This is a genomic window from Enterobacter sp. 237C8 (assembly GCF_034106865.1).
GTDB classification, from domain to species: Bacteria; Pseudomonadota; Gammaproteobacteria; order Enterobacterales; family Enterobacteriaceae; genus Enterobacter; species Enterobacter asburiae_B.
The window spans coordinates 631,241-688,911 of record NZ_JAWNDF010000001.1 but is presented as its reverse complement, the minus strand read 5'-3'; the positions used below and the strand labels follow the sequence as shown (position 1 = coordinate 688,911).

The following is a 57,671-nucleotide window of genomic DNA, read 5'->3' as shown; positions in this document are numbered from 1 at the left end:
TCAAGCGCGGCCTCCAGCTCTTCAAGACGCTGCGGTAGCCCCTCCAGTTCGCGCTGCAGGTTATAGCTTAGTTTAGCCGAGGTTTTCTTGACAGTTTCTGCTTTTGTTACAGCAGGTTCTGAACTTATTTTGGACTTTGACTGTTTCTGCGCCAGAGACTGCGATTGCTGCCCTTTTGCATCGTGATAACCGCCTACGTATTGTCCAATTCGCCCCTCACCTTCGAAGATCCAGCACTCGGTTACGGTGTTATCCACAAACTGACGATCGTGGCTAACCAGCATCACGGTCCCCTGATAACCGTCAATCAGTTCTTCGAGCAATTCCAGCGTTTCGACATCCAGGTCGTTCGTTGGTTCATCGAGAATCAACAGGTTACTTGGTTTCAGGAACAGACGCGCCAGCAGCAGACGATTACGCTCTCCGCCAGATAACGCACGGACTGGGGTCATCGCACGTTTCGGATGGAACAGGAAGTCCTGCAGATAGCCCAGCACGTGGCGCGGTTTGCCGTTTACCATTACCTCTTGCTTGCCTTCGGCGAGGTTATCCATCACCGTGCGGTCCGGATCCAGCTCCGCGCGGTGCTGGTCGAAGTAGGCCACTTCCAGCTTAGTCCCACAGTGAATGCGGCCGCTGTCGGCCTGCAGCTGGCCCAGCATCAGCTTCAGCAGCGTGGTTTTACCGCAGCCGTTCGGGCCGATAAGCGCAATTTTGTCGCCGCGCTGCACCTGGGCGGAGAAATCTTTCACCAGCACTTTGCCATCAACCTGATAGTTGACGTTTTCCATTTCGAAGACAATCTTGCCGGAACGGGACGCTTCTTCCACCTGCATTTTGGCGCTACCCATCACTTCACGGCGTTCGCTGCGCTCACGGCGCATTGCCTTCAGAGCGCGCACGCGGCCTTCGTTACGGGTACGGCGGGCCTTGATGCCCTGGCGGATCCACACCTCTTCCTGCGCCAGCTTGCGGTCGAACTCCGCATTCTGCAGCTCTTCCACGCGCAGGTTTTCTTCTTTCTCCAGCAGATAGGTGTCGTAATCGCCAGGATAGGTGACCAGCTTGCCGCGGTCGAGATCGACAATACGCGTCGCCATGTTGCGAATAAACGAACGGTCGTGCGAGATAAAGATGATGGTGCCGCTGAAGGTTTTCAGGAAGCCTTCCAGCCAGTCAATCGCTTCGATATCCAGGTGGTTCGTCGGTTCGTCCAGCAGCAGCACCTTCGGCCCGCTGACCAGCGCGCGGCCCAGGGCCGCTTTACGCAGCCAGCCGCCGGAGAGCGCCGACAGCTCCATGTCCGCTTCCAGACCAAGCTGGGCCAGAACCTCGTTAATGCGGTTTTCAAGCTGCCACAGACCGTGGTGATCGAGCATCTCCTGCACTTTCGCCAGTTCGTTGAGGTTCTTGTCGCTCGGGTCGGTCATCACCAGATGCGAAATCTCGTGATAGCGCTTCAGGTATTCGGCCTGCTCAGAAATGCCTTCCGCCACGAAATCGTAAACGCTGCCTGTCACGTGACGAGGCGGGTCCTGCTGGAGGCGGGAGACGATCAGATCCTGCTCGTAAACGATGCGGCCGTCATCCAGCCCCTGTTCACGGTTGAGGATTTTCATCAGCGTGGATTTACCCGCGCCGTTACGGCCCACCAGACAGACGCGCTCGTTATCTTCGATATGCAGCTCTGCATTATCGAGAAGCGGCGAGTCGCTGAAAGAGAGCCACGCGCCGTGCATACTAATTAAAGACATTTATTTTTCCTTTCAGGCCGCGGTAATCAACCAGCAGTTATGAATTTGACGGTTACGGGCAAAGTCCTGAGACAGCGTTTTTTGGCTGATTTCTTGTGCTTTCAGTCCCAGGGCTGCTAAGCCGTCATGATCCATACGGAAGCCGCGTTTGTTGTTCGAGAACATAATGGTACCGCCCTTACGCAGCAGGCGCTTCAGGTCGGTCATCAGGCGCAGGTGATCGCGTTGAACGTCAAAGCTATCCTCCATGCGCTTGGAGTTGGAGAAGGTCGGCGGATCGATAAAGATCAGGTCGAACTGCTCGTCAGTATCACGCAGCCAGCCCAGCACGTCGGCCTGCATCAGACGATGCTGACGTCCGGTCAGCCCGTTAAGACGCAGGTTGCGCTCCGCCCACTCCAGATAGGTGCGGGACATATCCACCGTGGTGGTGCTTCGCGCGCCGCCCAGACCCGCATGCACGCTCGCGCTGCCGGTATAGGAGAACAGGTTGAGGAAATCTTTGCCCTTGCTCATCTGGCCCAGCATGCGACGGGCGATACGGTGGTCGAGGAACAGGCCGGTATCCAGATAGTCTGTCAGGTTCACCCACAGGCGAGCGTTGTATTCGCCCACTTCGATGAAGTCGCCCTTCTCGCCCATCTTCTGGTACTGATTTTTCCCTTTCTGACGCTCGCGCGTTTTCAGCACCAGCTTGTTCGGCGCAATGCCGAGCACGGCGATGGTGGCCGCGATAACGTCCAGCATGCGCTGACGCGCTTTTTGCGCATCAATGGTTTTCGGTGGCGCATATTCTTGGATCACCACCCAGTCCGCGTAGCGGTCAACCGCCACGTTGTACTCCGGCAGGTCGGCGTCGTACAGGCGGTAGCATTCAATCCCTTCCTGCTTCGCCCACTTTTCATATTTTTTCAGGTTCTTGCGCAGGCGGTTGGCGTAATCTTCCGCCACGCTGGATGGCTTGCTGTCCGCCGCTTTCTCCGCCAGATGGTAGTTTTTCTGCACGCAGTCCAGCGGGCCGTTTTTCGCTTTAAACTGGCGATCGGCACGCAGCTGCAGACAGCTCAGCAGCTCCGGCGAGGCGCTAAACAGCGACAGGTTCCAGCCGCCGAAGTAGTCCTTCATATTGCGGCCCAGCAGGCTGTGCAGGGCAATCAGCGCCGGCTCGCTGTCCAGACGCTCGCCGTATGGCGGGTTGCTGATCACGGTACCGTACGGACCTTTTGGCAGCGGGTTGGTCAGATTCGCCACGTCTTTCACCTCGAAGGTGACCAGCTCGCCGATACCGGCGCGACGGGCGTTGCTGCGCGCGCGTTCGATTACGCGCGGGTCGCTGTCCGAACCGTAGAAGTGGGAGGTGTACTCCGCCAGACCTTTACGCGCGCGGGTTTGCGCGTCATCTTTGACCTCTTTCCAGAGCGCTTCGTCGTGCTGGGCCCAGCCTTTAAAGCCCCAGTGACCGCGATGCAGGCCCGGCGCGCGGTCGGTTGCCAGCATGGCCGCTTCAATCAGCAACGTACCGGAACCACACATCGGATCGAGCAGCGGCGTGCCCGGCTGCCAGCCGGAGCGCATCACAATAGCGGCAGCCAGGGTTTCTTTAATTGGCGCCATACCGGTACGATCGCGGTAGCCGCGCAGGTGCAGGCCCGCGCCGCTCAGATCGAGAGAAATACTCGCCGTGTCGCCGTTGAGCCAGACGTTAATACGCAGATCCGGATTTTCGCGATCGACGTTCGGACGTTCCTTATTTTTACGCGTAAAGCAGTCCACAATGGCGTCTTTTACGCGCAGGGCACCGTACTGGCTGTTGCGGATCTCGTCGTTCACGCCGTTGAAATGCACCGCAAAGGTGGCATTGGGCGTGAAGATCTCTGTCCAGTCGATCATCTGTACGCCGGTATAGAGGTCCAGGTCGCTATAGACCTTGCACTCCTTCATCGGCAGCATGATGCGCGACGCCAGACGGCTCCACATCAGGCTCTGGTAAATAAGCCGCGTGTCGCCCTCAAAATGGACACCACCCTGAACCACCTGACACTCTTGCGCGCCCAGGCTTTCCAGTTCAGTTTTTAACAGCTCTTCCAGCCCACGGGCCGTACTGGCAAACAGAGAATTCATATCGTCACTTTTACTCTTAGAAAATTGTCGCGCATTATAGCTAATATGGCGTGTATGTCATAAAGTTGAAGGCTTATTTTCATTTGTGGGAGTGTGCAGTGGCGACGTTATCCAGGCTTTTTATTCATCCGGTGAAATCCATGCGCGGCATCGGCGTCTCTCACGCGCTGGCCGACATGAGCGGATTCGCCTTCGATCGTATTTTTATGGTCACCGAGCCTGACGGCACGTTCATTACCGCACGCCAGTTCCCGCAGATGGTTCGCTTTACCCCTTCCCCGCTTCATGACGGTTTGCACCTTACCGCGCCGGACGGTTCCAGCGCAGTCATTCGCTTTGCTGATTTTGCGCCTGTCGATGCGCCAACGGAAGTGTGGGGCAATCATTTTACCGCGCGAATCGCCCCGGATGAGATTAACCGCTGGCTGAGCGGTTTCTTCTCCCGCGACGTGCAGCTGCGCTGGGTAGGTCCTGAACCGACGCGTCGCGTGAAGCGCCACGACGCCGTTCCCCTCTCCTTCGCCGATGGTTTCCCGTTCCTGCTGACTAACGAAGCCTCGCTGCGTGATTTACAAGGCCGCTGCAAGGCCAGCGTTCAGATGGAACAGTTCCGTCCGAACCTGGTGGTTACGGGTGCCGACGCCTGGGAAGAAGACACCTGGAAAGTGATCCGCATCGGCAGCGTCATCTTTGATGTCGTAAAACCCTGCAGCCGCTGCATTTTCACCACGGTGAGCCCTGAGAAAGGCCAGAAGCACCCTTCCGGCGAACCGCTGAAGACGCTGCAGTCGTTCCGCACCGCACAGGATAACGGCGATGTGGATTTCGGCCAGAACCTGATCCCGCGCTCCAGCGGCGCAATCCGCGTCGGTGATGAGGTAGAAATTCTTGCCCGAGGGCCTGCAAAAGCGTACGGCTCAGGTCAGGAAGAAGAAATGCTCGACGTTGTGACGAATGCCGCCTCTGCGGTAGATATTCACTGGCAGGGCAACGTCATCCGTGGCAACAACCAGCAGGTATTACTTGAGCAACTGGAGCAGGCAGGTATTCGCGTACCCTATTCCTGTCGCGCAGGCATTTGCGGATGCTGCCGCATCAGGCTGGTGGATGGAGAGGTCAGTGCGCTGAAAAAATCGGCAATTGGAAATGACGGCACAATTCTGTGCTGTAGCTGCATACCGAAAACGTCCGTACAGCTGGAAGCTTAAACCGCCTGTTCAAGGCTGAAGGAATCTACGCGCAGCTGCGGCTTCAGCCTGTCGTTCATCACTTTAATGGCATCGCCAAGCTGCATCGTCCGCCCGGCAATGGTTACGCCGGGCTGCGCCAGCAGGCAGAGCGCAGCATTTTCGCCTGGCTCAACCACCAGCAGGCTCACCTCTTCTGCGGTATCGCTCAGATTGACGCTGGCCGCGTCACCCGTTGCCGGGGTCCAGCTCATACCATGCGCAAGAAAATGCCAGCTTTTTGGCATTTGCGGTTTCAGGAAGCGGATAGCCACCAGCGCATTTAATACCAGCTCGGCACGCTGCTCTTTAGAGAGCACCAGATCGCGGCATTTTTCTTCAAAGGAGAAATAAAGCGCCGCATCGTCAACGCAAAAGCCCGACGGGGAAAATGCATCCGGGGTTAACATTCGGCGGGCAAAACGAGAACGAAACAACATGCCATTGGCTAAATCGAGCATCATTCGGTCATGCTCGTCGCAAAAATACCAGCGCCAGTTATCGTCAGGTTTAATTCGCATGTGTCTCTCCCGTCCCCAAACGTCCTGTACTAAAAATGTCCTGTTTGCCGCCTCGTTTATAACACCATTAATAAAAGACTATAATGACTAAATAAGCAACAGTGACGGAATATAAAACAACCAGGGCTGGAAATAAAGCCCTGGTTGTCTGATTAAGAGAAAAGATTAGATATGAGTAACGATTTCTTTAATCAGCGGCGGTCCTTTAAAAATAAAGCCGGAATAGATTTGCACCAGTGACGCACCTGCCGCCATCTTCTCGCGCGCAGCAATCACTGAGTCAATGCCGCCGACGCCAATAATCGGCAGACGTCCTTTTAATTCTGCAGACAGGGCGCGAATAATTTCGGTGCTTTTTAATTGCACCGGACGTCCACTTAACCCACCCGCTTCGTCACAGTTTTTCATTCCCTGCACGAGGGAACGATCGAGAGTGGTATTGGTCGCAATAACACCATCAATATTATGGCGAACCAAACTGTCGGCAACCTGGATCAATTCTTCAGGAGAAAGATCCGGGGCGATCTTAACCGCGACCGGAACATATTTATGGTGGATCGTCTGGAGTTCATTTTGTTTATTTTTAATGGCACTCAGAAGATCGTCCAGCGCTTCGCCATATTGTAAAGAACGCAGACCCGGAGTATTGGGTGAAGAAATATTCACCGCAATATAACCGGCATAGGCGTAGACTTTTTCCATACAAATCAGATAGTCATCTTTACCCTGCTCTACCGGCGTGTCTTTATTTTTACCGATATTGATGCCTAATATTCCGTCAAAATGGGCTTTTTTTACGTTCTCAACCAGGTGATCAACACCGAGGTTATTAAAGCCCATGCGGTTGATCAGCCCTTCGGCTTCAACCAGGCGGAACAGGCGCGGCTTGTCATTTCCCGGCTGCGGGCGCGGCGTGACGGTACCGATTTCAATGGAGCCAAAGCCCATCGCGCCCAGGGCATCAATGCACTCGCCATTTTTGTCCAGACCGGCCGCCAGACCCAGCGGATTTTTAAAGGTCAGACCCATGCACTGCACAGGTTTTTCCGGCACATTCTGACGCACCAGAGCGGCCAGCGGCGTTCCGGTAATACGGCGTAATTGCTGGAATGTAAATTCATGAGCGCGCTCAGGGTCGAGCTGGAAAAGGGCTTTACGAACGAAGGGGTAGTACATGAACTCTCCTGGATTCCCGGTGTGCAAACCGGGAGGGGATTATGGGCGATCCACGCGCGAAAGGGAATTGACCTGCGGCAAAAAATCAGCGTAAAACGCAATCGTTTACCTCCCCGTCTATTTCTTATGCACTTTTTCGCATTTTAATTGCAGATAAATCATTTAATGGAATAACCGCGCGGTGTCACACTCCTGAAAATTGTTATGAATGTTAGATAAAAGCAAACAATTGGTTATAAGGAGGAAGTATGCGCGTCATTACCCTGGCCGGAAGTCCACGATTCCCTTCGCGCTCCAGCGCCCTGCTGGAATATGCCCGCGAAAAACTCAATGCCCTGGATGTGGAAGTGTGCCACTGGAACCTGCATAACTTCGAACCTGAAGATCTGCTCTACGCCCGCTTCGACAGCCCAGCGCTAAAAACGCTCATCGAGCAGCTTAACGGCGCTGACGGCTTAATTGTGGCCACGCCTATTTATAAAGCCTCTTTTTCCGGGGCGCTGAAAACCCTGCTCGATCTGCTTCCGGAACGCGCCCTGGACGGCAAAGTCGTGCTGCCGCTGGCAACGGGCGGTACGGTTGCCCATTTACTGGCCGTGGATTATGCCCTGAAGCCGGTGCTGAACGCGCTGAAAGCGCAGGAGATCCTCCACGGCGTTTTCGCAGATGACTCCCAGGTTATCGATTATCAACATAAACCTCATTTTACGCCGAACCTGCAAACCCGCCTCGATACTGCCCTGGAAACCTTCTGGCATGCCCTGCACCGCCGGGATATCCAGGCCCCGGCGTTTGGTCAGCCTCAAGGAGTCGCACATGTTTAAAACGTTAACCCGCATCGGACTGGCAGGTCTGATGGCGCTTAGCTCGCTGGCCCATGCCGCAGAAGCGGCTCCGGAAAGTTTGCGCATTGGCTATCAGAAAGGCAGCGTCAGCATGGTGCTGGCGAAAAGCCACCAGCTGCTGGAAAAACGCTTCCCGGACACCAAATTCTCCTGGGTGGAATTCCCGGCTGGCCCGCAGATGCTGGAGGCCCTGAACGTCGGCAGTATCGATCTCGGCAGCACGGGTGATATTCCGCCGATATTCGCCCAGGCGGCGGGAGCGGACCTCGTCTATGTTGGCGTTGAGCCGCCCAAACCGAAGGCCGAAGTGATCCTGGTGCCTGAAAACAGCGACATTAAAAGCGTCGCGGACCTCAAAGGGCATAAAGTGGCTTTCCAGAAAGGTTCCAGCTCGCACAATCTGCTGCTGCGTGCCCTGCAGGAAGCCGGGCTCAAGTTCACTGACATTCAGCCCGTTTACCTGACGCCTGCCGACGCCCGCGCCGCGTTCCAGCAGAAGAACGTTGATGCCTGGGCCATCTGGGATCCGTACTACTCCGCCGCATTGCTGCAGGGCGGCGTTCGCGTGCTGAAAGACGGTACCACGCTGAAGCAGACCGGCTCGTTCTATCTGGCCGCGCGTCCTTATGCGGAAAAGAACGGCGCATTTATCCAGGGCGTACTGGATACCTTTACCCAGGCCGATGCGCTGACCCAGACCCAGCGTCAGGAGAGCATTGCCCTGCTGGCGAAAACCATGGGCTTACCTGAGCCGGTGATCGCGAGCTATCTCAACCACCGTCCGCCGACCACCATTACGCCCGTGGACGCGCACGTCGCCGCGCTTCAGCAACAAACGGCTGACCTTTTCTATCAAAACCACCTGGTGCCAAAACAGGTCACTATTCGCGAACGCATCTGGCAGCCCGCAGGCAAAGAAGGAGCTAAATCATGAGTCTGAATCTTTTCTGGTTTTTACCCACCCACGGTGATGGACACTATCTTGGTACAGAAGAGGGCTCGCGCCCGGTTGACCACGGCTACCTGCAGCAGATTGCGCAGGCGGCGGACCGAATCGGTTTCACCGGAGTGCTGATCCCGACCGGACGTTCATGTGAAGATGCCTGGCTGGTCGCCGCGTCGATGATCCCGGTCACCCAGCGTCTGAAGTTCCTGGTTGCCTTACGCCCGAGCGTGGTCTCCCCCACCGTGGCGGCGCGTCAGGCGGCAACGCTGGACAGGCTGTCCAACGGCCGCGCCCTGTTTAACCTGGTGACGGGCAGCGATCCGCAGGAGCTGGCGGGCGATGGGGTGTTCCTCGACCATACCGAGCGCTACGAAGCTTCCGCCGAGTTCACCCGCGTCTGGCGACATCTGCTGGAAGGTGAAACCGTCACCTTTGAAGGCAAGCATATTCACGTTCGTGACGCGAAGCTCTACTTCCCGCCGGTGCAGCAGCCGCGACCGCCGCTCTATTTTGGCGGATCGTCGGACGTAGCCCAGGATCTGGCGGCAGAGCAGGTCGATCTCTATCTGACCTGGGGCGAACCGCCTGAGCTGGTGAAAGAAAAAATTGCCCAGGTACGCGCTAAGGCGGCCGCCCATGGTCGCAAGGTGCGCTTCGGCATTCGCCTGCACGTAATTGTGCGGGAAACCAATGAAGAAGCCTGGCAGGCCGCCGACCGCCTGATCTCCCACCTGGACGATGAGACCATCGCCAGGGCGCAGGCCGCGTTTGCGAAAACCGACTCCGTCGGACAGCACCGAATGGCGTCCCTGCACAACGGCAAGCGCGAGAACCTGGAGATCAGCCCGAACCTGTGGGCGGGCGTTGGCCTGGTGCGCGGCGGTGCGGGCACGGCGCTGGTCGGCGACGGACCGACCGTAGCCGCCCGGATTAATGAATACGCAGACCTGGGTATCGACAGCTTTATTCTCTCCGGTTATCCGCATCTGGAAGAGGCGTACAAGGTGGGCGAGCTGTTATTCCCGCATCTGGATGTCGCCATCCCGGAGATTCCGCAGCCGCAGCGGCTTCAGCTTCAGGGCGAAGCCGTGGCGAACGAGTTTATTCCACGCAAAGCCGCACAGAGCTAAGGAGTGACCATGTCTGCCACCTCCCAAAAATGGCTGCTGCGCGCCGCGCCGTGGTTTTTACCCGTCGGCATTGTGGCTCTCTGGCAGCTCGCGTCGTCCACCGGCTGGCTGTCGAGCCGCATTCTGCCCTCTCCGGAGGGCGTCGTAGAAGCTTTCTGGTCGCTGAGCGTCAGCGGTGAGCTGTGGCAGCATCTGGCGATCAGCTCCTGGCGCGCCGTGATTGGGTTTTCCATCGGCGGCAGCATCGGTCTGGTTCTGGGCCTGATCAGCGGCCTTTCCCGCTGGGGCGAGCGGTTGCTGGATACCTCCATTCAGATGCTGCGCAACGTGCCGCATCTGGCGCTGATCCCGCTGGTTATCCTGTGGTTTGGTATTGATGAGAGCGCCAAGATCTTCCTCGTGGCGCTGGGCACATTGTTCCCGATCTACATCAACACCTGGCACGGCATCCGCAATATCGATCGCGGTCTGGTCGAGATGGCGCGCAGCTACGGCTTGTCCGGTTTTTCTCTCTTTATTCACGTGATCCTGCCTGGCGCCCTGCCCTCCATTATGGTCGGGGTACGTTTTGCGCTCGGTCTGATGTGGCTGACGCTGATTGTGGCGGAGACCATCTCGGCCAACTCAGGCATTGGCTACCTGGCGATGAACGCCCGCGAATTCCTGCAAACGGACGTGGTGGTGGTTGCCATCATTCTGTATGCCCTGCTCGGCAAGCTCGCCGACGTCAGCGCTCAGTGGCTGGAGCGCAGCTGGCTGCGCTGGAACCCGGCCTATACCCTTCAGGAGGCGAAAGCATGAATACTGCACGACTGAACCAGGGAACGCCGTTACTGCTGAACGGCGTGACCAAACGCTACGGCGAAAACACCATTCTTAACGGGCTGGATCTGCATATTCCCGCCGGACAATTTGTGGCCGTTGTCGGGCGCAGCGGCGGCGGCAAGAGTACCCTGCTACGACTTCTGGCCGGGCTGGAAGCCCCCAACGGCGGTGACATTCTGGCAGGAACGACGCCGCTTTCGAATATTCAGGACGATACCCGCATGATGTTTCAGGATGCACGCCTGCTGCCGTGGAAAACGGTTATCGACAATGTCGGGCTCGGTCTTAAGGGCAGCTGGCGGGATGAAGCCCGCCAGGCGCTGGCCGCCGTTGGGCTGGAAAATCGTGCGGGTGAATGGCCTGCCGCCCTCTCGGGCGGGCAGAAGCAGCGCGTGGCGCTGGCGCGGGCGTTGATTCACCGTCCGGGCCTGCTGTTGCTTGATGAACCGCTCGGCGCGCTCGACGCCCTGACGCGGATCGAAATGCAGGATTTGATTGGATCCCTTTGGCAGGCGCACGGCTTTACGGTACTGCTGGTGACGCATGACGTGAGCGAGGCCGTCGCGATGGCTGACCGGGTGCTGTTAATAGAGGACGGGAAAATAGGTCTGGATCTGACGGTGGATCTTCCGCGGCCTCGTCGCGTGGGCTCGGCAAGGCTGGCGGAGCTGGAAGCTGAGGTATTGGATCGGGTGATGAAGCGCGGGGGGACGGAGTTACAGCGAGCCAAGGCTAATGCCTGATGCCCTCACCCCGGCCCTCTCCCACGGGGAGAAAACACTAAAAACGGCAACCGAGGTTGCCGTTCTGCTTTTACCTGCCCACAGGGCAATTTTTTATTACGCTAAGGCCTTAGCAATCTTCTCGTACAGATCGCCAGACAGGTTCTCCAGCCCTTTCAGCTGCTCAAGCGCGGCGCGCATCTTCGCCTGACGCTTCGCATCGTAGCGTTTCAGACGGATCAGCGGCTCAATCAGGCGCGACGCCACCTGCGGGTTACGGCTGTTCAGCTCGGTCAGCATTTCCACCATGAACTGATACCCGCTGCCGTCTTCGGCGTGGAACGCGGCCGGGTTGCTGCTGGCAAACGCGCCAATCAGAGAACGCACGCGGTTTGGGTTGCTCAGGGTAAAGGAGCGATGCTTCAGCAGGCTGCGCACGTTGCTGAGCGCATCGGCCGCCGGGCTGGTCGCCTGCAGGATGAACCATTTGTCCATCACCAGGCCATCCTGATGCCACTTGTCATCGTACTCCTGCATTAACGCATCACGGCACGGCAGTTCAGCGGCAACGCTTGCACCCAGCGCGGCCAGGGCGTCGGTCATGTTATCCGCTTCGTGGTACTGCTTGCTCACCAGGGTGTTCGCCAGCTCGGTTTCACCAAACGCCAGATAGCGCAGGCAGGTATTGCGCAGAGAACGTTTGCCAATGTCCGCGTGCTCAACGCGATAAGCATCAAGCTTGTTGGCGTTATATATAGCCAGGAACTCATCGGCCAGCTCAGCAGCCAGCGTACGGGTCAGCGCTTCACGCACCGCCACGATGGCAATCGGGTCGATGATGTCAAACAGCTCGGCGATTTCAGTCGCTGACGGCAGGGTCAGAATTTCAGCGGCCAGGGCCGGGTCAATCTTCTCATCCAGCAGGATCGCGCGGAACGCGTCAGCCACATGGACAGGCAGCGACAGCGGCTGGCCCTGCTGATGACGGTTTACGTTGAGCTTAATGTAGGTCGCCAGCAGGCTTTGCGCCGCGTCCCAGCGGGAGAAGTCGTTACGCGCGTGACGCATCAGGAACGTCAGCTGCTGATCGCTCCACTTGTATTCCAGCTTCACCGGCGCGGAGAATTCACACAGCAGCGCAGGCACCGGCTGGAAGTAGACGTTATCGAAGATAAAGGTCTGCTCGGCCTGAGTCACGTTCAGCACGTGGTGTACCGGGTGGCCGCCCTTCTGGAGCGGGATGACTTTGCCTTCGTTATCGTACAGCTCAATGCTGAACGGAATATGCAGCGGATATTTCTCTTCCTGCTCCGCCGTCGGCGGCGTGCGCTGGCTGATGGTCAGGGTGTACTGCTCGGTTTCCGGATTGTAATCGTCTTTGACGGTGACAACCGGCGTCCCGGCCTGGCTGTACCAGCGGCGGAAGTGAGAGAGATCGACATTAGAGGCATCTTCCATAGCCTGCACAAAATCGTCGCAGGTGGCCGCGCTGCCGTCATGACGCTCGAAGTACAGCTGCATCCCTTTCTGGAAGTTCTCCTCGCCCAGCAGGGTGTGGATCATGCGGATAATTTCAGCGCCCTTCTCGTAAACCGTCAGGGTGTAGAAGTTGTTCATCTCGATGACTTTATCCGGGCGGATCGGGTGCGCCATTGGGCTGGCATCTTCAGCAAACTGCAGGCCACGCATGGTACGCACGTTGTTGATGCGGTTCACCGCGCGTGAACCCAGATCGGAGCTGAACTCCTGATCGCGGAAGACGGTCAGGCCCTCTTTCAGGCTCAGCTGGAACCAGTCGCGGCAGGTGACGCGGTTACCGGTCCAGTTGTGGAAATATTCGTGGCCGATAACGCGTTCGATATCAAGGTAGTCTTTGTCCGTTGCGGTATCGGTACGCGCCAGCACGTATTTGGAGTTAAAGACGTTAAGGCCTTTGTTCTCCATTGCGCCCATGTTGAAGAAATCGACGGCGACGATCATATAGATGTCGAGGTCATATTCGAGGCCGAAGCGCTCTTCGTCCCACTTCATGGAGTTGATGAGGGAGGTCATCGCCCACGGCGCGCGGTCAAGGTTGCCGCAGTCAACAAACAGCTCCAGCGCCACCTCGCGGCCTGAGCGCGTTTTGAAGGTGTCGCGCAGCACGTCGAAGTCCCCCGCCACCAGCGCAAACAGGTAGCACGGTTTCGGGAAGGGATCCTGCCACTGCACCCAGTGACGGCCATTCTCGAGCTCGCCTTCGCCTACGCGGTTACCGTTAGAGAGCAGGAAGGGATACAGGGTTTTATCGGCGATGATTTTGGTGGTGAAGCGCGCCAGGACGTCCGGACGGTCGAGATACCAGGTTATGTGGCGGAACCCTTCCGCTTCACACTGGGTACAAAGCGCCACGCCCGACTGGTAAAGCCCTTCCAGCGCGGTGTTGGCGGCCGGGCTGATTTCATTCACGATGCGCAGCGTAAACTGTTCCGGCAGGTTGTCGATGACCAGCTGGTTGTTTTCTTCTTTATAGTCTGACCAGGCTTCATCATTAATATGCAGGGAGACCAGCGTCAGGTCTTCACCATCCAGACGCAGCGGCACCGCAGTTGCGCTATGGCGCGTCACCTGGCTCACCGCCGTGACAACGGTTTTTGTGGCATCCAGGTCAAAAGTCAGATCGATTTCGCTAATCTGGTAATCCGGCGCACGGTAGTCGTGGCGGTATTTGGCTTGTGGCTGTTGTGTCATAGAAAACCTTATGCATCGTTTGTCGAGTAACGTTTCAATATATTCCTGTTGCGCAAATCGCGCTATGCAGAATGTTCATCTTTTCAGGGTCAAAACCTTTTTTTGCTACATTTGTATAACACGGGGCACAAAATGCCCTCGACCATAAAACGCGCTTATGTTGTGATCGGGGTTCAATAAATCACTAAACAAGGTATACTCCGGAGTTGTTTATTGTACTAAACGCTCCTGTGAGAGGATGCTACTGCGCACCTATGACTCAATTCGCTTCTCCAGTTCTGCATACGTTGCTGGATACCGACGCGTATAAACTGCATATGCAGCAAGCCGTTTTCCACCATTACTATGACGTTCACGTCGCGGCGGAATTCCGCTGTCGTGGCGACGACTTGCTCGGTATCTACGCAGACGCCATTCGTGAACAGGTCGATGCTATGCAGCATCTGACGCTGCAGGACGAGGAATATCAGTGGCTTTCTGGCCTGCCTTTCTTCAAAGCCGACTACCTGAACTGGCTGCGCGATTTCCGCTATAAGCCGGAGCAGGTCAGCGTGGTTAACGATAACGGCAAGCTGGATATTCGCCTTGAAGGTCCGTGGCGGGAAGTGATCATGTGGGAAGTGCCGCTTCTGGCGGTGATCAGTGAACTGGCTCACCGCTACCGTTCGCCGGAAAAAGGCGTCGAGCAGGCGGTCGCCGCGCTGGAAAATAAACTCGCAGCCTTCTCCACGCTGACCGAAGGGCTGGACTTGTCCCGCTTCCGCCTGATGGACTTTGGCACGCGTCGCCGTTTCTCGCGTGACGTTCAGGAGGCCATCGTTAAACGTCTGCAGCAGGAGCCGTGGTTCGTGGGCACCAGCAACTACGATCTGGCACGCCGCCTCAGCCTGACGCCAATGGGCACCCAGGCACACGAGTGGTTCCAGGCGCATCAGCAGATCAGCCCCGATCTGGCTAACAGCCAGCGCGCGGCGCTGGCCGCATGGCTTGAAGAGTACCCGAATCAGCTCGGAATTGCCCTCACCGACTGTATTACGATGGATGCTTTCCTGCGCGACTTTGGTCCCGAGTTCGCTGAACGTTACCAGGGATTACGGCACGACTCCGGGGATCCGGTTGAATGGGGCGAGAAAGCCATTGCCCATTACGAAAAACTCGGCATTGACCCGATGAGCAAAGTGCTGGTCTTCTCGGATAATCTCGACCTGGCGAAAGCGGTCGACCTCTATCGCCATTTCAATACCCGTGTGAACCTGAGCTTCGGAATTGGTACCCGTCTGACCTGCGATATTCCTCAGGTAAAACCTCTGAATATCGTCATCAAACTGGTGGAATGTAACGGTAAGCCGGTGGCAAAACTCTCCGACAGCCCGGGTAAAACCATCTGCCATGACAAAGCGTTTGTCCGCGCGTTGCGCAAAGCGTTCGACCTCCCCTTGATCAAAAAAGCCAGTTAAGCGCTTACGGGAGCCTTTATGGCTCCCTTCTTATTATTTATTTCTCAATTCTTCTCTTTTGACTGCGAAATTTACTTGTCTGATAGCGGATGGCAGGTAACATAGATATCCCCCCATAAGGGTGGACAAGTGTTTATTTTTTCCGACTATTAACAGAGAGAATATTATGAGCGTTGTGCCTGTAGCCGACGTACTCCAGGGCCGTGTCGCCGTTGACCAGGAAGTCACCGTGCGCGGATGGGTGCGTACCCGCCGAGATTCTAAAGCTGGCATCTCCTTCCTCGCCGTCTATGACGGTTCCTGCTTTGATCCTGTACAGGCCGTCATTAATAATTCTCTGCCCAATTACAATGATGACGTTCTGCGACTGACAACGGGTTGCTCCGTCATTGTTACCGGCGTGGTTGTGGCTTCACCGGGTCAGGGCCAGAGCTTCGAAATTCAGGCCACTGCGATTGAAGTCACCGGCTGGGTTGAAGATCCGGATACCTATCCGATGGCGGCAAAACGCCACAGCATCGAATATCTGCGTGAAGTCGCCCACCTGCGTCCGCGTACCAACCTGATTGGTGCGGTGGCGCGCGTGCGTCATACGCTGGCGCAGGCGCTGCATCGTTTCTTCGATGAGCAGGGTTACTTCTGGGTGTCTACCCCGCTGATCACCGCGTCCGATACGGAAGGTGCCGGTGAGATGTTCCGCGTTTCGACGCTGGACATGGAAAACCTGCCGCGCACGCCTGAAGGTAAAGTGGACTATGACAAAGACTTCTTTGGTAAAGAAGCCTTCCTGACGGTATCTGGTCAGCTCAACGGCGAAACGTACGCCTGTGCGCTGTCAAAGATCTACACCTTTGGCCCAACCTTCCGCGCCGAAAACTCCAACACCAGCCGTCACCTGGCGGAATTCTGGATGCTGGAGCCTGAAGTGGCGTTCGCCAACCTCGACGATGTCGCTGGCCTGGCAGAAGCCATGCTGAAGTATGTGTTCAAAGCGGTGCTGGAAGAGCGTCCTGACGACATGAAATTCTTCGCAGAACGCGTAGACAGCGATGCTGTAGCGCGTCTGGAGCGTTTCGTCTCTGCCGACTTTGCGCAGGTGGACTATACGGACGCGGTGGCGATCCTCGAGAAATGCGGTGAGACGTTCGAGAACCCGGTTTACTGGGGCGTTGACCTGGCATCTGAGCACGAACGCTATCTGGCCGAGAAGCATTTCAAAGCGCCGGTTGTCGTTAAAAACTACCCGAAAGACATTAAGGCCTTCTATATGCGCCTTAACGAAGACGGTAAAACCGTGGCAGCGATGGACGTACTGGCGCCTGGCATTGGTGAAATCATCGGTGGCTCTCAGCGTGAAGAACGTCTTGACGTGCTGGACGCGCGTATGGAAGAGATGGGCCTCAACCCCGCTGACTACAGCTGGTACCGCGATCTGCGCCGTTACGGTACCGTACCGCACGCCGGTTTTGGTCTGGGCTTCGAGCGTCTGATTGCCTACGTTACCGGTGTTCAGAACGTACGAGACGTGATCCCATTCCCACGTACTCCACGTAACGCCAGCTTCTAATCGGTAAAAGACTGAAATGGCCAGCAGATGCTGGCCATTATTTTATTCTGTATTGTCAGTTTTCGTCAGCGCAAAGTCAGCGTCTTTAAACCTTCCCCCCGTCACAACCACTACCTGTTACGTTTTGTTTCCGCGAAATATCCAGCCACAAAAAATAAACCCCATTCTTATTGCGATTATTACACCCTCAAGCGATAGCACAAATTTCGACCAATCCTACAGCCATCCGGAAGGCCTTTTGCAGTCATAAGAAAAAACGAGCCGTTTAAGGTCTGTTTATACGAATCGCCTTTATCTCAATTAATCATAAGGAATTCATATATATAGGATAGCCCTTGCTGTTTAATTCGCCAGGGAGTTCTGAAGTTTGAGATGGTTCACAAAGTTCCCAAAAATACATATTTAGTTACACATATTTTCTTTCGGTTACTTAATCTTGAGAATTGTAGCACTTTCAGGCTAGCGAAACGCTTCGCCGAATGGAAAGATGCCTGTCAGATACATAAAGACACCAAACTCTCATCAATAGTTCCGGAAATATTTATTGACAGAATTTATTGACGGCAGTGGCGAGTGTCATAAAAAACCAATGAGGGTAATAAATAATGATGAAGCGCAATATTCTGGCAGTGGTAATCCCTGCCCTGCTGGTAGCCGGTGCAGCTAACGCTGCAGAAATCTATAACAAGAACGGCAACAAACTGGACTTCTACGGTAAAGTTGTGGGCGAACACGGCTTCACCACTTCTGGCGTACACAAAAACGCTGACTCCTCTTACGGCCAGATCGGCTTCAAAGGCGAAACTCAGATCAACGACCAGCTGACCGGTTACGGTCAGTGGGAATACCGTGCACGCGCCGGTGCAGCTGAAGGTGATCAGACTAACGTAACTCGTCTGGCTTTCGCTGGCCTGAAAATCGCTGACGCGGGTTCTCTGGACTACGGTCGTAACTACGGTATCGTGTATGACGTAGAATCCTACACCGATATGGCTCCGTCCTTCTCTGGCGAAACCTGGGGTGGCGGCTATGTTGATAACTACATGACCAGCCGTTCTACTGGCCTGCTGACCTACCGTAACAACAACTTCTTCGGTCTGGTTGATGGTCTGAACTTTGGCGTTCAATACCAGGGTAAAAACGATCGTAAAAACCTGAATGAAGCAAACGGCGACGGTGTTGGCCTGTCCCTGGGTTACGAGTTCGGTGAAGGCTTCGGTCTGATCGGTGCCTACAGCACCGCTAACCGTACGCTTGAGCAGAAAAAAGATGGTAAAGGCGATAAAGCTGAATCCTGGGCTGTTGGCGCGAAATACGACGCGAACAACATCTACCTGGCGACCGTTTATGCAGAGACTCGCAACATGAGCCGCCTGGGTAACAGCGGCGAAAACTATGTTCCGAATGATGATGGTAATGTTTATAACATTGCTAACAAGACCCAGAACTTTGAAGTTATCGCTCAGTACCAGTTCGACTTCGGCCTGCGTCCTTCCGTTTCTTACGTTCAGTCCAAAGGTAAAGACCTGAACGGCATCGGCGACCGTGACCTGGCGAAATACATCACCACTGGTGCGACTTACTACTTCAACAAGAACTTCAACGTGTACGGTGACTACCGCTTCAACCTGCTGGACGACAAAGATGCGTCCACCAGCTGGGTTGGCTCTGACAACCAAGCTACCGTTGGCGTAACCTACCAGTTCTAATCAGTACACCACTTTGTTATATGCTTAATGAACAGGGCTTCGGCCCTGTTTTTTTATGCGTGACAGAAAATAATGGCGACTTTTGAAAAGCCGCACGCTTTTCGTCGCAAACGGTTGGCATTTTGTAAATCTACCGTTAACCTGATAGCGGATTTCACTTCTGTAATCACAATGGAACTTCGTCATGTTTGAGAACATTACCGCCGCTCCTGCCGACCCTATTCTGGGCCTGGCCGATCTGTTTCGTGCCGACGACCGCCCTGGCAAAATCAACCTGGGTATTGGTGTATATAAAGATGAAACCGGCAAAACTCCGGTACTGACCAGCGTTAAGAAAGCTGAGCAGTATCTGCTGGAAAACGAAACCACCAAAAACTACCTCGGTATTGATGGTATCCCTGAGTTTGGTCGCTGCACCCAGGAGCTGCTGTTCGGTAAAGGCAGCGCAATTGTGAGTGACAAACGTGCCCGTACAGCACAGACCCCAGGCGGTACCGGTGCGCTACGCGTAGCGGCGGATTTCCTTGCGAAAAACACCTCTGTTAAGCGCGTATGGGTGAGCAACCCAAGTTGGCCGAACCACAAGAGCGTGTTTAACTCTGCGGGTCTGGAAGTGCGTGAATATGCATACTACGACGCGGCAAACCACTCTCTCGACTTTGACGGCCTGCTGGCGAGCCTGAGCGAAGCGCAGGCAGGTGACGTGGTTCTGTTCCACGGCTGCTGCCACAACCCAACCGGTATCGATCCGACGCTTGAGCAGTGGCAACACCTGGCGAAGCTGTCCGTTGAAAAAGGCTGGCTGCCGCTGTTTGACTTTGCCTACCAGGGCTTTGCCCGTGGTCTGGAAGAAGATGCCGAAGGCCTGCGCGCGTTCGCAGCCGTTCACCAGGAGCTGATTGTCGCAAGCTCGTATTCCAAGAACTTCGGTCTGTACAATGAGCGCGTGGGTGCCTGTACGCTGGTTGCCGCTAACGAAGAGACCGTCGATCGTGCGTTCAGCCAGATGAAATCGGTTATCCGCGCTAACTACTCTAACCCACCGGCACACGGTGCGTCTGTTGTTGCCACTATCCTGAGCAACGATGCGCTGCGCGCTATCTGGGAACAAGAGCTGAACGATATGCGTCAACGTATTCAGCGCATGCGCCTGCTGTTTGTGAACACACTGGCTGAGAAAGGCGCGGACCGCGACTTCAGCTTTATTATCAAACAGAACGGCATGTTCTCGTTCAGCGGCCTGACCAAAGAGCAGGTTCTGCGTCTGCGTGAAGAGTTTGGCGTGTACGCCGTGGCCTCAGGCCGCGTGAACGTTGCAGGCATGACGCCTGACAACATGGCGCCACTGTGCGAAGCGATTGTCGCCGTACTGTAATTTGCGTCCATAAAAAAGCCTGCATTATGCAGGCTTTTTTTATTCTGGTTACCAGACAGGCATCTCATCCTAAAGGAACGGATTATGGAGCCGTTCGTAGCCCAGCGTCGACATCGGACCGTGTCCAGGGATAAACGTAACGTCATCACCCAGCGGCAATAACTTTTGTTTAATCGACTGAATCAGCTGCCCGTGATCGCCGCGCGGAAAATCGCTGCGTCCTACGCCACCCTTGAAGATCACATCGCCTGAAATCAGCAGACGGGACTGGTCATCAAAGAAGACGATATGGCCTGGCGTATGCCCAGGACAATGCAACACCTGTAAAGTCACATTCCCTACGTTAACGCGCTCTCCTTCGTTCAGCCAGCGATCGGGCGTCAGGGGCTGACACTCATCAAGGCCAAACATGCGGCTTTGGGCGGGTAACCCCTGCAGCCAGAACTCATCTTCTTTTTCCGGACCGACGATCGGCACACCGTAGTGTTTAGCGAGTTCAGCCGCTGCACCCACATGGTCGAGGTGACCGTGCGTCAGTAAAATCTGCATGAGCGTCACGCCGCTGTCGGCGACTTCCTGCTTGATTTTCTCAGCGTCACCGCCGGGATCGACAAGCGCGGCCAGTTTAGTCTGTTCGCACCAGATCAATGAACAATTCTGGGAGAACGCGGTAACCGGAATAATACGATAGTTCATACTGCTCCTGTGTTTCGTTATTACCAGTGCCGAACCGGACCGGTATCAATATGCACAAAGTTGCTGCTGGGGTAATATCCTACACCACCTGCGCGCATAGATAACGCGGCTTTGCGAATATTGGCTAACGAAACGCCTTCAATATGGAAATCCATTGCCTGTCCCTTCGTGTGATAGCTTTTTTTGGCTACCCCGCGACTGTGGGCGCGCAGTTCATTATTGGTATCAATCGAACGATAGCCAGAAATGAGCTGCACCGGCTTGCTGGTGCCCAGCAGGCCCTGAAGGCGGAAAAGCTGATCAAACAGTCCTGGATCGATGGCTTTTATTTTATTCGCGCGGAAATCACGGAAAAAATGGTTAAGTCTTGCTAATTCATCCTGAATATAGCCTCTGCCATCGAAAAACTCCGCTTTTAGCGACTCACCGGTATGCAGGTTGTTGAGCGTTAAAACTCGCGGACGAGGTGTCGAGAGGGTGGCAAATGCTGGCGTCGGCAGGATGGCCGCTGCGCCAAGCGCAACACCACCTAACGCCAGCAGTTTGCGGCGATTAGCGTCAAATTTGTCCATGATAATCAGGTCTACAGGTAAAAGAAATCGTAATATGCTTAGCGCACGAAGGGCACCTTAACTGGCAAAACCAGGTACGTCAAGGCGCCCAACCCCAGTGAATACGCGGCTTACAGCGATATTGCCCCCTATTCACCCTAACTTACGACAATCATTTTTCCCGAACTGCTTCATTTACCTGATTAATTGTTCCGCTTTTGGCAAAATTTGTGCGCCGGATCGCGCGGTGAGATCATAATTGTAAATATCTGTACGATACTGGGTACGCCCGTCCTCACCCACAAATGCCGTCAGATAGTAAAGATTGACCGGAATATTGTGGCGAATATTCACGTAACGCGTATCCCCCTGCTTCAGGGCATCCGAGATACGCGTATCGTTCCAGCCCGCATCCTGCAACAGCATATTGGCCAGCTCTGAAGCTTTGTTCACGCGCACACAGCCAGAACTCAGCGCGCGCGTATCTTTCTGGAACAGATTGTGGTTCGGCGTATCGTGCAGATAGATCGCTTCTGAACTCGGCATGTTGAATTTGTAGCGCCCTAAAGAGTTATGCGCTCCGGGAGCCTGCTGGAAGCGGAACGGCAGATTCGACGCTGTGATGGTCGACCAGTCGACCATATAAGGATCGATGGCCTCTTTACTGTTCCATCCACGCATCACCGTGTAGCCATGACGCTCCAGATAACCCGGATCGTTCCAGACTTTCGGCAGAATGTCTTTACGCGCCAGCGTCGGCGGTACGTTCCACGGCGGGTTAACCACCACGTTATTCAGCGCGCTGCTCATCATCGGTGTTTTACGATCCGGACGCCCGACAATCACGCGGGACGCCAGCACTTCGCTGCCGTTCTGGTAATAGACCAGGGAATACGCCGGGATGTTAACCATAATTCCGGTAGAGAGCGTTCCCGGCAGCAAGCGCAAACGCTGGATATTGAGCGCCAGCACCCCTGCCCGCTGCGCAGGCGATACGTTCAGCCAGTCGCGCGTCGTCTGGCCAATGACGCCATCGGCCCCCAGCCCCTGAGCGGCCTGGAACTGTTTAACGGCCGCAACCAGCTCGCGATCGTAAGCAGCGGGTTTGTTGCTCAGGGCAACGGCTTTCTTCTCTTTAACTGGCGCTGACGGGCTGACGGCGACGTTTTGTGGATCGTCACCCGGGAGAACAATCTTTGGCCCGCCGTCAAGAAGACCAGAACGCGTCAGGATCTCGCGCAGGGCAGGAACATCGCTGCTCCACTGCCCCGGACGCAGCGTCGCGGTGCCGCGCATCTGCGGCCATGGACGCGTGTCCCCCACCAGCGTGAGGAGCGACTGGTGCAGAGTGGCATAGTGCGGATGCGCCGGTGCCAGGCTGGCAATAAAGCGCGGCAGTTCGCCGTTATCCAGCGCGAGCTGCCACTGGTTAATCACCGACAGCGCCGGCGTCGCCAGCTTGTACGGCTTATCGCTGTACAGCCAGCGGTTGCCGTTGACCGGAATACCCGCCACGAACTGCAGGTAGCCCATCATGGCATCGGAAAGCACCACGTCCCGCGCCTGCCCGGTGACGGCAGGATCGGTTAACAGCTCAACCCACTTTGTAAACTGCGGCTGAAACCCTGCAATCGCAACCTCTGCCAGCTGCTGCTGGAAGGCACGCACGGCATCGCGATTTTCCCACATCGGTTTCATATCGCGGGCAGCATAGAGGAGCGTGAGCTGGTTGATATAGACAGGCGTGTAGCCTGACGGCAGCTCCGACTGCAGCTGCTGGCTGAGCGATTCCGCGTCGATGCCTTCCGGCAGCGGTTTAATACCGGCCATGATAGCCGTTGCCGGAGACTGTTCCAGCGGCTGGGACAACGACGTTGGCTGCGCGCCTGTCGTTGCCGAGCTGTCAGTCGGCACAATTTCAGGCTCGTCGGCCTGGGCGGTTAACAGCGGAGCAAACATCACTGCCAGGCATAAACTCAGCGCAGACAGCTGACGACCACATTCTTTCTTTAGCAACATCCCTTGCCCCCTGTTTTCACGACATGCCCATCACGCTGGGGCTTTCTTTCATTATAGGTAGACGGCTAAGCTGTTGCCTTACCTTATGTAAAGAAGTTTAAAGATAACGCAGCCCCAAGCACAAGTTAAGTTTAAAAAAAAGCGGCGCCAGTGCGCCGCTTCGGGTCAGAAGACGCTTCAGGAAGCGTCCGCCGTGGTTTCCGTCAACGACTCCGGCGGCTGCGGCGCAAAGCCACGCAGCCCCACAACGTGAACGTGTTCGCTGTTCTGGAACACCTTACGCACCAGTTTGTAGGTGGTGCCCTTCTCGGGGCTGATGTTCTCCGGCGCCGCGATAATGAGCTGCATATCGAGACGTTCGCAAAGCTCGAACAGCGTGGCAATCGAGCGGGCATCAAGTCGCGCCGCCTCATCCAGGAACAGCAGTCGGCATGGCGAGATATCTTTGCCGCGCAGGCGGCGCGCTTCATCTTCCCAGCTCTGTACGACCATCACCAGAATTGACATGCCGGTACCGATCGCTTCACCGGTAGAAAGCGCCCCGGATTCCGCACGCAGCCAGCCGTCTGAGCCACGGTTTACCTCAACTTCCATTTCCAGGTAGTTACGGTAGTCCAGCAGCTCTTCACCGATAGTTTGTGGCGTACGTTGCCCCATATCAATCTGCGGGTTCAGGCGCTGATACAGCTTCGCCAGCGCTTCGGAGAAGGTCAGACGGTTGCTGTTGAACAGATCCTGATGCTGCTCGTGCTGCTCTGAGAGCACTTCCAGCAGCGTCGCGTGGGCCTCACGCACGTTGACGTTGAGGCGCACGCTGTTTACCTGGCCAAACGACACGCTCTGCAGGCCCTGGTTCAGCTGGCGGATACGGTTCTGCTCGCGCTGAATGGTTTTACGAATAATGTTCGCCACGCTGCGGGAGCTGATCGCCAGCTTCTGTTCGCGGGAGGTCAGTTCTTCCGTCAGACGGCCCAGCTCGATTTCCATCTGTTCGATGGCTTCAACCGGATCGTCGGTACGGATGATGTCCTGACGAATACGCTCGCGCAGGTGCTGGTAAACCGCCACGAAGAACTGGATTTTACGTTCCGGACGTTTCGGATCCTCCGACATGCGCAGCACGTCGCGCAGGTGTTCGTTATCCGCCACCGCCAGACGCAGCGCACCCAACGCCTTATCCGACATGGAGCGCAGCTCATCGGCAGAGAGATACGCCAGCTCGCGGCGGTGCAGACGACGCTCAACGTTATTGTCTTTCACCATGCGCATCACCGCGCACCAGCCCGCCTTGGCGGTCACGACCTGCTCGCGCATTTCGTGATAGTCGCGTTCCAGCTTGCGCAGGCGACGGGTCAGGTTATCCATTTCGGCTTCGCAGAAGGTCAGCGCTTTTTCCAGCTGATTACGACGCGCGCGGTTATTGCTGAGCTGCGAATGCAGCTCGTCACGACGAATACGCGCGCGCTCTTCTGCCCCGCTGTCGGCACGAACGCCGATGTCCTGAAGCTCTTTCTGCAGATCGTTTAACAGCTCTTTCTTGGTGTCGAAGGAGCTTTTCAGCGAGGCTAGCACCTGGTTGTACTGGTTCAGCTGAGCGGAATGGCTGCGCATTGCTTCGCGGGCGCGAGTACGTTCCGCCTCCGCCTGCTCAAGGCGCTGACGCAGTTTTTCGTTCAGATCGCTGTTACCGCTCAGCATTTCAGCCGAATCGGAGTAGCCAAAGTGGGCCCGACGCTGCACCACTTCCGTCAGGGCAAACGCCTGCTGACGCGCTTCGCGCTGCACCTGCTGCGACCAGGCATAATCTTCTTTTAACTGCTCGAACTGTTCCGGGTCGCTCTGCAGGACAGACACGACGGGCTCCAGCTTCGCCAGCTGATTGCCATGCTGCTGAACGAAACGCGCGGCTTCCTGCGCTTCATCCAGACGCTCCTGGATCTCATCCACACGGTCAGCCAGCGTGTCATCCGCCAGCAGATTCAGGCGCGGCAGAATGCGGTTAAGGGCAGCGACGCCCTCTTTCGCCTGTTCAAACTGAACGCGACTTTGCTGGTTATCACTTTCATGGCTTGCAATCGCACGTTCCAGCTCGCCACGGCGGGTATTGAGCTTGCGGATTTCGGCTTCCGGATCCGCGTCAAACGCTACGGCGAGATGGCTGCCGATAAAGCGGCTGAACGACTGGTGCAAACGCTGGGTTTTCTGCACGTCAAACGACAGGGTCGCAAAACGTTCAGACAGCGTTTCACGCTCGGCGTGCAGGCTCTCGATGCGGCTTTCGCGCGCGGCGCGGCCAAACAGCGGCAGCTCCGGGAAGCGGGAATAACGCCACTGACGGTCGGCAATTTTCACCACCACCGCTTTTTCCAGCTCGTCGACGCTGAATACGCTGTCATCGAACGACTGCGGATCCCCTTCGATCAGGTAGAGATCTTCCGGGCAATCTTCCAGGCCGGCAAGCTGCTCAGAAATCAGCGACAGATCCGGGACCACAATCGCGTTGCGGGATGGACCGTACAGCGCGGAGAAGTACGGGGCATCATCGAGGCCAACGTCGTCATAAATCTCGGACAGCAGCACGCCGCCAAAACGCTCCGCTAGCGCATTCAGGCGTGGATCTTCTGACCCGCCCGGCTGGCTTAAGCGCTCAATTTCTTCATCGACGTCGCGTTTGCGGGCGCCCACTTCGTCACGTTCAACGATGGCTTCACGTTCGCGCTCCAGCAGCTGCTGCAGGTATTCGGTCACTTCCTGACTGGATTCGAACTGTTCGCCGCACTGCTCGCTGAGCTGGTTCAGGCTGCTTTGAGCCGCCAGCCAGACCGGCGCACGCTCCAGGAGCGTCTTCGAACGGGACTGAATCTGCTCCAGCTCCTGACGCAGGGTCATACGCTGTTCGCTGGCGTTTGATACGGTATCGGACAGGGCCGCAATACGCGCTTCCAGCTCCTGATGCAGGGCCTCAAGCTCGTCGAAATCGTAATTTTTTCCCTGACGCTTACAGAATTCCGCCAGCAGACGCTCGGCTTCCTGCTGCTCGCGCAGGCGCTGCTCCAGCTCGTTCAGACGCATACGCAGCGGCTGAACCTGCTCGGCCAGATGGCGCTGGTTCACACCGTCGCGCAGCAGTTCACGGGCAACGTCCCAGGCTTCGTTACGCGCCAGCGGGCCGTTAATCGCGACTACCAGCTGATAAGCCTGCTCAAACTGGCTGTGCGCCGTTTGCGCGACGCTCATTTTCTGTTCAAGGGAGAGCAGTTTCTCGGTGGCTTCCTGCTCTTTGGCCTGGAAGGTATCCAGCCACTCGTCGGCGCTGTCCGGCGTCAGGTCAGGCAGATGGCACAGCTCTTTTGCACGCTGTAATGCCTGCAGTGCCTGGGTGTACTGAATCGCTCGCGTTTGCTGCACGTCAAGTGCCTGCTGGTAATCGGCAAGCTGGCTTTTCAGCTCATCCACTTCCAGCTCGGCCGCTTCGGCGCGGGCTTCGTTCTCTTCCTGCATGTCGGCGGCTTCAGCCACCACTTCATTTTGCTCTTCGAGACGAATCTGCAGCTCATCGAGGTCCGCTTCATAGCGCTCGATTTTTTCCTGCTGACGCAGCGCGGTCTGCACCAGGTTCAGGTGATCGCTGGCGGCCTGATAATCGGCTTCCAGGTCGCCTTCAGCACCGTTGTGCTCGCCCAGCTCCCGCGCCATTTCAACGTGCTTGTACTGCTCCGCTACCAGCTGTTTACGGGAGGTAAACAGCTCGCGACGGTATTCTAATGCCTGATCGAGATGCACGCGGCGCTCGTTGGCGTGGCGCATGTAGTCCGCCGCCACGTAGTTGGTGGCTTCGCTGATCAGGTGTTTAAACAGGTCGCGGTCAGACTGGGTAACGCGAATCGCTTCCAGCGTCATGCGGTTTTCGCGCAGCGCCGCTTCCATATCCTGGAAGGCCTTACGCACGCCGCTGTTTTCCGGCAGCAGGTAGTCGCGCAGGGAGCGGGTAATCGCGCTGGAGATACCGCCGTACAGAGACGCTTCGATCAGGCGGTAGTATTTGCTACGATCTGATGCCGTGCGCAGACGACGCGCCACCACGCCCAGATCGAACATCAGCGAGTGGTAGTCGGTAATCGAGTTGAACTGCTTGAACTGCACGCCTTCGATGGCTTCAAGCTTGTCCTTCAGCTCCTGCAGCGTCAGCACGCGCGCCTGGCGTTCGTTCAGGGTTTCCGTCAGCAGCGCCGTCGGCTGCACGGAGGTCGGCAGCCCCTGGATCGCAAACGGCTTGATATCCACTTTACGGTCGCGACCGGCGACCTGCTGCAGGCGCACGCCCACCACAACGCGCTGATGACGGGAGTTAATGACGTCCAGAACCGAATAACAGACACCGGCCTTCAGCTTACCGTGCAGACCTTTATCACGGGAGCCGCTTGTGGCTCCCGCTTCGGTGGTGTTACGGAAGTGAAGCAGCGTCAGATCGGGGATCAGCGCCGTAACAAAGGCCGCCATGGTGGTGGATTTACCCGCACCGTTACCGCCGGAGAGCGTCGTGACCAGCTCATCCAGATCGAACGTTCGGGCAAAGAAGCCGTTCCAGTTAATCAGCGTCAGTGAGCGAAATTTACCGCGTTCAATCATTACTCTTCCTCCCCGCTATCCGGCAGATTCTCTTCATGCTCGTCATTGAGCTGCAAATGGTTTTCCACCGGCATCGCTTCACCGTCGCGGATCATGCGAAGCTGCGCTTCACGCGCGTCATCGCCCGCGCGCACGTCGGCGCCGAAGCGGAAGACAGATTCCGTAATGCGGAATTTGCTGCTGTCGTGGCCCATAAACCAGACCATCCCCAGACGGCGCAGACGGTTCAGGGAAGAGCGAACTTTTTCCTGTAATTTCTGACGGTCAAGATCCGACCCCGTGGAGCGGTTGTTCACCAGCTTCAGCAGCTTGCTTTCATCTGCCAGCGTCAACAGCTCGTCGTAAAGTTCCTGCTGGGTGAAGATGCCTTCATTCGCCAGACGTTCCGGGCTGAGGTAGAGGTAGCAAAGAATTTTGCCGACCATCATATCCAGCTCGGAGAGCACGGAACGCGGAATAAGCGTTGTGGAGCGCGGGCGCAGGTAGAAAAACCCTTCCGGCGCGCGGATAAGTTCCACGTTATAGCGTGCGTAAAACTCTTCCAGGTACTCCTGGAAGTCCATCAAAAAGGCGTGATTATCCAGCTCGTCTAATCCAATGTGACGACCGGCACGCAGCTGGCTGTCCAGCGCCGGAAATAACGGATTCGCCAGCGCCTGTGCCAGCTTAACTGGCATCACTTGTTCAATATTTGTCAATGACATGCGCCTGTACCTTGGCTCCGTAATCGTTGATTGGCTGCCACTTCGGCGGCAGTCCGGTGAAATCTGCTTGCGCAACGCCCAGGCGCACCGCCTGGTCTACCACAATGCGGGCAATGTCGAAGTGGCGCGCGCGTGGATATTGCGCCAGATAGTCGCGCACCACGAGCCCAAGATCCAGCGGCACTTGTCTGGTTTTGTAGACAGCGAGCTGTTCTTCAATCATCGCCGCAAGCTGCTCGCGAATTTCGTTAAATTCTTCGTATTCCAGATCCGGCGGCAGTTCACCGGTCACCTCTTCATCGCGCAGCGCCATCTCTTCGTCGCGCATATCCAGCAGACGATCGGCATTGGCGTAGGTCAGCGCCCATGGCGCATCGAAATAGGTCTGCACCGACTGACGCAGACGCTGAGCAAAGACGCGGTTTTTATCCATATCAATCGCGGTACGGATAAATTTATGCACATGTCGGTCATAGCCGATCCACAGGTCGATCGACTGCTGGCCCCAGCTGATAATGCGATCGAGTTTGCTCTGCAGATCGAACACCAGGCGGTCGACAAAATGCAGATCGTCGTGTGCCAGCGTCGCATCCTGGATACGCAGCAGGTTAGCCTGCAGCTTGTCTCCTGCGGCTTCCAGCGTATCCTGGAGCTCACGCAGCGTGCCGGAGGTTTCTGACAGCAGAAGTTCACAGCTGGAGATGGCCGCTCGCCAGTCTTTATTCAGCAGCTGGGCGATATCGTCTTTCACCTGCTGCTGCTGTTCGTCCATCAGGCGCTGGGTGAGATCGATACTGTCGAAAATCTCGGCCACCGAATATTTCAGCGGCGCGTAGACGTTACGGTGCCAGTGGAATTCGTCACCGTTTTCATCCGCCGCGTCGGCGGCGCGCTTAAGCTCACCCGCCACGATCGAGAGCTGCATGGAAAGACGCAGCGTAGAAAATTCACGCTGGCGAATATAGTAATCGGTGATGCCGATGCCCAGCGGCGTCAGGCGATAGATGGCGTTTCCTTCCGCCTGCTCGCTGGTAAAGCGGTTCAGCAGACGTTGACGCACCATATCGTTGATTGCGTTGTTGGCACGCACGCTAATGGTTTCGCTGGTTTGCTCAAACGCATCACTGACATGGCGGAACGCATCCACCAGTTCACCCTCGCTCATTTCACCGTCCAGCCGTTCGCCGTTCAGCGTGGCAACCGCCAGCAGGAAAGAGAGTCTGTCTACCGGCAGCGAGATGGAGAAATCGTTTTTCCTGGCCCAGGCAACCAGTTCGGGGACTGTCTGGGAAAATTCACTCATAGGTTATCCTTGCATCTGCGGCTTGTGCGCGGTGACGTGAATATAGCGGCCAAGGCTGATAAAAGGCTCCTGACGGCAATACCGCGTTTCTAATTCTGTTAAGGTGTCAAAACAGTCACGCTGTTTGTGTTTTTCACGCAGATAATCATGAAACACCCTGACGCCCGTCTTCCCGACGATCTGCCAGCCAATCGCTTCCAGCCAACCATAAACCTGCTGTGGATCGCGCGGATAGTCCGGGGAAAGCGTGCGCTTTTTCTTTTTGGGCATCCCGACCTGCACATAGTCGAAGTTTCCTGCAACCATGTTGTGCATCAGGAAGCCGTTAGCATTGTAGAACATCAGCGACAGCGTGCCGCCCGGGCGCAACATAGACCACAGGGTTTGTAACACGCTTTGCGGATCGGCAACCCACTCCAGCACCGCATGAAACAATATCAGATCAACCTGTGTTTCCAAATGCTGTGCGATGTCCTGAGCGGCGCATTGTATAAAATGCATGTTGTCGCTCACACCTTTCTCTTCTGCAGCACGCGTCGCGCGGGCGACCATTTCAGCAGAAAGATCGCAAAGCGTGACGTGATGACCGCGCTCGGCCATTTTTATCGCCGTCTGCCCTTCACCGCCACCGGCGTCCAGCACGCGCAACGTTTGCCCACCAAAGGTGGCCAGAATGGTGTCCAGATCTTGCCAGAGGATCGTCTGACGGAGCTGACCTTTCGTGGTGCCATAAATGTTGCGCGAAAACTTTTCCGCGATGTCATCAAAATTGCGATCCCGCATTGGGAGAGTTCCACTCGCTAACTGCAAAACCGCTATTTTGTCACACCCGCGCGGAGAATGAACCTCTCTGGTGTAATATCACGGGTAATCACCTGCTATATGGTCAAAAAAGGAACCAAAAAGGATGCTTTTTACCCTTAAGAAATACATTGGAGGGATGATGCTTCCCCTTCCGCTGCTGCTCATCACCATCGCGCTGGGGCTGGCGCTGGTGTGGTTCAGTCGCTTTCAGAAGAGTGGCAAAACGCTTATCACGCTCGGCTGGTTTGTCCTGCTGCTGTTGAGCCTGCAGCCGGTCGCGGATGGCTTGTTACGCCCCATCGAAAACACGTACCCAACATGGCAGGGAAATCAGAAAGTGGCGTACATCGTGGTACTGGGCGGCGGATATACCTGGGATCCTGACTGGGCGCCCAGTTCAAACCTGATCAACAACAGCCTGCCACGGCTAAACGAAGGCATTCGCCTCTGGCTGGCGAACCCGGGTTCAAAAATGATCTTCACTGGCGCGGCGGCCAAAACAAACCCGGTGAGTACGGCTGAAGCGGGCGCCAGGGTCGCAGAATCCCTCGGCGTGCCGAGTTCCTCGATTATCACTCTGGACAGTCCAAAAGATACCGAAGAAGAGGCTGCCGCAGTGAAGCAGGCAATTGGCGATGTCCCGTTCTTACTGGTGACCTCCGCCTCACACCTGCCCCGCGCGATGATTTTCTTCCAGAAGCAAGGCCTGCACCCGCTTCCCGCACCGGCAAACCAGATGGCTATCGACGCGCCGCTCAACCCGTGGGAACGGGCGATCCCATCCCCGGCCTGGCTGATGCATAGCGATCGCGTCGGTTATGAGACGCTCGGACGCCTCTGGCAGTGGCTGAAAGGATCGTCAGGCGAGCCAGGGCAAGAGTGATTTTGTTGCCAGATCGAAATTTGCGCGATTAAAACGTCCGGTGTTGACCAACTGCGCGACTTCGTCCCAGAGCAGGTAAAGCCAGCGCCGCCAGAGAAACGCTTCTGCAACGGGCGCGCGTTGAAGGTAGTGCCACAGTAAACCTTCCGCCGCCCCGCTGTCGCTGAGCCTGAACAGCTCGTATTCGCGCGGAGCCCAGAGCATGATCCCCGGCCCGAGCATCGCCAGAAGCTGATCGCTGCGGGAGTCCTTGAGCATGCTGCGCAGGGTGAAATTACCGTGGATCAGCACGCAGTTGTCATTAAAACCGTCGAATAGCGCCGGTAAGCACTCGCGGGTGCGAAACAGAATACGTTTGTCCTGCATGGTTAAACCGGTATTGTTGAACTGGTTAAGCGTTCCCCACAGCACTTCGACCCGCTGGCGATACCACAGCGGCCACAGGTTTTCCTGAGTGCTGTCGACCGGACCGACAAGCCCGCGGCTATCCTGACGGTGCCAGGCCAGCAGCGCCTCGACAATCTGGTCTTTTAACTGCTCCCAGCGTTCCGGCGTGCGCGCGGGCGCTTCAACGGGCACGCCGCGTAAACGCTCAATCAGCAGCACGTCCGGGCCGGGGTGTTCCTCGTGGGTCATCACGCCGTACACCGTCGGCATACGGACGGTTCCCTCCCGTGCCAGCATCGACATTTTCCATGCCAGCTGCCTGGCAACGCCCGGCGAGGTGAAACTTCTGGCCATCAGCGGCATTGGGTTGCCCTGACTGTCATACAACGACCAAAGCGCGGTATCGGCCTTTTCACTCACGCATTCGACCCGGCTTAATTTCTCACCCAGCAGATGGCTAAGTTCGGCACGCAGCTGTTCCATATGAGATTACCCCCATTAAGACTACTGCTTTTATAATGAGCGTCCTGAAGGGAGATGTCACCCGGAAGAGAACAATTAGGAAAAAGAAAGAGGAATTATCGAGGGAGAGAACATCCCTCCGACAGGAGGGATGCAGGCGGTATTAGCGCAACTCGGCGCGAACGCGCTCAAGATCTTCCGGCGTATCAACGCCCGTTCCAGGCACTTCGCTGGCAACGGCAACGTGAATTTTTTCGCCGTACCAGAGCACGCGAAGCTGCTCCAGCATTTCGATATGCTCCAGCGGACTCGGCGCCCAGGTAACATATCGACGAATAAAACCGGCGCGATAGCCGTAGATCCCGATATGACGCAGGAAAGTATCACCGATTGTCTCTTTAGAGAGCGCAAAGCGATCGCGATCCCACGGGATCGTGGCGCGTGAGAAATAGAGCGCATAGCCTTCGGCATCCATGACCACCTTCACCGCATTGGGATTGAATGCCTCTTCAGCGTGGTGAATGGGCACCGCGAGCGTCGCCATACCGACCTGACGCTGAGCCAGGTTTTCTGCCACCTGACGGATAATCACCGCCGGGATCATCGGCTCGTCGCCCTGCACGTTCACGATGACCGTATCATCACTGAAGCCACATTTCTCAACCACTTCCGCCAGACGCTCGGTGCCGGACTGGTGATCGGCGCGGGTCATGCATACCTCACCGCCTGCCGCCTCAACCGCACGGGCAACGTCAGGATGATCGGTAGCAACAATCACGCGATCGGCACCGGATTCACGCGCACGCTCAAGGACATGCACAATCATCGGCTTGCCGTTGATATCCACCAGCGGTTTACCCGGAAGACGCGTTGAGGCATAACGCGCAGGAATAATGACAACAAAACTCATGGTTTGCTCTCTTCTGCCACCAGGGAACGAGCTTCATTTTCCAGCAGCACCGGAATGCCGTCACGCAGCGGGAAAGCCAGGCTGTCCAGCTTGCAAATCAGCTCCTGTTTGTCCTGGCTGTAGTAGAGTTTGCCGTTGCATACCGGGCAGGCAATAATTTCAAGTAAACGGTGATCCATAGTTCCTCCGTATGGGTAATCGCTAAAGCTTAACACATTCCCTTTTCAGGGAGTGCCTGTTTCCCAGCCACTTCGACAGGATGTAAACAGTCCGTCGGGTACCCGGCCCAGCGTCACGTCGCGGGCACCCTGCCAGCGCGCGAATTCGCTAATGGCGGACGTTAACCCTTTTTCCAGGCTCGCCGTCACCCTGACGCCCTCTTCCAGATAAAGCGCAATGATTTCAAGCGTGCCGGTCTTGCGGTGCATTTTGGCGTCCATACGCCCGACCAGTTGCCCCTTATGCAGCAGCGGGAGAACAAAGTAACCATACTGGCGCTTTGGCGCTGGGGTATAACATTCCAGCCGGTAGCTAAAATCGAACAGCTGCTCGGCGCGTTTTCTGTCCCAGACGACCGGGTCGAAAGGCGACAACACCGCACTGTGGGTTGCCTGAAGTTTCCCCTCCTGGGCCAGAGGCAGTAGCGGGAGGAGATCCGCATGCAGCCACATTTCGCCCAGCGTTTCCACCGTGACGGGGATGATGCGCTGTTCGCGTTGCCAGATATCCAGCAGCGGTTTCAGCGCGGGCTGGCGAAGGCGATAATAATCAGCCAGCCATTGCGGGCGGAAAATTCCCAGGCTGCGGGCGCTGTTTTCGAGCATGATAGCCTCGGCCGCCTCCTGGGTAAGCAGGTCACGCTCGTCGTCCCAGTGCGGCATCACGCGATGCGTCAGGTCGTAGACGCGCTGAAAATTACGCCGCTCAATCACCATGACTTTGCCAGAGGTAAACAGCCCTTCGAGATGACGTTTATGCGGCTTCCACTCCCACCAGCCGCTGGTGCCTTTGCGCGGGTGTTCAAAATCGGCGGAGCGTACGGGACCGTTTTCCTGAATATGCGCGATAAGCTGCTCAATTTCGGCAGCATGTTCCAGCATCCACGCCTGACGGTATTTCCAGCCCATCTTTTGAGGGGCAAGCATACGGTGGCGAACCAGGGCAAAATCGCTGCGGGGCAGGAAGCAGGCTTCGTGCGCCCAGTACTCCATTAACTCCCCCTTGCTGAGCGCCTCATCCAGCCACTGCGAAGGATAATTTCCCAGACGGCTAAACAGCACCAGGTAAGGGCTACGGGCCACAATGTTAATGGTGTCAATTTGAAGCAGCGACATGCGCTGGACGGTAGAGAGAATATCGGCAGGCTGCGCGCGGCGGCGGGGCTTTTTAAGCAGCCCCTGCGCGGCAAGGTGTAAATGACGTGCGGCTGAAAGCGAGAGTTGCGGTAAAGACATGCGTTATCCTGTCAGTCAAAGCGCCACCAGAACCGCGTAAGCGTTTATTTCACCAACGCAATCAGTTCCTTGAGCAAACGTTCCGGCTGCTCGCCGCTGAGTTCAGCGTCAACCGGCAGATACCACCAGTTTTCTTTCGCGAAGGCACGGCATTTCACCGCATCTTTTTCGGTCATGATCAGCGACTGCCCGGGTACGGTCAGGGCGTCGACCTGCCCTTCCACCAGCGCCTGGTGGTCGGCCAGCGGAACGCGTTTTTCCAGCCGGGCACCGCACTGTTCCAGCGTCGCGAAGAAGCGCGGCGGATGGCCAATCCCCGCCATCGCCACCGGTGAAGGCAGCTCAGCAACCGACCGGCGTTCACCCGTCACCAGGTTGATCGCCAGGCCCGGCTGCAGGTACATCGGGATTTCACCCGCTTTTGCCTCACCGCCGTTCACAATCACCGCATCAACGGACTTAAGACGCGAAGCGCGTTCGCGCATAGGGCCGGCCGGCAGCCACCAGCCGTTACCGAAGCGGCGAACCCCGTCGATGACCACAATCTCTTTATCACGCGCCAGGGCGTAATGCTGCAGGCCATCGTCAGTGATAATAATTTGTACCGCGTGTTCGGCAAGCAGTGCCTGAACGGCGTTGCTGCGCACCGGGGAGACCGCAACCGGCGCGCCGGTACGCTGGAAAATCAATACCGGCTCATCACCCGCTTCGGCAGTCGTGGTTTCCGCCGTCAGCAGCAGCGGATAACGCGCCGCTTTACCACCATATCCGCGCGATACCACCCCCGGGCGGATACCGCGTTTTTGCAATTGCTCCACCAGCCAGATCACTACCGGCGTTTTACCGTTGCCGCCCGCCGTAAGATTACCGACCACCACAACCGGAACCGGCGCGCGCCAGGCGCGCTTCAGCCCCAGACGGTAAAGCAGACGGATAATGCCGCTCACCAGGCCGTAGAGCCAGGAGAGCGGCAAAAGCAGGAGCCACAGCGGGGATTCACCGGACCAGATGCGTGCAATCATTCGCCAAACTGCATCTTATGAAGCTGGGCGTAAACGCCGCGGTGTTCCAGCAAATCAGCATGGCTTCCGCGTTCAACAATGATACCGTCCTCAACCACGACGATTTCGTCAGCCTGCTCGATAGTCGACAGACGGTGCGCAATCACCAGCGAGGTACGGTTCTTTTGCAGCTCATCCAGGGCAGACTGAATAGCGCGTTCAGATTCCGTATCCAGCGCGGAGGTCGCTTCGTCCAGAATCAGAATTGGGCTATCGCGCAGCAGCGCACGCGCAATGGCGATACGCTGACGCTGACCGCCGGAGAGCAGCACCCCGTTCTCACCGATTATCGTATCCAGACCGTTATCCATCTTGTTGATAAAGTCCATTGCGTAGGCCATACGCGCGGCATTCTCAATCTGCTCACGGCTGTATTCATCCGTGCGCGCATACGCAATGTTGTTTGCCACAGTATCGTTGAACAGGTGCACGTTCTGGGAAACCAGCGCCACCTGGTTACGCAGCGACTGCAGGGTATATTCCCGCAGGTCATGACCGTCCAGGAGGATCTCACCTTCGTTAATATCGTAGAAACGGGTGATCAGGCTGGCAATGGTCGATTTACCCGAGCCGGAACGGCCCACCAGCGCCACGGTTTTACCCGCCGGAATGGACAGGTTGATATTACGCAGCGCCGGCGTTTCACGTCCAGGATAGGCGAAAGTGACATTGCGGAATTCAACGTCACCACGGGCGCGCTCAATCTCGCGAGTACCTTCATCTTTTTCCTGTTCGGAATCCAGAATGCTGAACAGCGTCTGACAGGCGGCCATCCCGCGCTGGAACTGGGCGTTCACGTTCGTCAGGGATTTCAGCGGACGCATCAGGGCGATCATTGAGGAGAAGACCACGGTGATGGTACCCGCCGTCAGCGTCTCCATCACGCTAGGGAAACTTGCCGCATAGAGGACGAATGCCAGCGCCAGTGACGCAATCAGCTGAATAATCGGGTCAGAGATGGAAGAGGCCGAGACCATTTTCATCCCCTGCAGACGCATTTTATTGCTGACTTTATCAAAGCGTTTGGTTTCGACGTCCTGACCGCCAAAAATCAGAACTTCTTTATGCCCTTTCAGCATCTGTTCCGCGCTGGTCGTCACCTGCCCCATCGTGTTCTGCATATTCTTACTGATATTGCGGAAGCGCTTTGAGACGACGCGGATAGCAATAGAAACTATCGGTGCCAGAACGATAAGGATGATCGACAGCTGCCAGCTGTAATAGAACATCATCGCGAACAGGCCGATGATTGACGCGCCCTCACGCACAACGGTGATCAGCGCGCTTGAGGACGAGGAGGCAACCTGCTCTGAGTCGTAGGTAATACGGGACAGCAGCGTCCCGGTAGACTGCTTGTCAAAGAACGAGACCGGCATGCCCATCATGTGGCTGAACAGGCGACGGCGCATGGTCATCACCACTTTCCCTGATACCCAGGAAATACAGTAGCTGGAGATATAGCTGGTGATGCCGCGTAAGATCATCAGTCCGATAACCACCAGAGGCATCCATAGCAACACTGAGCGATCCGTTTTACCAAAACCGTCGTCCAGTAACGGTTTGAGAAGCGATAGCATAAAAGTATCGCTGGCTGCGTTGAGGATTAACGCTACTCCCGCCACGATCAGGCCTGTTTTAAAGGGCGCAATCATCGGCCAGAGTCGGCGGAAGGTTTGCCACGTGGAGAGATCTTTGTCGTTATGCATTCAAAAAACCAGCATTCGTTGAAATAGCCGCATATTCTACCCGTTATCGACGGGCTCGCCAAACCACTGATGATACCAAACGGGTAAAAATTGCTCTCGCAAGCGCCGGATTTGCCAGTGATGTTGCGAGAATGTCACCGATATTTGTCCAGAATGAGGGGTATCGTGCCAGATGTACCCCTCTTTTCGATAGCGTCGGACAACTTTTGCCGACGGGAATCGCCATGCGTTATAGCGGGCCGCTGAATCCAGGGCGATCTGACCTTCCACCCGCTGCACCAGCGGCAATGAAGAAGAAGTATTGCTGCCATGATGGGGCACCTGTATAAGCGTAGACGTCAGATAACGCCAGTAATGGCTAAGCATAGCCTGTTCCGCCTGCGCTTCAATGTCCCCCGTTAGCAGAACGCTCTGCTCACCGTCGTCCACCTTTACCACGCAGGAATGGTTGTTTCCCTGAGCCGGGTAATTTTCGGGGGGCCAGTGGACGGTGAAGGAGAGTCCCTGCCATTTCCATCTCTGCCCGCGAAAACAGGGGCGATGCCCCGCCTGGCGCAATGGGCTTCTTACCCACGCGTCAGGCCACGCTTTTTGCAACGATGCGAGTCCTCCCGCATGGTCGAGGTGCTCATGACTGAGAATAACGCCTTCAGGCCGCAGGTGATGCCAGCGAAGCCACGGGATGATCAACCGCTGCGCGCTATCCCCGCCCGGCCAGGCGAGCCCGGTATCATAGAGAATGGCTTTTCCCTGCCGTTCAATGACCATCGCCAGCCCCTGCCCCACATCCAGCATATGCAGCGTCCAGCTCTCGCTTTTTTCCGTTCGCCAGAGAGGAAATGTCAGTAAGACACTTCCTGCCAGACAAACGGCTGGAAGGGTTTTCCAGGCACGAAAGCGCCAGCCGATGATGATAAGCCAGGGCAGTAATGTCATGTACTCCCAGCGTTGGTCGACATTTTGCCAGCCGTCAGGCAGGCGCATGAGGAGCCAAAACAGCCCCGCAAGTGACTTATCGGCTGCGAACCAGACAATGCTTTCCAGTGCCGCCAGCGGTAGGAGATGAAGCAGCATACCGAGCAGGATCAGCGGCACGGAGACAAACGTCACCAGGGGAACGGCAAGGAGATTCGCGACCAGAGAAGAAATGCTGAAGCCATGGAAAATCAGGACCTGTAGCGGCATCAGCAGCATCAGCATACCCACCTGCAGATAGATCAGGTTCAGCAGCGGCCGTAGACGTCGTGCCCTGCGCCAGCCAGGAAGAGGTAGCCACTGAAACCAGAAAATCAGCGCGGCGACGGCAAATGCAGACAAGAGCAGACTCTGCGAGAGTATGGCTAAGGGATCGCTTATCAGGATTGCCGCGATACAGCAAACCCACACCTGCCAGGGAGACCATTGTCGGGCAGCGATCCGCAACATTGCAAGCACAGCAAGCGCGATGACCGTTCGTAGCGCAGGCGGTTGAAGACCGGTAAGCCAGGCGTAGAAAGCGGCAAAGCATAACCCGGCCAGAAGAGGCATTTGCCAGTGGATCCGGTGGCTGGGTAATAAAAACTGGAGCCCACGTGCGAGTAACCAGGCGAGGGATGCCGCCAGCGCGATATGCAGTCCCGAAATCGCCATCAGATGCAGCGTCCCGGTTTCACGCATCAGGTCTTGTATTTCCCGGGGCACATCCAGACGTTCACCCATTCCCAGTCCGAGGATAACTGCCCCCCATCGGTAAGCAGAAAGGCGGTTTTGCAGTGACATGAGATATTGCGCTCGCAGGCTGCAGCGTCCATCAACGAGTTCCGCACGGGTGAAACGCCCGCTCAGCGTTTGATGGCGGGCAAAAGCGCTGCGCTGAGAATCATAACCGCCGTCGTTCAGCTCGCCGTGGGCAGGCCTGAGCCTGAGCGTCATGGTCCAGCGCTGACCGGCACACGCTTTCTGTGGCAGATAATTGCCATACAGCGTTATGCCGGTAGAGGCCCACCAGCGCTTGCCATCAATGCTAAGAATGTTTCCCTGATGCTGCGTTGCGCCATCTGTGGCGGTGATCGCTACCTCAGCCTGCACGGCCCCCGTGGTTAAATGCTGCATCGGCCAGACGCTCTCCTTCGCAGCCAGAATACCCCACACGCAACATAACAGCGTGATACCCGCATACTTCAGTCGTACGTTTCGCCGTGCGGCCAGCACGATCCCGCCAACAATCATTATCCACACGGTGTGACGTGATGGCAGTTCAGGTAACCAGAGTAACGGGGCTATCGCCAGAATGGCGCAGATACTAAGCGCGGGAATTCCCATTGCTACCTCCCTGTTTCAGAGGGGCAGTATGTAATCAGGTAGAAGGAATTGTCAGATGGTAAGAATGCGTTTTACAGCGCGCGCTGTGCTGTTTTTATCGGTTTGCAGAAAACGAAACGGAAAATGCGGGGTATCTTCAGAATGAAAGCGACAGAGACAAAAAAAGCACCCGCAGGTGCTTTCTTTCGAACCCAGTTTAACCGACTGGCTAAACTCAGTTACCGTAAATATTGGCGCGATCGCGCAGTTCTTTACCCGGCTTAAAGTGTGGAACGTACTTACCTTCCAGCTCGACTTTATCGCCAGTTTTCGGGTTACGCCCGGTACGTGGAGCACGATAGTGCAGAGAAAAACTACCGAAACCGCGGATTTCAATGCGCTCGCCCTGGGCAAGAGTGGAGGCCATATGCTCCAGCATCTCTTTTACGGCATCTTCCACTGCCTTGGCAGGGATATGCGGTTGCTGACTGGCAAGTCTTTCAATCAATTCTGACTTGGTCATGATTCCTCCGGTTCCTTTCAAACCAATTAGCTGAACAGCTCATTAAACAAGGGCGGCCGTAGCCGCCCTTTGTTATTGATTACAGGACGAATCCTGCAATCTGTCAAGTTTGCTCCTCATCCTTCACGCTGTAAATGCGTTACAGCGCAAATGATGCTGAGAACCTGATATTACTCGCCTTTAGCTGCTTTGAAAGCTTCAGCCATTGCGTTGTTAGAGAAGTTTGCATCTTCCTGTTTGTTAACAGTTGCGATTGCATCTTTCTCATCAGCTTCGTCTTTAGCACGAACAGACAGGCTGATTGCACGGTTCTTACGGTCAACACCGGTGAACTTAGCTTCAACGTCGTCGCCTACGTTCAGAACCAGAGTGGCATCTTCAACGCGGTCACGTGAAGCTTCAGAAGCGCGCAGGTAACCTTCAACGCCGTCAGCCAGTTCTACGGTTGCGCCTTTAGCGTCAACTGCAGTCACTTTACCGTTTACGATTGCGCCTTTCTTGTTCAGTGCAACCCAGTTGTTGAACGGATCTTCTGCGAGCTGTTTAACGCCCAGGGAGATACGCTCACGCTCTGCGTCAACCTGCAGAACAACTGCAGCGATTTCGTCGCCTTTTTTGTATTCACGAACTGCTTCTTCGCCTGCAACGTTCCAGGAGATGTCAGACAGGTGAACCAGGCCATCGATGCCGCCGTCCAGGCCGATGAAGATACCGAAGTCAGTGATAGACTTGATTTTACCTTCAACACGGTCACCCTTGTTGTGGGTTTCCGCGAACTGCTGCCATGGGTTGTTTTTGCACTGTTTCAGGCCCAGGGAGATACGACGACGTTCTTCGTCGATATCCAGAACCATCACTTCCACTACATCACCAACGTTAACAACTTTGGATGGGTGGATGTTTTTGTTGGTCCAGTCCATTTCGGAAACGTGCACCAGACCTTCAACGCCTTCTTCGATTTCAACGAAGCAGCCGTAGTCAGTCAGGTTGGTTACGCGACCAGTCAGTTTAGTACCTTCTGGGTAACGCTTAGCGATAGCTACCCATGGATCTTCGCCCAGCTGTTTCAGGCCGAGGGATACACGAGTACGCTCGCGGTCGAACTTCAGCACTTTAACAGTGATTTCGTCGCCCACGTTCACGATTTCGCTTGGGTGCTTAACGCGTTTCCACGCCATGTCGGTGATGTGCAGCAGGCCATCAACGCCGCCCAGGTCAACGAATGCGCCGTAGTCAGTGAGGTTCTTAACGATACCTTTGACTTCCATGCCTTCCTGCAGGTTTTCCAGCAGCTGATCGCGTTCTGCGCTGTTTTCGGATTCGATAACGGCACGACGGGATACAACAACGTTGTTACGCTTCTGGTCCAGCTTGATTACTTTGAACTCAAGCTCTTTGCCTTCCAGGTGCAGAGTGTCACGAACTGGACGAACGTCTACCAGAGAACCTGGCAGGAACGCACGAATACCATTCAGCTCAACAGTGAAGCCACCTTTAACTTTGCCGTTGATAACACCGACCACAGTTTCAGCTTCTTCGTAAGCTTTTTCCAGCGTGATCCATGCTTCGTGACGTTTAGCTTTCTCACGAGAAAGCAGGGTTTCACCGAAGCCGTCTTCTACTGCGTCCAGAGCAACGTCAACTTCGTCACCTACCTGGATTTCCAGCTCGCCCTGGGCGTTTTTGAACTGCTCTGCCGGAATGGCGGACTCAGATTTCAGACCGGCGTCAACCAGTACTACGTCTTTGTCGATAGCAACAACAACACCGCGAACGATGGAACCCGGGCGGGTTTCGATTGTTTTTAAGGATTCTTCAAACAGTTGAGCAAAAGATTCAGTCATGTTTAATCTTCAGGTTAATATTAACGTCCACCTGGCTCCGTGCCGGATGGGGTTGTTTCACATACCCGCCGTCAATCCATTGCAGCGGGGGTACTGCTAAATCGGTCACGATTACGCGAGTGCCAGTTTTTGGCGCGCATATTGTAGCGCTTTTTCAATCACTTGCTCAATAGTTAAACTGGTTGAATCCAGAACTAATGCATCTTCTGCAGGAACAAGTGGGGCGACGGCGCGGTTACGATCGCGGTCATCGCGCTCTTTTATCTCGGATAAAAGGCGATCAAAGTTAACACTAAACCCCTTTTCCTGCAACTGAAGCATGCGGCGTTGAGCACGTTCTTCCGAAGAGGCGTCGAGGAAAATTTTCACAGGTGCATCAGGGAATACCACGGTTCCCATATCGCGTCCGTCAGCGATCAGACCCGGGGCTTCACGGAACGCGCGCTGACGACGTAACAGCGCCTCGCGAACGCGCGGGAACGCCGCGACCTGAGAGGCCGCATTAGCTACTTCCTGCGTACGGATTTCGCCGCTCACGTCTTCCCCTTCAAGGATGACTTCCAGGTTGCCATCGGTCGATACGAAACGCACATCCAGATGCGCAGCCAGCGGAACCAGCGCTTCTTCAGACGCTACATCCACATGGTGATGTAGCGCGGCCAGCGCCAGCACGCGATAGATTGCTCCCGAATCTAAAAGATGCCATTGCAATGCTTCCGCCATCGCTTTGCACAGAGTACCTTTCCCTGCGCCACTCGGCCCATCAATGGTGATTACCGGGGCAACTGCCGTCATCTTTTTCTCCTTAAATAAGGCATACCGTTTACATGAACGCCGCGCATTATACGCGCCAACGTGCGCAACTGTTACCTTTGCGTGCAAATTACGGAATGATTGAAGCAGAGTGTAGAAGAAATGAGCGGAGGTGTTCGTAATGAAGCGTAAGCAAATGCCGCATCGGGCGATGCGGCAAGGCGTTATCAGGCCAGCGTGCTAATGCGTGCCAGCTGTTCGAAGTAGTCCGGGAAGGTTTTCGCGGTACATTTCGGGTCAAGAATCGTTACAGGCGTATCTGACAGCGCCACCAGCGAGAAGCACATCGCCATGCGGTGATCGTTGTAGGTGCCGATTTCCGCAAACTGCAGTTTTGCCGGAGGGGTCACGCGAATGTAGTCTTCGCCCTCTTCCACCTCGGCACCGACTTTTCGCAGCTCTGTCGCCATTGCGAACAGGCGGTCCGTCTCTTTTACGCGCCAGTTGTAGATATTACGCAGCGTGGTCGTGCCTTTGGCAAACAGCGCCGCCGTGGCAATGGTCATCGCCGCATCCGGGATATGGTTCATGTCCATGTCGATGGCGTTCAGCTCGCCGTGGGTACAGGAGATGAAGTCATCGCCCCAGGTGACAATGGCACCCATTTTTTCCAGCACGTCCGCAAAACGGATGTCGCCCTGCACGCTGTTACGGCCAATACCGGTCACTTTTACCGTGCCGCCTTTAATCGCCCCCGCAGCCAGGAAGTAAGACGCGGATGACGCATCCCCTTCAACCAGGTAGTTGCCCGGAGACTGGTACTGCTGCGCCCCGCGCACCACGAAGCGCTGATAGGACTGATTTTCCACCTCAACGCCGAAGGTTTTCATCAGGTGCAGCGTGATATCAATGTACGGTTTGGAGACCAGCTCACCTTTAATGGTGATAACCGTATCCTGCGGTGCCAGCGGCGCGGTCATCAGCAGTGCCGTCAGGAACTGGCTGGAAACGCTGCCGTCAACCTCGACGTTACCGCCGGTAAAACCGCCGCGCAGACGCAGTGGCGGATAGTTTTCCTGCTCCAGATACTCAATCTGCGCGCCGCCCTGACGCAGGGCGTCCACCAGGTGACCAATCGGACGCTCCTTCATGCGCGGCTCGCCGGTCAGCACGATGTTGTTGCTCCCCAGGCACAGGGCCGCCGCCAGCGGGCGCATCGCGGTACCCGCGTTGCCCAGAAACAGCTCAAGCTCTTCGCCCGAACGCAGCGCGCCGCCGTTGCCGGTCACTTCGCAGCGGGTACGATCGTCGGAGAGAGTGTAATGAACGCCCAACGCTTTCAGCGCATTGAGCATATGGCGCACGTCATCGCTGTCCAGCAGGTTTGTGAGGACGGTGGTGCCGTTTGCCAGAGCTGCCAGCAGCAAAGCGCGGTTCGAGACACTTTTTGAACCAGGCAGATTAATGGTGCCATCTACCCGCGCGATAGGTTGTAACGTCAGGGATTCCATGAAAACTAAACTCTCAACTCAACATAATAAAAACCCCGCAGGGACGCTGCGGGGGTGAAAAACAGCAAATTAACCGTGACGACGTTCGAAGTCGATCATGAAATCCGTCAGGGCTTTAACGCCTTCCAGCGGCATCGCGTTATAGATGGAGGCACGCATGCCGCCAACGACACGGTGACCTTTGAGCGCATGCAGACCTGCCGCGAAGGACTCTTCCAGGAACACTTTGTCCAGGCTGCTGTCCGCCAGCTGGAACGGCACGTTCATGCGGGAACGGTTCGCTTTCGCCACATCGTTGCGGTAGAAATCGCTCTTGTCGATCACGCCATACAGCAGTTCAGCTTTCTGCTGATTGACCTTGTCCATCTGCGCCACGCCGCCGTTTTGCTTCAGCCATTTGAAGACCAGGCCGGAGAGATACCAGGCAAACGTTGGTGGGGTGTTGAACATCGAATCGTTATCGTTCAGCACGGTGTAATCGAGAATCGAAGGACAGGATTTATGTGCTTTACCCAGCAGGTCTTCACGCACAACGACGATAGTCAAACCGGCCGGGCCGATATTTTTCTGCGCGCCCGCATAGATAACGCCGTAGCGGCTGACATCAATTGGCGCAGACAGAATGGTGGAGGAGAAGTCGGCGGCAACCACGACATCGCTACCGAAGTTTGGCGTCTCGTCGATGGCAATCCCGTCAATGGTTTCGTTCGGGCAGTAGTGCAGATACGCTGCGTTATCGGAAAGCTGCCACTCGCTCATTGGCTTCACGGCGCGCAGACCGTCAACGGTCACTTTGGCGTCGATAACATTCGGCGTGCAGTATTTATGCGCTTCTTTAACGGCGCTTGCCGCCCAGTAACCCGCGTCAACGTAGTCAGCCGTCGTTTTGTCGCCGAGGATATTCAGCGGAACGCCTGCAAACTGGCCGCGTCCACCGCCGTGACAGAACAATACTTTGTAGTTCGAGGGAATATTCAGCAGATCGCGAAAATCCTTTTCTGCCTCTTCCGCCACCTGAATAAACTCTTTACCACGGTGGCTGATTTCCATCACCGACGTACCGAGACCGTTCCAGTCACAGAGTTCCTGTTGAGCCTGTTTAAGCACGTCTGCCGGTAACATTGCCGGACCTGAACTGAAATTAAAGACTTGAGCCATTTCCCCTCACCACGCTAAAAGCCATAAGTTATAACTGTGGATATCGGTTTTATCATTCAGTGACACGCGCCGCAATGTCTAAAACTTATGACCCGTGAAATGTGCCCCGCGTCACACAAAACAATCTGCCGCCTCGCCAGGACAAAACCGACAAAATGGCTGTCAGGTGATGCGTTTGGCCCGGCTAACCTTCGTCCATTCCGGATTTGCACAGCGGGGGCATAATTGGCGATCCCCCGGCTGCATCGCGACTACATGGCTACATCTTACGCAAGCATACTCGCCTGCCTCAGGTACGGTTCTGAAACGCTCGATCAGCATATCCGGCAGGATACACAGTCCCGGCTTCACCTCGTCGTCAGGATAGTAATAGACGCTGATCTGCCCGTTGGTTTCCATGATCGCCAGACGCACCTGCCCGAGCTGTTCAACGCTGTTCAGGCGAAGCTCCATAAAGAACTCAAACTCGGTCATATTGGCGCTTTGTACATTTTCCCAGGCCAGCTGTCCGTCCTCGACGATAACGACCGGCTTCCCTTCAAGCAGATCTTCCAGCTTTTCGCTTTTCGACATCAGCCACATGACAAGGCGATAAAGTAGCGCCAGTGAGACAAAAACGATAAACACCGGCACCATCGGCACGTCGTCATAAAAGGCGACGTCACCCGCCGCCGAGCCCAGCGTAAGGATGATCAACACCTCAAAGAGCGACATCTGCCGCACGCCGCGGCGGCCGGTGATTTTAAGAAACAGGAAGACGAGGACGAAGGTATACAGGCTGCGCAGCGCCACTTCGCCCAGAAATTCAGGAGGAACTTTATCAAACGCCATCCGCTGGAGATCAAATGCTTTCATTTTTCTATGCCTTAACAGTCAGTTACTGCCACTAAGCATAGCCCAGCCTTTTATTTTCGCCGAAGATAGCACCCGTCACGCAAAACCCGTATCATTGCGCGCTTTACGTACGATAAAAGTGAACGCCATGACTCAAACGTTTATCCCCGGCAAAGACGCCGCTCTGGAAGATTCCATCGCTCGCTTCCAGCAGAAACTGACCGACCTGGGTTTTAACATCGAAGAAGCCTCCTGGCTCAATCCGGTGCCTCATGTCTGGTCCGTGCATATTCGCGATAAAGACTGTGCCCTGTGCTTTACCAACGGTAAAGGCGCGACGAAAAAAGCGGCACTGGCCTCTGCGCTGGGTGAGTATTTTGAGCGTCTGTCCACCAACTATTTCTTCGCTGATTTCTGGCTGGGCGAAACCATCGCTAACGGCCCGTTCGTTCACTATCCAAATGAAAAATGGTTCCCGCTGACCGAAGATGACGAGCTGCCGGAAGGTATTCTCGACGCGCGCCTGCGTGCCTTCTACGATCCAGACAGCGAACTGACCGCCAGCATGCTGATCGATCTGCAGTCCGGAAACGACGATCGCGGTATTTGCGCCCTGCCCTTTACCCGTCAGTCTGACGAGCAGACCGTCTATATCCCGATGAACATCGTCGGCAACCTGTATGTATCCAACGGCATGTCCGCCGGTAACACCCGCAATGAAGCGCGCGTGCAGGGTCTGTCTGAAGTCTTCGAGCGTCACATCAAAAACCGCATTATTGCCGAATCCATCAGCCTGCCTGAAATTCCGGCAGACGTGCTGGCGCGCTACCCGGGCGTAGTGGAGTCCATCGCCAAGCTGGAAGCCGAAGGTTTCCCAATCTTTGCCTATGACGGCTCGCTGGGCGGTAAGTATCCGGTTATCTGCGTCGTGCTGTTTAACCCGACCAACGGTACCTGCTTCGCCTCATTCGGCGCGCACCCTGACTTCGGCGTGGCGCTGGAGCGTACCGTTACCGAGCTGCTGCAGGGCCGTAGCCTGAAAGATCTCGACGTCTTCACCCCGCCAACGTTTGACGATGAAGAAGTGGCCGAGCATACCAACCTTGAAACCCATTTCATCGACTCCAGCGGTTTAATTTCCTGGGATATGTTCAAGCAGGACGCCGACTATCCGTTCGTGGACTGGAGCTTTGCCGGGACCACGGAAGAAGAGTTCGCCACGCTGATGGCCATCTTCAACGCGGAAGATCGGGAAGTCTACATTGCCGACTACGAACATCTTGGCGTCTACGCGTGCCGCATTATCGTTCCGGGCATGTCCGACATCTACCCGGCTGAAGATCTGTGGCTGGCCAATAACAGCATGGGCGCGCACCTGCGCGAAACGCTGCTGGCTCTGCCGGGCAGCGAGTGGGAGAAAGAAGATTATCTGAACCTGATCGCCCAGCTGGACGAAGAAGGCCACGATGACTTTACCCGCGTACGCGAACTGCTGGGCCTGGCGACCGGTAAAGACAACGGCTGGTATACCCTGCGCATCGGTGAGCTGAAAGCGATGCTGGCCCTGGCGGGTGGCGATTTGGATCAGGCCCTGGCCTGGACCGAGTGGACCATGGAATTCAACCAGTCGGTCTTCTCTGCCGAGCGCACCAATTATTACCGCTGCCTGCAAACCCTGCTGCTGCTGGCCCAGGAAGAGGATCGCGAGCCGCTGCAATACCTGAATGCTTTCGTGCGGATGTACGGAGCTGAGGCCGTAGAAGCAGCCAGTGCAGCCCTGAGCGGCGAAGAGCCGTTCTTTGGCCTGCAGGCTGTTGATAGCGATCTGAAAGCCTTCCCGGCGCATCAGTCGCTGCTGAAGGCCTACGAAAAACTGCAGAAAGCAAAAGCCGCTTACTGGTCAAAATAAGCGCACATAACATTACCAGCTGTAGGCGTATTCAATCGTCTGGGCTATATTACGGGGCAATTTCATTGCCCCGTTTTTTATTTTCTTCGGCAATGACTTTTGATTGTAATAATAAAGTTAAACATGGGTAAATATAATAATATTTACCTGGGCTTTACTGTTACTTTTTATGGTAAATACTCCATATTAATTAACTGTGTCAGAGGTGGCTGAACGAAAAAATTCAACTCTTTTCATAACTTTTAAAATTTATTTTTATACGGATAATCAAATACTTACTCCGCATTTGCTGTAAAACCATACACACTGCGGGCCTATAAGCCAGGCGAGATATGATCTATATCAATTTCTCTTCTATAATGCTTTGTTAGTATCTCGTCGCCGACTTAATAAAGAGAGAGTTAGTGTGAAAGCTGACAACCCTTTTGATCTTTTACTCCCTGCTGCGATGGCCAAAGTTGCCGAAGAAGCGGGTGTCTATAAAGCAACGAAACACCCGATGAAGACGTTCTATCTGGCGATCACGGCTGGTGTGTTCATCTCTATCGCTTTCGTCTTCTACATCACCGCCACCACCGGTACTGCCGGAATGCCTTTCGGCATGGCCAAACTGATTGGCGGCATTTGCTTCTCACTGGGTCTGATTCTCTGCGTCATCTGCGGCGCCGACCTCTTCACCTCAACGGTGCTGATTGTCGTGGCAAAGGCCAGCGGAAGAATTACCTGGGGTCAGCTGGCACGTAACTGGCTTAACGTCTACGTGGGTAACCTGGTTGGCTGTCTGCTCTTTGTTTTGTTGATGTGGCTTTCTGGCGAGTATATGACCGCCAACGGTGGCTGGGGCCTTAACGTCCTGCAAACCGCCGACCACAAAATGCACCACACATTTATCGAAGCCGTTGCTCTCGGCATCCTCGCTAACCTGATGGTCTGCCTGGCTGTATGGATGAGCTACTCGGGTCGTAGCCTGATGGACAAAGCCTTAATTATGGTTCTGCCGGTTGCGATGTTTGTTGCCAGCGGCTTTGAGCACAGTATCGCGAATATGTTCATGATCCCAATGGGCATTGTCATCCGCGACTTTGCAAGCCCGGAGTTCTGGACCGCAGTTGGTTCATCCCCGGAAAGTTTCTCTCACCTGACTATTATGAATTTCATTACTGATAACCTGATCCCTGTCACTATCGGGAACATTATCGGTGGGGGTCTGTTAGTTGGGTTGACATACTGGGTCATTTACCTGCGTGGCGACGATCATCATTGATGGTTTTCTCAGGCAGTAAATAAAAAATCCACTTAAGAAGGTAGGTGTTACATGTCCGAGCTTAATGAAAAGTTAGCCACAGCCTGGGAAGGTTTTGCGAAAGGTGACTGGCAGAATGAAGTAAACGTACGTGACTTCATTCAGAAAAACTATACCCCGTATGAAGGTGACGAATCCTTCCTGGCTGGCGCAACTGACGCGACCACCAAGCTGTGGGACAGCGTAATGGAAGGCGTTAAACTGGAAAACCGCACTCACGCGCCAGTTGATTTTGACACATCCGTTGCTTCCACCATCACTTCTCACGATGCTGGCTACATCAACAAAGCCCTTGAGAAAATCGTTGGTCTGCAGACTGAAGCACCACTGAAACGCGCAATCATCCCGTTCGGTGGTATCAAAATGGTTGAAGGTTCCTGCAAAGCGTATAACCGCGAGCTGGACCCAATGCTGAAAAAAATCTTCACCGAATACCGCAAAACCCACAACCAGGGCGTATTCGATGTTTACACCAAAGACATTCTGAACTGCCGTAAATCTGGCGTTCTGACTGGTCTGCCAGATGCGTATGGCCGTGGCCGTATCATCGGTGACTACCGTCGCGTTGCGCTGTACGGTATCGACTTCCTGATGAAAGACAAGTACGCGCAGTTTGTTTCCCTGCAGTCCGATCTGGAAAACGGCGTAAACCTGGAAGCGACTATCCGTCTGCGTGAAGAAATCGCTGAACAGCACCGCGCGCTGGGTCAGATCAAAGAGATGGCGGCAAAATATGGCTGCGATATCTCTGGTCCGGCGACCAACGCTCAGGAAGCTATCCAGTGGACCTACTTCGGCTACCTGGCCGCAGTTAAGTCTCAGAACGGTGCAGCAATGTCCTTCGGTCGCGTATCCACCTTCCTGGATGCGTACATTGAACGCGACATCAAAGCAGGCAAAATCACCGAGCAAGACGCTCAGGAAATGATTGACCACCTGGTTATGAAACTGCGTATGGTTCGCTTCCTGCGTACTCCTGAATACGATGAGCTGTTCTCTGGTGACCCAATCTGGGCAACAGAATCAATCGGTGGTATGGGCGTAGACGGTCGTACTCTGGTAACCAAAAACAGCTTCCGCTTCCTGAACACCCTGTACACCATGGGTCCTTCTCCGGAGCCGAACATCACCGTTCTGTGGTCTGAAAAACTGCCTCTGAACTTCAAGAAATTCGCCGCAAAAGTGTCCATCGATACCTCTTCTCTGCAGTACGAGAACGATGACCTGATGCGTCCGGACTTCAACAACGACGATTACGCTATCGCTTGCTGCGTAAGCCCAATGGTTGTTGGTAAACAAATGCAGTTCTTCGGTGCGCGTGCAAACCTGGCGAAAACCATGCTGTACGCAATCAACGGCGGCGTTGATGAAAAACTGAAAATGCAGGTTGGTCCTAAGTCTGAGCCGATCAAAGGCGACGTTCTGAACTTCGACGAAGTGATGGAACGTATGGATCACTTCATGGACTGGCTGGCTAAACAGTACGTCACTGCGCTGAACGTAATCCACTACATGCACGACAAGTACAGCTACGAAGCCTCTCTGATGGCGCTGCACGACCGTGACGTTATCCGCACCATGGCGTGTGGTATCGCTGGTCTGTCCGTTGCTGCTGACTCCCTGTCTGCAATCAAATATGCGAAAGTTAAACCAATTCGTGACGAAGACGGCCTGGCTGTAGACTTCGAAATCGAAGGTGAATATCCGCAGTTTGGTAACAACGACTCTCGCGTTGATGACATGGCGGTTGACCTGGTAGAACGTTTCATGAAGAAAATTCAGAAACTGACTACTTACCGTAACGCTATCCCGACTCAGTCTGTTCTGACCATCACCTCTAACGTTGTGTATGGTAAGAAAACCGGTAACACCCCAGACGGTCGTCGTGCTGGCGCGCCATTCGGCCCAGGTGCTAACCCAATGCACGGTCGTGACCAGAAAGGTGCGGTTGCCTCTCTGACCTCCGTTGCTAAACTGCCGTTTGCTTACGCGAAAGATGGTATCTCTTATACCTTCTCTATCGTGCCAAACGCGCTGGGTAAAGACGACGAAGTGCGTAAAACTAACCTCGCGGGTCTGATGGATGGTTACTTCCACCACGAAGCGTCCATCGAAGGTGGTCAGCACCTGAACGTGAACGTCATGAACCGTGAAATGCTGCTCGACGCGATGGAACACCCTGAGAAATATCCTCAGCTGACCATCCGCGTATCTGGCTACGCAGTACGTTTTAACTCCCTGACTAAAGAACAGCAGCAGGACGTTATCACCCGTACTTTCACTCAGTCCATGTAAGTGGAATTGACTGAAATCACGCGTTAAAAAGCGTACAATAAAGGCTCCACGTCAGTGGGGCCTTTTTAGCACCCTCTCCACCTCAGTCTCTTTTGTCCGCTATCTATACTCTATGGATATCAGCCAAAACAGACTTCAACACAGCCGGCTTTGAGCTGTGCATACTCAGGCCCCGGACGGGCCGATGCTGGAGATATCACCGCAATGTCAATTATTGGTCGCATTCACTCCTTTGAATCCTGTGGCACCGTCGATGGCCCGGGTATCCGTTTCATCACCTTTTTCCAGGGCTGCCTGATGCGCTGCCTGTACTGCCATAACCGTGACACCTGGGATACCCATGGCGGTAAAGAAGTGACCGTTGAAGACTTGATGAAAGAGGTGGTGACCTACCGCCACTTTATGAACGCGTCCGGCGGCGGCGTCACCGCATCCGGCGGTGAAGCCATTCTGCAGGCCGAATTTGTCCGCGACTGGTTCCGTGCCTGCCACAAAGAAGGCATTCATACCTGCCTCGACACCAACGGCTTTGTACGCCGCTACGATCCGGTTATCGACGAGCTGCTTGAAGTGACCGATCTGGTGATGCTCGATCTCAAACAGATGAACGATGAGATCCACCAGAACCTCGTTGGCGTCTCAAACCACCGCACGCTGGAATTCGCCAAATACATTGCCGATAAAGGCATCAAAACCTGGATCCGCTACGTGGTGGTTCCCGGCTGGTCAGATGACGACGACTCCGCGCACCGCCTGGGGGAATTTACCCGCGACATGGGCAACGTCGAGAAAATCGAGCTTCTGCCCTATCACGAGCTGGGTAAACATAAATGGGTAGCAATGGGCGAAGAGTACAAACTCGATGGCGTGAAGCCGCCGAAGAAAGAGACGATGGAACGCGTCAAAGGTATTCTTGAACAGTACGGCCACAAGGTGATGTATTAAAGAAAAGGCCCGGTGAGAACCGGGCCTTTTTATATTCTATTTAAAGACGCCGTTAATAACGGAGGTCACAATGGCTGTACTCAGCGCAATTAAGACCAGGTCATCTCCGACCACGCGCCATTCATAGCCCGGGTAGGAAGGAAGCTGGCCCAGCATTGAGGCCGGCACGGTTTTCTTCGCAATGCCCGGAGGCAACGGCTTACCGCGCGCCAGGTTTTTCGCGATACCCGGAGGCAGAGAGTCATAGCCCGTTAAGCCATAATTCAGCGCCAGATGGCGGGCATGATCGAAGCTCACGCGAGCGTCGACATCGTTACCGACATCTTTACTGCTTTTAAAACTTTTATCCGATTTTCCAGGGTTATCCTGACCGTTATTTTGCTTATTGCCATGGTTACCAGAATTCCCGTTACCATGATTACCGCCATTACCTTGCCCGCCACCGTTTCCGTGACCACCGCCATTCCCGTTTCCAGGATTAGCCATGACCGGAGCCGTTGCAAACGTTAAAGACAACACTACGGCAAGTGCGGTAGTGGAAAAACGACGAATAGACATGATTGCTGCCTTATAGTGGTAGGACTCACATGAATTATCGCCTGGCGCAATAAACAAACAATAAGTAAAACTCTTAGTTGTGACAGGGACAAAAAAGCCTGTCATCGACAGGCTTTTATTTAATCAGGCATGTGCCACAGGCGTTGGATGCTCGCCTGCTTTGCGCAGCAGCATCAAGAGATAAATAAACGACACGCTGGCGATCATGATAAACAATAAATTATCGGAATAATTCTGCATCAGCATCGCGGTAAACGTCGGCCCTAATAAACTGCCTATGGTATAGCTCAGTAACAGCGCCTGGTTCATTGCCACCAGCTGGTGATGTTCAACTTTCTCACAGGCCCAGGCCATCGCGACCGGATAGAGCGTAAAGCCGGCCGCCCCGAGAATAAACAGCGCAGGCGCCATCGCGGCGCTGCTGAGCATGGCAAGGCATCCCATGATGACCACAAAGACCTGCACGCGCAGCACCAGCAGACGACCGAAGCGGTCCGCCAGACGGCCAATCGGCCACTGCCCGACGATCCCCGCACTCACCATCACCGCCATCCAGAAGCCAATTCCAGAATCGCTGACGCCCTGATGATTCAGATAGAGCGGCATCAGGCCGTAGAGCGAGCCCAGTACAATCCCCGAGATAATGCAGCCGTTAACGCCCAGGCGCGCCTGACGGAGTCTGAGCATCGGCCAGACGTGGGTCGCTTCCTGATGCTCGCTGTTCTGGTTCACAATGCGCGTGAAGAGCAGCGGCAGGATCGCGGCGAGCACCATGCCCGTTACCCACGGCAGAACGCTCATCAGATCGGTTGGCAGCTTGCTGACCATCAGTTGCCCCAGCACGGTGCCGACGTAGTAAACCATCATATAGGCCGCCAGCAGGCGTCCACGGTTGCGCGAAGTGCCGCTGCACATCAGCGCGCTTTCAACCACCACCCAAATCATCGCGCAGCCTACGCCTGCGATAAAGCGCCATGCCATCCAGCTCCAGAAGCCGACCATCAGGCCCAGCCCGGCACACCCGGCGGCGAAAATCAGCGAAGCCAGATAATAGCTGCGATTAAAGCCAAAGCGCTTAATCAGGCTCCCGGTCATTAGCGTACCCAGCAGGTTCCCGGTAAAAAAGGACGAGCTGACCATACCCACCTGCCAGGTCGGTAAGTTTTCATGGGCGAGCCATAGCGGGACGAGCGTATTTAACACTGCGATCGCCAGGGTCAACAGAAGCAGGCCACAAAGCAACAGAAGCACTGGCCGGGTATAGGTGGTCATGGATTAAAAACCGTGAGGAAGTTCAGATTTCGTGCGCATCATGCCACTGGCAAAACCAAAGTCAATCCACTGATTTAGCCGCCTCGCACAATATGTTCCCTGTCGATTTAAAAAACTTATCCTGCTAATGCCACGCCTGCTATAGATATTAATTATGTGTCTGTTTTTATTTATTAATGAGCGAAATTAAAACAAAACGACAGTCGAAAAATTTCATGATCGAAAAAAGAAAAGCCGGGCACTCAGACCCGGCTTGATATAACTCAATGCAACGTTAACTGGCGATAGCCATACCTACGGTCATATGCAACCCGTAGAACACACCGCGGCCAATCAGTTCACCCGCCAGGACCAGCACAAAGGCCAGTGACAGCAGCGGCAGCGCGGGCTGATAACCTTTGAGCTGAGGAGCAATCCAGAATACCAACGCAGCGACCAGCAGAACGATGCGCCAGGCCATCAGAGAACCGTAGTCCGGCACCAGGGCAGAAGCCTGCTGGATAGAGCTGTGAATGGTTGCCAGTTCGGCACCCTGCATCAGGGCGACCATCGCACTCACCACCAGCGCCAGCAGCGAAACAGCCGGCAGCAAACGCATTGCCCACCCGTCTACGCCCGCCACGCGCAGCAGCAGGTAGCCCAGCAGCGGCCCGCCGATAAACATCGTCAGGAAGAAGCTCATCGGCGTCCAGACGCTGTACCAGGTTGGAACGGTATCGATGGTGTTATAGACGCGCACCATCATCCACACGAACACCACGCCCAGCACCATGGTCACGATCAGCCACAGGCTGCGCAAACCCGCAGGCAACTTCTTCATAGCGGCCAGCAGCCAGCCCAGCCCACCGACGGCAAAGAAAATTGCCCCGCTGGCAATCTCGTTACTGAGGGATGAGGCCCCCACGCGGTTCAGAGAGTTAAACGCGCGCATCGGCGAACCCAGGTGCAGCGTAGAGGCTATAAAGCCAATCCCCATCAGCACCCACAGGCCAAACATGCTCAACACTAAACGCTGCTGCTGTTCGGCATTGAGGTTCCCTTTTAACAGCGCCAGCGCGAGCACAATGAAACCGCCCGCCACGCACTGGCCAAAGACCGTGAAGATCATCAGCGGCCATTCATGCCATCCACTTCCCATCTCACACCTCCTTCGGATTTGCCAGGTAGCCGGTGGTGTCACCTGTAGGACGGCTGTTGGCGTTAGGTTTAATCACAATGCTCGGCTTCGTGAAGTGCGCAGACGGCAGCGGTGCCACTGCGGCAAGCTGACCGTGTTTTTGACGCAGCTCTTCAATCGGGCCGAAGTCCAGCGCGCGCAGCGGACAGGACTCGACGCAAATCGGCTTTTTGCCGTCCGCCACGCGGGTGTGGCAACCGTCGCATTTGGTCATATGACCTTTGGCGGCGTTGTACTGCGGCGCGCCGTACGGGCACGCCATGTGGCAGTATCGGCAGCCGATGCAGACATCTTCGTCCACCACCACAAAACCGTCTTCACGCTTGTGCATCGCCCCACTCGGGCAGACCTTGGTGCAGGCCGGATCTTCACAGTGGTTACAGGCAATCGACAGGTAATACGCAAAGACGTTCTGATGCCAGACGCCGTTATCTTCCTGCCAGTCGCCCCCGGCGTATTCGTAAATACGGCGGAAGCTGACGTCAGGAGTCAGGTCTTTGTAATCTTTACAGGCCAGCTCGCAGGTTTTGCACCCGGTGCAACGGCTGGAATCGATAAAAAATCCATACTGGGTTGTCATCGGCTACTCCTTAAACCTTTTCAACCTGGACAAGGTTTGTGTGGGATGGGTTGCCCTTCGCCAGCGGCGACGGACGCTGCGTGGTCAGCACGTTAATACTGCCCGCCTGGTCGATGCGGTTGGCATCAGGGCTGTACCAGGCCCCTTCCCCCAGCGCCACCACGCCAGGCATCATGCGCGGTGTCACCTTAGCTTCAATGTGCACCTCGCCACGGCCGTTGAAGATACGCACGCGATCGCCATTGCTGATGCCGCGTGCTTTGGCATCCATCGGATTGATCCACATCTCCTGACGGCAGGCGGCCTTGAGTACGTCGACGTTACCGTAGGTGGAGTGCACGCGCGCTTTGTAGTGGAAACCGGTCAGCTGCAGCGGGAATTTCGCCGTCAGCGGATCGTTATAGTTCTCGAAACCTGGCGTGTAGATCGGCAGCGGATCGATAACGTCCCCTTCCGGCAGCTCCCAGGTCGACGCGATTTTTGCCAGCTCTTCGGAGTAGATTTCGATTTTGCCCGACGGCGTGGTCAGCGGGTTCGCCTGCGGGTCTTCACGGAACGCTTTGTACGCCACGTGGTGCCCTTCCGGATCGCGCTGTTTGTACATACCCTGCTTGCGGAAGGTATCGAAATCAGGCAGGTCAGGGACCGCCTTACGGGAGAGTTCATGCAGATGGCGCATCCAACCTTCCTGTGTACGCCCCTCGGTAAACTGCTGCTCAACGCCAAGACGTTTCGCCAGCTCAGAGGTCATCTCATAAATGGTTTTGCACTCGAAGCGCGGTTTAATCGCCTGGTCGGTAAAGATCACGTAGGACATGTTGCCGCAGGAGGCATCCAGCGCGAAATCCATCTGCTCAGAGGCCGTGCAGTCCGGCAGCAGGATATCGGCATATTTCGCCGAGGAGGTCATGTGGCAGTCGATGACCACAATCATCTCGCACTTCTTATCATCCTGCAGGATTTCATGGGTGCGGTTGATTTCGGAGTGCTGGTTGATGAGACAGTTACCGGCATAGTTCCAGATCATCTTGATCGGCACGTCCAGCTTGTCCTTGC

45 protein-coding genes (2 of these 45 running past the window's edge) are annotated in these 57,671 nt (G+C 55.5%); 15 read left to right on the top strand and 30 right to left on the bottom strand.

The genetic code is table 11. The features are described from left to right. Positions 1-1,754, bottom strand: partial view of an ABC transporter ATP-binding protein gene (locus USF70_RS03260; RefSeq protein ID WP_033145115.1) — the 5' portion only. Its footprint begins 154 nt before the window's first position; 1,754 of the gene's 1,908 nt are visible here — the first part of the coding sequence; its start codon is at positions 1,752-1,754; the stop codon falls past the left edge of the window. Between the two features lie 12 nt (positions 1,755-1,766). After that, complete coding sequence (gene rlmKL / locus USF70_RS03255) at positions 1,767-3,875, bottom strand: bifunctional 23S rRNA (guanine(2069)-N(7))-methyltransferase RlmK/23S rRNA (guanine(2445)-N(2))-methyltransferase RlmL (RefSeq protein ID WP_320735267.1); 2,109 nt, start codon at positions 3,873-3,875, stop codon at positions 1,767-1,769. A gap of 98 nt (positions 3,876-3,973) precedes the next feature. On the opposite strand from rlmKL, the gene USF70_RS03250 reads away from it, so the two are divergent. Further along, positions 3,974-5,083 (top strand): YcbX family protein, encoded by a 1,110-nt coding sequence (locus tag USF70_RS03250; protein ID WP_320735266.1) that lies wholly within the window; start codon positions 3,974-3,976, stop codon positions 5,081-5,083. On the opposite strand, the gene zapC is transcribed toward USF70_RS03250, so the two are convergent. Together zapC and pyrD are read right to left on the bottom strand one after the other, a co-directional pair. Beyond that, positions 5,080-5,622 carry a cell division protein ZapC gene (gene zapC, locus USF70_RS03245; RefSeq protein ID WP_023311020.1) on the bottom strand — a complete coding sequence of 181 codons (543 nt, stop codon included), beginning with the start codon at positions 5,620-5,622 and terminating at the stop codon, positions 5,080-5,082. The genes USF70_RS03250 and zapC overlap by 4 nt on opposite strands. Positions 5,623-5,787: 165 nt before the next feature. Next, positions 5,788-6,798, bottom strand: a complete 1,011-nt coding sequence (gene pyrD, locus USF70_RS03240; protein ID WP_023311019.1) for a quinone-dependent dihydroorotate dehydrogenase — start codon at positions 6,796-6,798, stop codon at positions 5,788-5,790. 248 nt (positions 6,799-7,046) lie between these two features. Between pyrD and ssuE the strand changes: the two genes are divergently transcribed. Genes ssuE through ssuB form a run of 5 tightly spaced genes read left to right on the top strand, consistent with a single transcriptional unit; the run spans position 7,047 to position 11,287 of the window. Continuing rightward, on the top strand, positions 7,047-7,622 hold the full coding sequence (gene ssuE / locus USF70_RS03235) for an NADPH-dependent FMN reductase (RefSeq protein WP_023335146.1): 576 nt from the start codon (positions 7,047-7,049) through the stop codon (positions 7,620-7,622). After that, the gene (locus USF70_RS03230) at positions 7,615-8,577 is read left to right on the top strand and encodes a sulfonate ABC transporter substrate-binding protein (protein ID WP_033145112.1); all 963 of its coding nucleotides are present in this window, start codon (positions 7,615-7,617) and stop codon (positions 8,575-8,577) included. Before ssuE ends, USF70_RS03230 begins: the two co-directional genes overlap by 8 nt. Continuing rightward, positions 8,574-9,719, top strand: coding sequence for an FMNH2-dependent alkanesulfonate monooxygenase (gene ssuD / locus USF70_RS03225; protein WP_210867292.1), 1,146 nt, complete (start codon positions 8,574-8,576; stop codon positions 9,717-9,719). The genes USF70_RS03230 and ssuD overlap by 4 nt, the downstream gene beginning before the upstream one ends. Positions 9,720-9,728: 9 nt before the next feature. Continuing rightward, on the top strand, positions 9,729-10,520 hold the full coding sequence (gene ssuC, locus USF70_RS03220; RefSeq protein WP_023311016.1) for an aliphatic sulfonate ABC transporter permease SsuC: 792 nt from the start codon (positions 9,729-9,731) through the stop codon (positions 10,518-10,520). After that, the gene (gene ssuB / locus USF70_RS03215; RefSeq protein WP_032658179.1) at positions 10,517-11,287 is read left to right on the top strand and encodes an aliphatic sulfonates ABC transporter ATP-binding protein; all 771 of its coding nucleotides are present in this window, start codon (positions 10,517-10,519) and stop codon (positions 11,285-11,287) included. The genes ssuC and ssuB overlap by 4 nt, the downstream gene beginning before the upstream one ends. Before the next feature lie 96 nt (positions 11,288-11,383). On the opposite strand, the gene pepN is transcribed toward ssuB, so the two are convergent. Continuing rightward, positions 11,384-13,996: an aminopeptidase N gene (gene pepN, locus USF70_RS03210; RefSeq protein ID WP_320735265.1), complete on the bottom strand. Its 2,613-nt coding sequence runs from the start codon at positions 13,994-13,996 to the stop codon at positions 11,384-11,386. 254 nt (positions 13,997-14,250) lie between these two features. Between pepN and pncB the strand changes: the two genes are divergently transcribed. From pncB to aspC, 4 genes are all read left to right on the top strand, one after another. Further along, complete coding sequence (gene pncB / locus USF70_RS03205) at positions 14,251-15,453, top strand: nicotinate phosphoribosyltransferase (protein WP_033145108.1); 1,203 nt, start codon at positions 14,251-14,253, stop codon at positions 15,451-15,453. A 166-nt stretch (positions 15,454-15,619) separates the two neighbouring features. Then, positions 15,620-17,020: an asparagine--tRNA ligase gene (gene asnS, locus USF70_RS03200; RefSeq protein ID WP_033145107.1), complete on the top strand. Its 1,401-nt coding sequence runs from the start codon at positions 15,620-15,622 to the stop codon at positions 17,018-17,020. A gap of 605 nt (positions 17,021-17,625) precedes the next feature. Beyond that, on the top strand, positions 17,626-18,729 hold the full coding sequence (locus USF70_RS03195; RefSeq protein ID WP_047651295.1) for a porin: 1,104 nt from the start codon (positions 17,626-17,628) through the stop codon (positions 18,727-18,729). A 184-nt stretch (positions 18,730-18,913) separates the two neighbouring features. After that, positions 18,914-20,104, top strand: a complete 1,191-nt coding sequence (aspC, locus tag USF70_RS03190; RefSeq protein WP_033145106.1) for an aspartate transaminase — start codon at positions 18,914-18,916, stop codon at positions 20,102-20,104. Between the two features lie 69 nt (positions 20,105-20,173). On the opposite strand, the gene USF70_RS03185 is transcribed toward aspC, so the two are convergent. The 7 genes from USF70_RS03185 to cmoM form a co-directional block, all read right to left on the bottom strand. Beyond that, positions 20,174-20,800 (bottom strand): MBL fold metallo-hydrolase, encoded by a 627-nt coding sequence (locus USF70_RS03185; protein ID WP_320735264.1) that lies wholly within the window; start codon positions 20,798-20,800, stop codon positions 20,174-20,176. A gap of 20 nt (positions 20,801-20,820) precedes the next feature. Then, complete coding sequence (locus USF70_RS03180; RefSeq protein ID WP_032639289.1) at positions 20,821-21,372, bottom strand: YcbK family protein; 552 nt, start codon at positions 21,370-21,372, stop codon at positions 20,821-20,823. Between the two features lie 174 nt (positions 21,373-21,546). After that, a complete protein-coding gene (ldtD, locus tag USF70_RS03175) occupies positions 21,547-23,370 on the bottom strand; it encodes a L,D-transpeptidase (protein ID WP_033145103.1) in 1,824 nt (607 codons plus the stop codon). 177 nt (positions 23,371-23,547) lie between these two features. Continuing rightward, the gene (mukB, locus tag USF70_RS03170; RefSeq protein WP_069303890.1) at positions 23,548-27,999 is read right to left on the bottom strand and encodes a chromosome partition protein MukB; all 4,452 of its coding nucleotides are present in this window, start codon (positions 27,997-27,999) and stop codon (positions 23,548-23,550) included. Then, positions 27,999-28,703, bottom strand: a complete 705-nt coding sequence (gene mukE / locus USF70_RS03165; protein WP_008499954.1) for a chromosome partition protein MukE — start codon at positions 28,701-28,703, stop codon at positions 27,999-28,001. Before mukE ends, mukB begins: the two co-directional genes overlap by 1 nt. Further along, entirely contained in the window at positions 28,684-30,006 is a 1,323-nt protein-coding gene (gene mukF / locus USF70_RS03160) for a chromosome partition protein MukF (protein ID WP_033145101.1), read from the bottom strand. The genes mukE and mukF overlap by 20 nt, the downstream gene beginning before the upstream one ends. A 3-nt stretch (positions 30,007-30,009) precedes the next feature. Continuing rightward, positions 30,010-30,789, bottom strand: a complete 780-nt coding sequence (gene cmoM, locus USF70_RS03155) for a tRNA uridine 5-oxyacetic acid(34) methyltransferase CmoM (protein WP_023311004.1) — start codon at positions 30,787-30,789, stop codon at positions 30,010-30,012. A gap of 124 nt (positions 30,790-30,913) precedes the next feature. On the opposite strand from cmoM, the gene elyC reads away from it, so the two are divergent. Then, positions 30,914-31,693 carry an envelope biogenesis factor ElyC gene (gene elyC / locus USF70_RS03150; protein ID WP_320735263.1) on the top strand — a complete coding sequence of 260 codons (780 nt, stop codon included), beginning with the start codon at positions 30,914-30,916 and terminating at the stop codon, positions 31,691-31,693. Here elyC and USF70_RS03145 read toward each other — a convergent pair. From USF70_RS03145 to USF70_RS03085, 13 genes are all read right to left on the bottom strand, one after another. Then, the gene (locus tag USF70_RS03145; protein WP_023311002.1) at positions 31,670-32,563 is read right to left on the bottom strand and encodes a YcbJ family phosphotransferase; all 894 of its coding nucleotides are present in this window, start codon (positions 32,561-32,563) and stop codon (positions 31,670-31,672) included. The genes elyC and USF70_RS03145 overlap by 24 nt on opposite strands. Before the next feature lie 142 nt (positions 32,564-32,705). Continuing rightward, a complete protein-coding gene (gene kdsB, locus USF70_RS03140; protein ID WP_023311001.1) occupies positions 32,706-33,452 on the bottom strand; it encodes a 3-deoxy-manno-octulosonate cytidylyltransferase in 747 nt (248 codons plus the stop codon). Further along, positions 33,449-33,631 (bottom strand): protein YcaR, encoded by a 183-nt coding sequence (ycaR, locus tag USF70_RS03135; RefSeq protein WP_006174474.1) that lies wholly within the window; start codon positions 33,629-33,631, stop codon positions 33,449-33,451. Before ycaR ends, kdsB begins: the two co-directional genes overlap by 4 nt. A gap of 45 nt (positions 33,632-33,676) precedes the next feature. Then, a complete protein-coding gene (locus tag USF70_RS03130) occupies positions 33,677-34,906 on the bottom strand; it encodes a winged helix-turn-helix domain-containing protein (RefSeq protein WP_213787495.1) in 1,230 nt (409 codons plus the stop codon). Positions 34,907-34,950: 44 nt separating this feature from the next. Next, positions 34,951-35,928: a tetraacyldisaccharide 4'-kinase gene (gene lpxK, locus USF70_RS03125; protein ID WP_320735262.1), complete on the bottom strand. Its 978-nt coding sequence runs from the start codon at positions 35,926-35,928 to the stop codon at positions 34,951-34,953. Continuing rightward, on the bottom strand, positions 35,925-37,673 hold the full coding sequence (msbA, locus tag USF70_RS03120; RefSeq protein ID WP_033145094.1) for a lipid A ABC transporter ATP-binding protein/permease MsbA: 1,749 nt from the start codon (positions 37,671-37,673) through the stop codon (positions 35,925-35,927). Before msbA ends, lpxK begins: the two co-directional genes overlap by 4 nt. Before the next feature lie 36 nt (positions 37,674-37,709). Further along, positions 37,710-39,974 (bottom strand): ComEC family protein, encoded by a 2,265-nt coding sequence (locus USF70_RS03115; RefSeq protein WP_320735261.1) that lies wholly within the window; start codon positions 39,972-39,974, stop codon positions 37,710-37,712. Positions 39,975-40,188: 214 nt separating this feature from the next. Continuing rightward, complete coding sequence (gene ihfB / locus USF70_RS03110) at positions 40,189-40,476, bottom strand: integration host factor subunit beta (protein WP_008499965.1); 288 nt, start codon at positions 40,474-40,476, stop codon at positions 40,189-40,191. Between the two features lie 170 nt (positions 40,477-40,646). After that, positions 40,647-42,320, bottom strand: coding sequence for a 30S ribosomal protein S1 (gene rpsA / locus USF70_RS03105; RefSeq protein ID WP_014169387.1), 1,674 nt, complete (start codon positions 42,318-42,320; stop codon positions 40,647-40,649). Between the two features lie 111 nt (positions 42,321-42,431). Next, complete coding sequence (gene cmk / locus USF70_RS03100) at positions 42,432-43,115, bottom strand: (d)CMP kinase (RefSeq protein ID WP_013097305.1); 684 nt, start codon at positions 43,113-43,115, stop codon at positions 42,432-42,434. A gap of 185 nt (positions 43,116-43,300) precedes the next feature. Beyond that, positions 43,301-44,584 carry a 3-phosphoshikimate 1-carboxyvinyltransferase gene (gene aroA / locus USF70_RS03095; RefSeq protein WP_033145092.1) on the bottom strand — a complete coding sequence of 428 codons (1,284 nt, stop codon included), beginning with the start codon at positions 44,582-44,584 and terminating at the stop codon, positions 43,301-43,303. Between the two features lie 69 nt (positions 44,585-44,653). Further along, positions 44,654-45,742, bottom strand: coding sequence for a 3-phosphoserine/phosphohydroxythreonine transaminase (serC, locus tag USF70_RS03090; RefSeq protein WP_029739497.1), 1,089 nt, complete (start codon positions 45,740-45,742; stop codon positions 44,654-44,656). A 162-nt stretch (positions 45,743-45,904) separates the two neighbouring features. After that, positions 45,905-46,597 (bottom strand): DUF421 domain-containing protein, encoded by a 693-nt coding sequence (locus USF70_RS03085; RefSeq protein ID WP_320735260.1) that lies wholly within the window; start codon positions 46,595-46,597, stop codon positions 45,905-45,907. Positions 46,598-46,724: 127 nt separating this feature from the next. Between USF70_RS03085 and ycaO the strand changes: the two genes are divergently transcribed. The 4 genes from ycaO to pflA all read left to right on the top strand — a co-directional run bounded on the left by ycaO (position 46,725) and on the right by pflA (position 53,028). Further along, complete coding sequence (ycaO, locus tag USF70_RS03080) at positions 46,725-48,485, top strand: 30S ribosomal protein S12 methylthiotransferase accessory factor YcaO (RefSeq protein WP_320735259.1); 1,761 nt, start codon at positions 46,725-46,727, stop codon at positions 48,483-48,485. A gap of 406 nt (positions 48,486-48,891) precedes the next feature. Beyond that, the gene (gene focA / locus USF70_RS03075) at positions 48,892-49,749 is read left to right on the top strand and encodes a formate transporter FocA (protein WP_008499974.1); all 858 of its coding nucleotides are present in this window, start codon (positions 48,892-48,894) and stop codon (positions 49,747-49,749) included. Positions 49,750-49,800: 51 nt separating this feature from the next. Further along, positions 49,801-52,083, top strand: a complete 2,283-nt coding sequence (gene pflB, locus USF70_RS03070) for a formate C-acetyltransferase (RefSeq protein WP_033145088.1) — start codon at positions 49,801-49,803, stop codon at positions 52,081-52,083. A gap of 204 nt (positions 52,084-52,287) precedes the next feature. Next, complete coding sequence (gene pflA / locus USF70_RS03065; RefSeq protein ID WP_023310991.1) at positions 52,288-53,028, top strand: pyruvate formate lyase 1-activating protein; 741 nt, start codon at positions 52,288-52,290, stop codon at positions 53,026-53,028. A gap of 36 nt (positions 53,029-53,064) precedes the next feature. Here pflA and USF70_RS03060 read toward each other — a convergent pair whose 3' ends face one another. From USF70_RS03060 to dmsA, 5 genes are all read right to left on the bottom strand, one after another. Further along, positions 53,065-53,586 (bottom strand): anti-virulence regulator CigR family protein, encoded by a 522-nt coding sequence (locus tag USF70_RS03060; protein WP_023310990.1) that lies wholly within the window; start codon positions 53,584-53,586, stop codon positions 53,065-53,067. A gap of 123 nt (positions 53,587-53,709) precedes the next feature. Beyond that, the gene (locus USF70_RS03055) at positions 53,710-54,858 is read right to left on the bottom strand and encodes an MFS transporter (RefSeq protein ID WP_320735258.1); all 1,149 of its coding nucleotides are present in this window, start codon (positions 54,856-54,858) and stop codon (positions 53,710-53,712) included. Positions 54,859-55,132: 274 nt separating this feature from the next. After that, entirely contained in the window at positions 55,133-55,996 is an 864-nt protein-coding gene (locus USF70_RS03050; RefSeq protein WP_033145086.1) for a dimethyl sulfoxide reductase anchor subunit family protein, read from the bottom strand. 1 nt (position 55,997) lies between these two features. Next, positions 55,998-56,615 carry a DMSO/selenate family reductase complex B subunit gene (locus USF70_RS03045; RefSeq protein ID WP_021240882.1) on the bottom strand — a complete coding sequence of 206 codons (618 nt, stop codon included), beginning with the start codon at positions 56,613-56,615 and terminating at the stop codon, positions 55,998-56,000. A gap of 10 nt (positions 56,616-56,625) precedes the next feature. Next, positions 56,626-57,671, bottom strand: partial view of a dimethylsulfoxide reductase subunit A gene (dmsA, locus tag USF70_RS03040; RefSeq protein WP_033145085.1) — the end only. It continues 1,399 nt past the right edge of the window; only the last 1,046 of its 2,445 coding nucleotides appear in the window; its start codon lies off the right edge, out of view; the stop codon is at positions 56,626-56,628.

Bases quoted from the DNA above. Each gene is read 5' to 3' on its own strand.
- rlmKL (WP_320735267.1), bottom strand. From the start codon at position 3,875: ATGAATTCTCTGTTTGCCAGTACGGCCCGTGGGCTGGAAGAGCTGTTA.
- zapC (WP_023311020.1), bottom strand. From the start codon at position 5,622: ATGCGAATTAAACCTGACGATAACTGGCGCTGGTATTTTTGCGACGAG.
- pyrD (WP_023311019.1), bottom strand. From the start codon at position 6,798: ATGTACTACCCCTTCGTTCGTAAAGCCCTTTTCCAGCTCGACCCTGAG.
- ssuE (WP_023335146.1), top strand. From the start codon at position 7,047: ATGCGCGTCATTACCCTGGCCGGAAGTCCACGATTCCCTTCGCGCTCC.
- USF70_RS03230 (WP_033145112.1), top strand. From the start codon at position 7,615: ATGTTTAAAACGTTAACCCGCATCGGACTGGCAGGTCTGATGGCGCTT.
- ssuD (WP_210867292.1), top strand. From the start codon at position 8,574: ATGAGTCTGAATCTTTTCTGGTTTTTACCCACCCACGGTGATGGACAC.
- ssuC (WP_023311016.1), top strand. From the start codon at position 9,729: ATGTCTGCCACCTCCCAAAAATGGCTGCTGCGCGCCGCGCCGTGGTTT.
- ssuB (WP_032658179.1), top strand. From the start codon at position 10,517: ATGAATACTGCACGACTGAACCAGGGAACGCCGTTACTGCTGAACGGC.
- pepN (WP_320735265.1), bottom strand. From the start codon at position 13,996: ATGACACAACAGCCACAAGCCAAATACCGCCACGACTACCGTGCGCCG.
- pncB (WP_033145108.1), top strand. From the start codon at position 14,251: ATGACTCAATTCGCTTCTCCAGTTCTGCATACGTTGCTGGATACCGAC.
- asnS (WP_033145107.1), top strand. From the start codon at position 15,620: ATGAGCGTTGTGCCTGTAGCCGACGTACTCCAGGGCCGTGTCGCCGTT.
- USF70_RS03195 (WP_047651295.1), top strand. From the start codon at position 17,626: ATGATGAAGCGCAATATTCTGGCAGTGGTAATCCCTGCCCTGCTGGTA.
- aspC (WP_033145106.1), top strand. From the start codon at position 18,914: ATGTTTGAGAACATTACCGCCGCTCCTGCCGACCCTATTCTGGGCCTG.
- USF70_RS03185 (WP_320735264.1), bottom strand. From the start codon at position 20,800: ATGAACTATCGTATTATTCCGGTTACCGCGTTCTCCCAGAATTGTTCA.
- USF70_RS03180 (WP_032639289.1), bottom strand. From the start codon at position 21,372: ATGGACAAATTTGACGCTAATCGCCGCAAACTGCTGGCGTTAGGTGGT.
- ldtD (WP_033145103.1), bottom strand. From the start codon at position 23,370: ATGTTGCTAAAGAAAGAATGTGGTCGTCAGCTGTCTGCGCTGAGTTTA.
- mukB (WP_069303890.1), bottom strand. From the start codon at position 27,999: ATGATTGAACGCGGTAAATTTCGCTCACTGACGCTGATTAACTGGAAC.
- mukE (WP_008499954.1), bottom strand. From the start codon at position 28,703: ATGTCATTGACAAATATTGAACAAGTGATGCCAGTTAAGCTGGCACAG.
- mukF (WP_033145101.1), bottom strand. From the start codon at position 30,006: ATGAGTGAATTTTCCCAGACAGTCCCCGAACTGGTTGCCTGGGCCAGG.
- cmoM (WP_023311004.1), bottom strand. From the start codon at position 30,789: ATGCGGGATCGCAATTTTGATGACATCGCGGAAAAGTTTTCGCGCAAC.
- elyC (WP_320735263.1), top strand. From the start codon at position 30,914: ATGCTTTTTACCCTTAAGAAATACATTGGAGGGATGATGCTTCCCCTT.
- USF70_RS03145 (WP_023311002.1), bottom strand. From the start codon at position 32,563: ATGGAACAGCTGCGTGCCGAACTTAGCCATCTGCTGGGTGAGAAATTA.
- kdsB (WP_023311001.1), bottom strand. From the start codon at position 33,452: ATGAGTTTTGTTGTCATTATTCCTGCGCGTTATGCCTCAACGCGTCTT.
- ycaR (WP_006174474.1), bottom strand. From the start codon at position 33,631: ATGGATCACCGTTTACTTGAAATTATTGCCTGCCCGGTATGCAACGGC.
- USF70_RS03130 (WP_213787495.1), bottom strand. From the start codon at position 34,906: ATGTCTTTACCGCAACTCTCGCTTTCAGCCGCACGTCATTTACACCTT.
- lpxK (WP_320735262.1), bottom strand. From the start codon at position 35,928: ATGATTGCACGCATCTGGTCCGGTGAATCCCCGCTGTGGCTCCTGCTT.
- msbA (WP_033145094.1), bottom strand. From the start codon at position 37,673: ATGCATAACGACAAAGATCTCTCCACGTGGCAAACCTTCCGCCGACTC.
- USF70_RS03115 (WP_320735261.1), bottom strand. From the start codon at position 39,974: ATGGGAATTCCCGCGCTTAGTATCTGCGCCATTCTGGCGATAGCCCCG.
- ihfB (WP_008499965.1), bottom strand. From the start codon at position 40,476: ATGACCAAGTCAGAATTGATTGAAAGACTTGCCAGTCAGCAACCGCAT.
- rpsA (WP_014169387.1), bottom strand. From the start codon at position 42,320: ATGACTGAATCTTTTGCTCAACTGTTTGAAGAATCCTTAAAAACAATC.
- cmk (WP_013097305.1), bottom strand. From the start codon at position 43,115: ATGACGGCAGTTGCCCCGGTAATCACCATTGATGGGCCGAGTGGCGCA.
- aroA (WP_033145092.1), bottom strand. From the start codon at position 44,584: ATGGAATCCCTGACGTTACAACCTATCGCGCGGGTAGATGGCACCATT.
- serC (WP_029739497.1), bottom strand. From the start codon at position 45,742: ATGGCTCAAGTCTTTAATTTCAGTTCAGGTCCGGCAATGTTACCGGCA.
- USF70_RS03085 (WP_320735260.1), bottom strand. From the start codon at position 46,597: ATGAAAGCATTTGATCTCCAGCGGATGGCGTTTGATAAAGTTCCTCCT.
- ycaO (WP_320735259.1), top strand. From the start codon at position 46,725: ATGACTCAAACGTTTATCCCCGGCAAAGACGCCGCTCTGGAAGATTCC.
- pflB (WP_033145088.1), top strand. From the start codon at position 49,801: ATGTCCGAGCTTAATGAAAAGTTAGCCACAGCCTGGGAAGGTTTTGCG.
- pflA (WP_023310991.1), top strand. From the start codon at position 52,288: ATGTCAATTATTGGTCGCATTCACTCCTTTGAATCCTGTGGCACCGTC.
- USF70_RS03060 (WP_023310990.1), bottom strand. From the start codon at position 53,586: ATGTCTATTCGTCGTTTTTCCACTACCGCACTTGCCGTAGTGTTGTCT.
- USF70_RS03055 (WP_320735258.1), bottom strand. From the start codon at position 54,858: ATGACCACCTATACCCGGCCAGTGCTTCTGTTGCTTTGTGGCCTGCTT.
- USF70_RS03050 (WP_033145086.1), bottom strand. From the start codon at position 55,996: ATGGGAAGTGGATGGCATGAATGGCCGCTGATGATCTTCACGGTCTTT.
- USF70_RS03045 (WP_021240882.1), bottom strand. From the start codon at position 56,615: ATGACAACCCAGTATGGATTTTTTATCGATTCCAGCCGTTGCACCGGG.